A 57,671-nucleotide genomic window follows, 5' to 3' on the forward strand; every position below is an offset into this window, starting at 1 on the left:
TCGCGTTCGTCTGCTGGATGTCGGCGATCCGGTCGTTGACCGCCACGGAGAGCACGATCGCGTCGGAGTCGATCTGGTTGCGCTCCATCAGGGCGTCACCCCAGGCGGCGTGGTCGGTCGGGTTCGTGAAGGTCGGCACGTAGACCACGTAGAGCTGCGTCTGCGTCCGGTCGTAGAGGTCCTGGACCGCCCGTTCGACCTGGGTCCGCTGACCGCTGCTGAGGGCACCGGCCTCGTCGACCACGTAGGCACCGCCGAGGTCGACCGGGTCCGTCGCGTGGGCTGCTGCGGCGGGCGTGATCACGAGTCCGGCGGCGAGGAGCACGGCGCCGATCCGACCCACGGCGCGTGTGATCGCCGAGCGGGCGCCGCGGACGGCCGCGTGGGGGCCTTCGCGATGCCGACCGAGCGCCCGAGGGGCCGATCCATCGTCGGTGCGCGATCCGTGGTGAGCCGCTCGCATCCGTCCTCCATCCGTCGTCCGGGAGCCCACGTTGCGCCCCCGACGGCCCCCGCACGGGCGCCGTCGCCCCGATGCTATCCAGGGCACGCACACAGCGGGTGGATCCTCTGACGACCCCCGGCGACGTCCGTCATCTGGAGGACTTGTACCCCGGACCGGGGTATGGTGGAGGCCATCGTTCGACGACGAGCGGAAGGGGAAAGCGATGGAGCGTACGACGAGCACCGAGGTCGTCCCACTGGAGGACGGCTACCACCGCGTCTCGACACCGGCGAGCGGTGTCATCGGCTTCGTCCGTGAGCAGGACGGCCGCTACGAGGTCCTCCGGGGCCGGGTCCGACAGGCCACGCGCTCCGAGGGCGCCTACAGCACCATGAACGTCGCGCTCATCGCGCTCACGCACGCCTGAGCCCGCGCCGGGTCCGCGGCGACCGCTCCAGCCTCGCGCTGACGTGGAGGCGCCGAGACGCTGACGCGGAGGCGTAGTGGCCGGCCTCGACCGCGTCAGCTTCCGGGACGGGTGAGCACCTCGACGCCGTCCTCGGTGATCGCGACGGTGTGCTCGGTGTGCGCGGTCCTCGCCCCCGTCGCGCTCCGCAGCGTCCACCCGTCGGGATCGGTGACGAGCTCGTCCGTGTCCGCCATCACCCAGGGCTCGAGCGCGAGGAGCAGCCCCGGTCGCAGGGTGTAGCCGCGCCCCGGCCGACCCGTGTTCGCCACGTGCGGGTCCTGGTGCATCGTCGAGCCGATGCCGTGCCCGCCGAACTCGGTGTTCACGGGGTAGCCCGCGGCGGTGAGGACCTCGCCGATGGCGTGCGACACGTCCCCGGTCCGGACGCCGGGGCCCGCGGCGGCGATGCCGGCGGCCAGCGCCCGTTCGGTGGCGTCGATCAGGGCGGTGTCCGCCGGGTCGGCGCGCCCGACGACGAAGCTGATCGCCGCGTCGGCGGCGATCCCGTCCAGGGTCACCGCGAGGTCCAGGGTGAGCAGGTCGCCGTCGGCGAGCTCGCGGTCGTGCGGCAGGCCGTGCAGCACCGCGTCGTTCACCGCGGTGCAGACGTGGTGACCGAAGGGGCCACGACCGAACGAAGGGGCGTAGTCGACGTAGCAGGAGACCGCGCCGGCGTCCTCGATCATCGTCCGGGTCCACCCGTCCACCTCGAGCAGGTTCGTGCCGACCGTCGTCCGCTCCCGGAGGGTCTGCAGGATCGTGCCGACGAGGGCGCCGGTGCGGCGGGCCCGGTCGACCTCGGCTGGAGGGAGGATCTCGATCATGCCGATGATCGTACCGGTATTGTCTGGCCGGTACTAGTATCGGCGCCATGGTCCGACTCCCGCTGAGCCCCGCCGAGCTGGAACGCGGTCGCCGGCTCGGCGCACTGCTCCGTCGTGCTCGGGGCGAGCGCTCGATCCTCGACGTCGCCCTCGATGCGGGCGTGTCGCCCGAGACCCTGCGGAAGATCGAGACCGGTCGCATCGCGACGCCGTCCTTCGCCACGATCGCCGCGGTCGCGAGCGTCGTTCGACTGTCGCTCGACGCGCTCTGGGACGAGGTGCACCCCGAGGCGGAACGGGTGGCCCCGGACCGGGCGACGCACCCCGTGCACGAGGAGAGCCCCCGGCGATGACGCCGGGGGCTCGATGTGCCCCCAGGAGGATTCGAACCTCCGCCCCTGCCTCCGGAGGGCAGTGCTCTATCCCCTGAGCTATGGGGGCTCGTGGGTGAGATCAACCGTAGCAGGTAACGCGAGCCGGTCCCGACAGCGCGTGTCGCGTCCGTGTCGCGACCGCCGTCGGACGGGAGGCGCGGCACGGGCCCGCACCGTGCCTCCCGTCCGGCTGCGGTGCCGTCAGCCCGCCGGGCTGGCCGACGCGGACGGCAGCAGCACGGAGCGCACCGCGTCCACGACGGGCTGCGCCCCTCCGGGCTCGGTGTACAGCGTCGACTCGGTGGTGACCCAGTACGGATCCGGGAAGGCGTCCGCGCGGCCGACGCCGTCGTCCAGCGCGTAGTAGCCCTCGACGCGGTAGGTCGGGACGGACCCACCGCGCTCGTAGAGGGCGTCCTTGAGCGTCGTGAGCGACTTCTCAGGCAGGTGCGCCACGGCGAGCGTGATCGTCGTCGACGGGTCGTCGGTGGCGACGAGGTGGCAGACCCGGCCGCGCTGGCGGGCGATCGTCGCGGCCGGCGTGCCCCTCGCGGGCGTCCAGGTCGGGTCCTGCTCGAAGGTCTTGCCGTAGACGGCGAGGACGCTCGTGGGCAGCAGCTCGGCGCACGTCTGCCGCACGGCGGTGCCGATCGGGGTGGCGCTCGCGCTCGGGGCCGCGTCGTCGGACCCGCCCGTGCAGCCGGACAGGGCGACGGCGGCGGACACGGAGAGCAGGGCGACGGTGATCGCCCGGACACGGCTGCGGGAGGTCATCCAGCCATGATGCTGCACGCCGTCCGGCACCGGCCCGCGAGGCACCTGGGCGTCCCGGTAGACTCGACCCTCGTGACTCCTGCCGAACTCTCCGCCGCGTACCTGTCGATCCTGACCGGGATCGTCGAGCGACGAGGCGCGTCCGACACCGTGACGATCGGGGAGTCCCACGTGGCCCTCGAGCGGCCGAAGAACCGTGCGCACGGCGACTGGGCCTCGAACGCGGCGATGCAGCTCGCGAAGCGCCTCGGTACGAACCCGCGCGAGCTCGCGACCGAGATCGCCGGCGAGCTGACCGAGCTCGACGGTGTCGCGTCCGTCGACGTCGCCGGCCCCGGCTTCATCAACATCACGCTCGAGGCCGCCGCCGCCGGTGAGATCGCCCGCACGATCGTCGACCAGGCCGACGCGTTCGGACACGGCGACCTGTACGAGGGCGTGTCCATCGACCTCGAGTTCGTGTCCGCGAACCCGACCGGTCCGATCCACATGGGCGGTGTGCGCTGGGCCGCCGTCGGTGACTCGCTCGCCCGCGTGTTCGAGGCGCAGGGCGGCCTCGTCACCCGTGAGTACTACTTCAACGACCACGGCGCACAGATCGACCGCTTCGCCCGGTCGCTCGTCGCCTCGGCGCTGGGGGAGCCCACGCCGGAGGACGGCTACGGCGGTGCCTACATCGGCGAGATCGCCGCGCGGGTCATCGCGACGCTGCCCGCCGGCACCGACGTGCGTGACCTGCCGCGCGACGAGGCGCAGGAGCTCTTCCGTCGCGAGGGCGTCGAGTTCATGTTCGCCGACATCAAGTCGTCGCTGCACGACTTCGGCGTGGACTTCGACGTCTACTTCCACGAGAACTCGCTGCACGAGTCGAAGGCCGTCGAGCGGGCCATCGAGCGGCTGCAGTCCCTCGGCAAGATGTACGAGGCCGAGGGTGCGCTCTGGCTCCGCACGACCGACTTCGGCGACGACCGCGACCGCGTCGTGATCAAGTCCGACGGGCAGCCGGCGTACATCGCGGGCGACCTGGCGTACTACCTCGACAAGCGCGAGCGCGGGTTCGAGCGCAACCTCATCATGCTCGGCGCGGACCACCACGGCTACGTCGGTCGCATGATGGCGATGTGCGCGGCGTTCGGTGACGAGCCCGGCAAGAACCTCGAGATCCTCATCGGCCAGATGGTGAACCTGCTCAAGGACGGCCAGCCCTTCCGCATGTCGAAGCGCAACGGCACGATCGTGTCGATGGAGGACCTCGTCGACGCCGTGGGTGTCGACGCCGGTCGCTACGCCCTCGTGCGGTTCGCGAGCGACACCTCGATCGACATCGACCTCGACCTGCTCACCAAGCGCACCAACGACAACCCGGTCTTCTACGTGCAGTACGCCCACGCCCGCACGCAGTCGGTCGCCCGCAACGCTGCGGCCTCGGGCGTGGACCGCTCCGCGTTCGACGCGTCCCTGCTCACGCACGAGACGGAGAGCGCCCTCCTCGGAGCCCTCGCCGAGTACCCGCGCGTGGTGCGCCAGGCCGCGGAGCTCCGCGAGCCGCACCGCATCGCGCGGTACATCGAGCAGCTCGCCGGGCTGTACCACCGCTGGTACGACTCCTGCCGGGTGACGCCGCTCGGCGACGAGGCCGTGTCGGACCTGCACCGCACGCGCCTGTGGCTGAACGACGCGACCGGGCAGGTCGTCCGCAACGGTCTCGGCTTGCTCGGGGTGAGCGCGCCCGAGCGCATGTAGCGCGGCGCGCGGCGTCGCGTCGCGTCGCGTCGCGTCGCGTCGAACCACGTTCTCGACAACGAACCAGGCGATCCGCCTGGTTCGATGTCGTTTCAATGGTTCGTCGCCGGCGCGCCCAGCACGCATCCGCACAACCGGAAGCACGTCGCGCCAGGTGATCTCGTGGCGCGACGTGCTTCCGCTTGTGCGCGAGCACGTCGCGCCGCGTCGGGCCGTGCGCCGCGTCGCGCCGCGCCCCGCCTCGCGCCCCGCCGCGCCCCGCCCCGCCGCGCCGCGCCTCGCCCCGCCGCGCCGCGCCCCGCCGCGCCCCGCCTCGCCGCGCCCCGCCGCGCCCCGCCGCGCCCCGCCGCGCCTCGCCCCGCCGGCCGCCGCGCCCCGCCGCCCCGCCCGCCGCAGCGCGCACACCGGGCGCACACCGCGCCTCCAGGCCGGCTGCGGGGAGCACCTGGCAGGGTGGGACGCATGTCCGTCGCCACCGAGCCCTCCCGGAAGCGCCGTCGCTGGCCCGTCGTCCTCGTCGTCCTGGTGCTCGTGCTCGCCGCGCTCGTCGTCGTCGCGGAGTTCGTGCTCCGGGGCGTCGTCGACCGGATCATCGCCGACCAGGTCGAGCAGTCCCTCCCGGAGGGCGCCACCGGCGAGGTCACCGCACACGCCGAGGGCATCGTCGTCCCGCAGCTGCTCGCCGGCACGCTCGACCGGGTCGACATCACCTCGGACCGGCTGACCGTCGACGGGGTCCCGCTGGCCGCCGACGTCACCGCTCGCGACGTCCCGGTGGACGGCAAGGGCGACGTGCACGACGTCGACGGCCACGTCACCCTCGCCGCGACGAGCGTGCAGGACCTGGCCAAGTACAGCCCGCTGTTCGAGCGGCTCCGGCTCGTCGACGGCGGCGTCGAGCTGTCCGGTTCGACCGCGGTGCTCGGGTACGACATCGGCTACGCGGCCACCGGCGACGTGGTGGCGCAGCAGGACGGCCGTGGCGTCACGATCACCCCGCAGAGCGTCCGCATCACGAACTCGGACCTCGGCCTGAAGGTCGACCGCATCCCCGGCGTCACGGGCGTCCCGGTGCAGGTCTGCACGGCGCAGTTCCTGCCCGAGCAGCTCCGGGTCCGGTCCGTCGACGTGACCTCCGCCGAGGCCACCGTCCGGGTCACCGCCGACTCGCTGCCGCTGACCGAGCAGGGCCTGCGCACGGTCGGCGCCTGCGGCTGACGCCGTCGATCCCGGCGCGTCACCACCGCGGTCGACGGGCGTAACACCGGCCTGGAGGCCCGTGGTGGCTCGGTAGGATCGGGTCCCGTGAGCGCCAACCCCCTTGCCCCGCCGCGGCTGCGGTTCCCCGCCGACGCCTCCGCGCTGACCGCGCGGATCTGGCCGGCCTCGGCCACGCGGACGGACGACGGTGAGCTCGCCGTCGGCGGCATCGCGGCGTCGGACCTGGTCGCCCGGTTCGGTTCCCCGCTCTACGTCGTCGACGAGCGGGACGTCCAGGCACGCGCGGCGCGGGTCCGCACGGCCTTCACCGAGGCGTTCGCCCGCATCGGCACGCGGGCCCACGTGTACTACGCCGCCAAGGCGTTCTTCACGACCCAGGTCGCCGCGTGGATGACCGAGGCCGGACTGCGGTTGGACGTGTGCACCGCCGGTGAGCTCGCCGTCGCGCTGGCCGGGGGAGCGGACCCCGCGCTGCTCGGCTTCCACGGCAACGACAAGTCGGACGCCGAGATCGCCCGCGCGGTCGAGGTCGGCCTCGGTACGATCGTCCTCGACAGCCACGAGGAGATCGGCCGCGTCGCGCGTGCCGCCGCCGACGCCGGCACGGTCCAGCGCGTGCGCATCCGGATCAACAGCGGCGTGCACGCCTCGACGCACGAGTACCTCGCCACGGCGCGTGAGGACCAGAAGTTCGGCATCCCCCTGAGCGAGGCCGTCGCCGCCGCGGCGGCGGTCCGGGCAGAGCCGTCGCTCGCCTTCGTCGGGCTCCACTCGCACATCGGGTCCCAGATCTTCGACGAGTCCGGGTTCCGTGAGGCAGCTCGGCGACTGATGGACGTGCACGCCGAACTCGTGGCGACGGGTCCGGTCCCGGAGCTGAACCTCGGCGGCGGGTGGGGCATCGACTACACCGAGGCCGACGAGGCGTTCGCGCCCGAGGACGTCGCCGAGGCCCTCGCCACGATCGTCGCCGACGCCTGCACCGAGCGGGGCATCCCCGTCCCGGAGATCGCCGTCGAGCCCGGTCGCTACATCGTCGGCCCGGCCGGCACCACGCTGTACCGCGTCGGCACCGTCAAGCCCGTCTCGCTGGAGACCGAGGACGGCTCCTCGGCGACCCGCACCTACGTGTCGGTCGACGGCGGCATGAGCGACAACGCCCGTCCGGCGCTGTACGGCGCCGACTACACGGCCCGGCTCGCCCGCAGCTCGGACGCCCCGGCGGTGCTGACCCGGGTCGTCGGCAAGCACTGCGAGTCGGGCGACATCGTCGTGAACGACGAGTACCTGCCGGGCGACGTGCACCGCGGTGACCTGCTCGCCGTCGCGGCGACCGGTGCCTACTGCTGGTCCCTCGCCAGCAACTACAACCACGTGGGCCGTCCGCCGGTCGTCGCGGTCGCGGACGGCGCAGCCCGTATCCTCGTCCGTGGCGAGTCGATCGACGACCTGCTCGCCCGCGACACGGGGGTCGTCGCCGGCTGACGCCGCTGACCCCGACCCGACCGGGCTGCCGCCCGCCCCACAGGAATGCGCACCACATGATCGAATACCGCAACGTCCGCGTCGCGCTGCTCGGAGCCGGCTCCGTCGGTTCCCAGGTGGCGCGCCTGCTCCTCGAGCACGGCGACGAGCTGGCCTCGCGCGCGGGTGCCGGACTCGAGCTCGTCGGCATCGCGGTGCGGGACCTCGACGCTCCGCGCGACGTGGACCTGCCGAAGGAGCTCTTCACGACGGACGCGCAGTCGCTCATCCTCGGCGCGGACATCGTCGTCGAGCTGATCGGCGGCATCGAGCCCGCGCGCACGCTGGTGCTCCAGGCGCTGCAGTCCGGTGCGGACGTCGTCACCGGCAACAAGGCGCTCCTCGCCACGCACGGCCCCGAGCTCTTCGCCGCGGCGGAGCAGGTCGGCGCACAGCTCTACTACGAGGCCGCGGTCGCCGGCGCGATCCCGATCATCCGGCCGCTGCACGACTCGCTCGCGGGCGACCGCATCGAGCGGATCATGGGCATCGTCAACGGCACGACGAACTTCATCCTCGACCTGATGGACCGCGAGGGCTCGACCTTCGAGACGGCCCTCGCGACCGCCACGGAGCTCGGGTACGCCGAGGCCGACCCGACCGCCGACGTCGAGGGCTACGACGCCGCGCAGAAGGCCGCCATCCTGGCCTCGCTCGCGTTCCACACCTCCGTGCCCCTGGCCGCCGTGCACCGCGAGGGCATCACCGCCGTCACGATCGAGCAGGTCCGCGCCGCGCGGAAGGCCGGCTACGTCGTGAAGATCCTGGCGACCGCCGAGCGCCTGACCGACGAGGACGGCGTCGAGGGCGTCAGCGCCCGTGTCTACCCGGCGCTCGTGCCGGAGTCGCACCCGCTCGCCAGTGTGCACGGGGCGAAGAACGCCGTGTTCGTCGAGGCCGAGGCCGCCGGCGACCTGATGTTCTACGGCGCCGGTGCCGGTGGCGTCGAGACCGCGTCGGCCGTGCTCGGCGACCTGGTGTCCGCCGCCCGTCGTCACGTCATCGGCGGCCCCGGCATCGCGGAGTCGACCCAGTCGGCGCTGCCGGTCTTCCCGATCGGGACGGTCCGCACCCGCTACCAGATCACGCTGCACGTGGCCGACGCCCCCGGCGTGCTGTCCACCGTCGCCGGCGTCCTGGCGAAGCACGGCGTGAGCGTCGAGACCGTCGAGCAGTCCGCCGCGACCGACCCGGGCGACGGCACGGCCGGCACCGCGAACCTCGTCATCGGCACGCACCTCGCCCGCGAGTCCGACCTGGCCGCCACGGTCGTCGCGCTCCGGGGCGAGGACGTCGTCGTCGAGATCACCAGCGTCCTGCGGGTGGTCGGGGCCTAGCCCCGCACCGTCAGCAACCCGACTGCACAACACCGAACAAGGAGAGCCTGATGGCCCACCAGTGGCAGGGAGTCCTGCGCGAGTACGCCGACCGTCTCGACGTCACCGAGGCGACGCCCGTCGTCACCCTCGGCGAGGGCGGCACGCCGCTCATCCCGGCCCGACGCCTGTCGGAGCGCACCGGCGCGGACGTGTACGTCAAGTTCGAGGGCATGAACCCGACCGGGTCGTTCAAGGACCGCGGCATGACGATGGCGATCTCGAAGGCCGTCGAGCACGGCGCGAAGGCCGTCATCTGCGCGTCGACCGGCAACACCAGCGCCTCGGCGGCCGCCTACGCCACGCACGCGGGCATCACCGCCGCGGTGCTCGTGCCCGAGGGCAAGATCGCGATGGGCAAGCTCAGCCAGGCCGTCGCGCACGACGCCCAGCTGCTGCAGGTGCAGGGCAACTTCGACGACTGCCTCGACATCGCGCGCGACCTCGCCGCCAACTACCCGGTGCACCTGGTCAACTCGGTGAACAACGACCGCATCGAGGGGCAGAAGACCGCCGCGTTCGAGGTCGTCGACGTGCTGGGCGACGCCCCGGACTTCCACTTCCTGCCGGTCGGCAACGCGGGCAACTACACCGCGTACTCCCGCGGCTACCGCGAGGACGTCGCCGCGGGCCGCTCGACGCGGATGCCGCGCATGTTCGGCTTCCAGGCCGCCGGCTCCGCCCCGATCGTCTCGGGCGAGGTCGTCCGCCACCCGGACACCATCGCCTCCGCCATCCGCATCGGCAACCCGGCGTCGTGGCAGTACGCGCTCGAGGCGCGTGACGAGACCGACGGCTACTTCGGTGCGATCACCGACGAGGGCATCCTCGCCGCGCACCGCATCCTGTCCGCCGAGGTCGGGGTCTTCGTCGAGCCCGCGTCGGCCATCGGCGTCGCCGGGCTGCTCGAGCGTGCGGACGCCGGTGTCGTGCCGCAGGGCGCGAAGGTCGTCATCACGGTGACCGGCCACGGCCTGAAGGACCCGCAGTGGGCCCTCCGCACGGAGGACGGCGGCGAGGTCGCACCGACGAGCGTCCCGGTCGACACGAAGTCGGTCGCCGAGGTGCTCGGACTGGTCGGCTCCGCGTGAGCGTCGACCGCTCGTCCGGACCGGGGGAGGGCGTGAACGCCCGCAGCGCTGTACCGGCCGGACGGGCGGTCCGTGTGCGGGTCCCGGCGACCTCCGCGAACCTCGGCCCGGGCTTCGACTCGCTCGGGCTGGCGCTGTCGGTCTACGACGAGGTGGTCGTCCGCGTCCGCCCGGAGCCCGGCGCGACCGTGATCGTCGAGGGCGTCGGTGCCGGTGAGGTCGCCACCGACGAGTCGAACCTCGTGGTGCAGGCCGTCCGTCGTGGCCTCGAGCACGCCGGTGTGGAGCAGCCCGGACTCGAGCTGCACGCCGTGAACGCGATCGCGCACGGCCGCGGCATGGGCTCGTCGGCCGCCGCCATCGTCGCCGGGCTGATGGCGGCCCGCGGCCTGCTCGAAGGGGTCGTCGACCTCGACGCGTCGACCCTGCTCACCCTGGCCACCGAGATGGAGGGCCACCCCGACAACGTCGCTCCGGCGCTCTTCGGTGGTCTGACGATCGCGTGGATGACCGCCGAGGGTCCCGCGGTCAAGCGCCTGCTGGTGCACCGAGGCGTCTCGCCGGTGGTCTTCGTGCCGACGTCGACGCTCTCGACGAAGCTCGCGCGGTCCCTGCAGCCCGCGAGCGTGCCGCACGAGGACGCCGCGTTCAACGTGTCGCGCTCGGCGCTGCTCGTCGCCGCCCTCATCCAGAGCCCGGAGCTGCTGCTCGCCGCGACCGAGGACCGGCTGCACCAGTCGTACCGTGCGAGCGCCATGCCGGAGACCGATGCACTGATCGGTCTGCTGCGGCAGCACGGGCTCGCCGCGGTGGTCTCCGGCGCCGGGCCGAGCCTGCTCGTGCTGGGCAGCGACCCGGCACAGCGCCTCACCGCGGCCGACCTGGTGGCGCGACACGCGCAGTCCGACTGGCGGGCGCTCATGCTGGCCGTGGACCTCGGTGGTGCTACAGTGGTGCCGCACTCGGCGCTCGAAGCCGATCCAGCGTAGGCGCACAGACCGATCCGAACCGGATCCGTCGGCGCTGGCGCAGGGTCCGGTGCGCGGGGGCACTCTCTTTCAGATCACCGAATCCCGGTCCGTCGTCTGAACGGCGGTCGCAGCGCACCCATGCGCCGGGACGGTGGAAACTCTCCGCGTTCTGCGGTTCGAAAGGAAACACCGACCTTGACGAACGTCAACGACTCCACCCCGGTGGAGATCCCCAGCGACCTGCGCGCGCTCCGTCTCCCGGAGCTCCAGCGCATCGCCTCCTCGCTCGGCATCACGGGGCTCTCGAAGCTCCGCAAGGGCGACCTCATCGCGTCGATCGAGGACAAGCGCCCCGCGACCGACGACGCCGCCCCCGCTGCCGAGACGCCGGCTGACGAGGCACCCGCAGCCGCGGAGGCCGCACCCGCGGCGCAGGAGACCCCCGCCGAGCAGCCGACGCTGGCCGCACCGGCGACCTCGCCGGCCGCCGACGACGCCGCAGCCGACCAGACGGAGTCGGCTCCGGAGCCCCGCGGTCGCCGCTCGCGCCGCGCCTCCTCGGCCGGCACGGTGAACACCGCGCAGACCTCGGCCGCGGAGCACACGAACCACGGGCACACCGGCACCGAGGACCTGCTCGCGGGGCTCGACCAGGTCCGTGCCGAGAAGGACGCGGAGGAGGCCGCGCAGTCCGGTCGCCGCCGCGGCCGCCGCGGGAACCAGGACGCCGGCCAGCAGGACGGCGGCCAGCAGCGGGACGGCGCCGAGCAGGCCGCTGCCCCCGAGACCGACGAGGCGACCGGCGCGCAGCCGACCTCGGCGACGGACCAGGGCGACCAGGCCGACCAGCAGGGCGAGGGCGGTTCGCGCCGCGGACGTCGCAGCCGTGGTCGCGGTCGTGGCCGCGGGCAGAACGCCGAGGGCACCGAACAGCAGAGCGGTGACCAGCAGGGCGGCCAGCAGAACGGTGGCCAGCAGAACGGTGGCCAGGCGAACGCCGGCCAGCAGAACGGTCAGCAGCAGAAGCAGAACGGCAAGCAGGACGAGCAGAAGTCCGGCGACGCGAAGCAGGACGACCGTCAGCCGAAGCAGAACGGCCAGCAGAAGCAGAACGGCCAGCAGCAGAACGCCCAGCAGCAGCAGCAGCACGCCGACGAGGCCGAGGCCGGCCGCGGTCGTCGTCAGCGTGACCGCAAGCGCGGCCGCGGCGGTCAGAACGACGAGTTCGAGCCTGAGATCACCGAGGACGACGTCCTCATCCCGATCGCGGGCATCCTCGACGTCCTCGACAACTACGCGTTCGTCCGCACGACCGGCTACCTGCCGGGACCGAGCGACGTCTACGTGTCCCTCGGCCAGGTGAAGAAGTACCACCTGCGCAAGGGCGACGCGATCGTCGGTGCGATCAAGCAGCCGCGCGACAACGAGCAGCAGGCGCGCCAGAAGTACAACGCGCTCGTCAAGGTGGACTCGGTCAACGGCCAGACCGCGGACGAGGCAGCGGCCCGTGTCGAGTTCCACGACCTGACCCCGCTGTACCCGAACGAGCGTCTCCGCCTCGAGACCGAGCCGGCGAAGCTCAGCACGCGCATCATCGACCTGGTCGCACCGATCGGCAAGGGTCAGCGCGGCCTCATCGTCTCGCCGCCCAAGGCCGGCAAGACCGTCGTGCTGCAGGCCATCGCCAACGCGATCGCCAAGAACAACCCCGAGGCGCACCTCATGGTCGTGCTCGTGGACGAGCGGCCCGAAGAGGTCACCGACATGCAGCGCTCGGTGAAGGGCGAGGTCATCGCCTCGACCTTCGACCGTCCGGCGGAGGACCACACCACGGTCGCCGAGCTCGCCATCGAGCGTGCGAAGCGCCTGGTCGAGCTGGGCCACGACGTCGTCGTGCTCCTCGACTCGATCACCCGTCTCGGCCGCGCCTACAACCTGGCGACGCCGGCCTCCGGCCGCGTGCTCTCCGGTGGCGTGGACTCGGCGGCCCTGTACCCGCCGAAGCGCTTCTTCGGCGCTGCGCGCAACATCGAGGACGGCGGCTCGCTGACCATCCTCGCCACCGCGCTCGTCGAGACCGGCTCCAAGATGGACGAGGTCATCTTCGAGGAGTTCAAGGGCACCGGCAACATGGAGCTCCGCCTCAACCGGCACCTCGCCGACAAGCGGATCTTCCCGGCCGTCGACATCAACGCCTCCGGCACCCGGCGCGAGGAGCAGCTCCTCTCCGCCGACGAGGTCAAGATCACGTGGCGCCTGCGCCGTGCCCTCGCCGGGCTCGACCCGCAGCAGGCGCTCGACGTCGTCCTCCGCAACCTCAAGGAGACGCAGTCGAACGTCGAGTTCCTGGTCCAGGTGCAGAAGTCGGTCCCCACGACCGGCGGTCGCCACGACGGCCACCAGGAGTAACGCGTGTTCGAGTCGGTGGCCGGGCTGCTGGCGGAACACGAGGACCTGACGCAGCAGCTGTCGGACCCCGCGCTCCACGCCGATGCGGCCCGCGCGAAGAAGGTGAACCGGCGGTACGCCGAGCTCAACCAGATCAAGGCCTCGTACGAGGCCTGGCAGGCGGCGGGGGACGACCTCGCCGCCGCCCAGGAGCTCGCCCGCGAGGACGAGGCGTTCGCGGACGAGGTCCCGGCGCTCCAGGAGCAGCTGTCGGAGCGCCAGGAGCGTCTCCGCCGGCTGCTCATCCCGCGGGACCCGGACGACGGCCGCGACGTCATCATGGAGATCAAGGGCGGTGAGGGTGGTGAGGAGTCGGCGCTCTTCGCGGCCGACCTCCTCCGCATGTACTCGCACTACGCCGAGACGAAGGGCTGGAAGGTCGAGCTCCTCGAGCGGACCGAGAGCGACCTCGGCGGCTACAAGGACGTGCAGGTCGCGATCAAGTCGAACGCGACCGACCCGTCCCAGGGCGTCTGGGCGCACCTGAAGTACGAGGGCGGTGTGCACCGGGTGCAGCGCGTTCCGGCGACCGAGTCGCAGGGCCGCATCCACACCTCGACCACCGGCGTGCTGGTGTTCCCCGAGGTGGACGAGCCCGAGGAGGTCCAGATCAACCAGAACGACCTCAAGATCGACGTCTACCGGTCGTCCGGCCCCGGCGGGCAGTCGGTCAACACGACCGACTCCGCCGTCCGCATCACCCACCTGCCCACGGGCATCACGGTGGCGATGCAGAACGAGAAGTCCCAGCTGCAGAACCGTGAGGCCGGCATGCGCGTCCTGCGTGCCCGCATCCTCGCGCGACAGCAGGAGGAGCTCGACGCCATCGCCTCGGACGCACGCAAGTCGCAGATCCGTGGCATGGACCGTTCGGAGCGCATCCGCACGTACAACTTCCCGGAGAACCGCATCGCGGACCACCGCACCGGGTACAAGGCGTACGACCTGGACCGCGTGATGAACGGTGCGCTCGAGCCCGTCGTCCGGTCCGCCATCCAGGCGGACGAAGAGGCACGCCTGGCCGCCATCGGCGACCAGGACGCCTAGGCCCGGTCTGGAGGCACGGATCACCTCCGACAGCCGACCCACGTCCGCAGCGGATCGCCTCCTCGACGAGGCGACCGCTGCGCTCGTCGCGCACGGTGTCCCGACCCCGCGCGTCGACGCCGAACTCCTGCTCGCCTGGGCGACCGACACGTCGCGGGGTGCCGTGCAGGCCCGTGCCCTGACGGGCGGCGCCATCGCGGCGGAGCACGTCGAGCGCTTCCGGTACGCCGTCGCACGTCGCACCACCCGCGAGCCGCTGCAGCACATCACGGGCGAGGCGCACTTCCGGGCGCTGACGCTGTCCGTCGGGCCGGGCGTCTTCGTCCCGCGCCCGGAGACCGAGGGCGTCGTGCAGTTCGGCATCGACGCACTGCGTGCGACCGCGGTGCCCGAGCCGGTGGCGGTCGACCTCGGCTCCGGCAGCGGAGCGATCGCCGTCGCGATGGACACCGAGGTGCCGAACGCCGTCGTCTACGCGGTCGAGCGGTCACCCGAGGCACTGCCCTGGACCCGGCGCAACATCGATCGGCACGGCGGCACCGTGCGACTGGTCGAGGGCGACCTCGTCGACGCGCTCCCGGAGCTCGACGGCACGGTCTCGGTCGTCGTCTCGAACCCGCCGTACGTCCCCGACGACATGGTGCCCGTCGACCCCGAGGTCCGCGACCACGACCCGGCGCTCGCGCTGTACGGGGGACCCGACGGGCTCGACGCCGTCCGGGCTCTCACCGATACCGCCTGGCGGCTCCTCGTCCCGGGAGGGCTCCTCGTCATCGAGCACGCCGAGCAGCAGGGCGCCGGCGTGCGCGACGTGCTCGCACGGCGGGGGTTCCGGTCCCCGGAGACGCACGTCGACCTGACGGGGCGCGACCGCACGACCACCGCCACCCGCTAGGCGTGGTCGCTGCGGGCCTCCCGGCCGTCGTCCCGGTGCCCGCACGAGACGCGACCTCGGCGGAGCTGCGCAGCGGTACAGCGCTGCGAGGAACCGCGCTCGTCGCGTGTCGCGGGCGTGACGGGTCAGGCGGTGGCGACCCGCTGCTGCGCTGCGACGAAGGCGCGGACCGCTCTGCGCAGGTCGGTGTGCTCCTCGACCAGTACCGCGTGGATGCCGAGGACGCGGGCCGCCTCGACGTTGACCGGCATGTCGTCGGCGAAGAACGCGCGCTCGGCGGGCACACCGTGGTGCGCGAGCGCCCGTTCGAACACCTCGGGCTCGGGCTTGCGCGCGCCGAAGTTGCTCGTCGTGTCCAGGTGCTCGCCGAAGAGCGGCGGCAACGACGGTGCCCACCTGCCGATCCACCGGCCCGCGAGCGGACCGTTGTTCGTGAGCAGGCCGACACGGCCGTGCTCGGACGCGATCCGGACGGCCTCGATGCGCTCGGGCAGCTCGGTCATCGCCGCGCCGCGGATGCGCGCCCAGTCCGCCTCGGGCACCGCACACCCCATCGCCTCGGCGAAGGCGGCGAGGTAGGCGTCCCCGTCGGGGAAGTGCCCGGCCTCGGCACGGGACTCGTGGCCGCAGTCCCACCAGCGTCGGCGGAGCTCCTCGAAGGAGTGCCCGGTGTACTCGCCGAGGGCCGCCATCCGGACCCGCCAGTCGTACCGGACGAGCACGTCGTCCATGTCGAAGAGGAACAGGAGTCGGGGCGCGGGCGTCTCGTTCACGATGCCGTCCATTGTGTCGCACTATCATCGTCGAGTCATGGCCTCCCGATACGACTGCACCGACCCCGACGGGCTCCTGACCGGGATGCGGCTCGCACGTGCCGCCCTCGGCCGGGGAGAACTCGTCGTCGTCCCGACCGACACCGTCTACGGCGTCGCGGCGGACGCCTTCAGCGCGACCGCCGTCCAGCGCCTGCTCGACGCCAAGGGCCGCACCCGCCAGTCGCCGCCCCCGGTGCTGATCCCCGGACCGCCGACGCTCGAGGCGTTGGCGACCGAGATCCCGCAGCAGGTCCGCGACCTGGTCGACGAGTTCTGGCCCGGCGGGCTCACCGTCATCCTGCGCGCGCAGCCGTCGCTGGACTGGGACCTGGGAGAGACCCGGGGGACCGTCGCGCTCCGCATGCCGGACTCGCGCATCGCCCTCGAGCTGCTGCAGGAGGTCGGACCGCTCGCGGTCTCCTCCGCGAACTCGACCGGTGACCCTGCCGCGATGGACGTGGACCGGGCCGAGTCGATGCTCGGCGACAGCGTGTCGGTCTACCTCGACGGGGGACCGCTCGCGGTGCACGACGGCTTCGCCGCCTCGACCGGGTCGACCATCGTCGACGCGACCGGCCTCTCGACCGGCGGGAAGCTGACGATCGTCCGACACGGGGTGATCGCCGACGAGGACATCGTCCGGGTCGTCGGAGCCGACCTCGTCACGTGAAGTACTACCTGCTCGCCGGGGCCATCGCGGCCGTGGTGAGCTTCGTCTGCAGCTGGGCCGTGTGGAAGCTCGGCCTGCGCTACGGCTGGTACCCGAAGGTCCGCGAGCGCGACGTGCACCGCACGCCCACACCCCGGCTCGGCGGGATCGCGATGTACCTCGGCGTGATCGTGTCGCTGCTGGCGGCCTGGTTCCTCTTCCCCTCCATCGCGGGGACCGACTACTTCCGGCTCGTGTTCTCGGAACCCGGGCGCGTGATCGCGGTGCTCGCGGGTGCGACGATCATCGTGGTGCTCGGTGTCGCCGACGACATCTGGGACCTCGACTGGATGACGAAGCTCGCCGGGCAGATCATCGCTGCGGGGATCCTGGCCTGGCAGGGCGTGGCGATCGTGTCGCTGCCGATCGGCAACACGCTCGGCGTCGGGTCGTCCTACATGAGCCTGATCTTCACCGTGCTCGCGGTCGTGCTCGTGATGAACGCCGTCAACTTCATCGACGGTCTGGACGGCCTCGTCGCCGGGGTCGCGATCATCGCAGGCGGCGTGTTCTTCCTCTACACGTTCTTCATCAACCGCGTGGTCGTGCAGACGGAGTTCTTCTTCAACCTGCCCTCGTTGCTCACGGCGGTGCTCGTCGGTGCCTGCACGGGGTTCCTCGTCCTCAACTGGCACCCGGCGAAGCTCTTCATGGGCGACGCCGGCGCGCTCCTCGTCGGGTTCCTGATGGCCACGAGCGCCGTGTCCGTGACGGGCAACATCGACCCCGCGGTCATCTCGACACGCCAGGCCCTGCTGCCGGCGTTCATCCCGATCCTGCTGCCCTTCGCGATCCTGATCGTGCCGATCCTCGACTTCGGGCTCGCCGTCACCCGTCGGCTCAGCGCGGGCAAGTCGCCGTTCTCGGCCGACCGGAAGCACCTGCACCACCGTCTGCTCGACATGGGGCACTCCCACTTCCACGCCGTGCTGATCTTCTACGCGTGGACGGCCACCGTCGCCGTCGGGTGCCTGCTGTTCCTCTTCGTCGAGTGGTACTGGGTGGTCACCGTCGTCGCGATCGGCTTCACCGTGTGCGCGATCGCCACCTTCGCCCCGCTCGGCCGGAAGCGCGCGGAGTTCGCCGCGCAGGCCGCCACCCGCTCGAACACCGTCGTCGACGCCAGCCTCGATCCGCTCGACCGCGCCGCCAACGACCGAACGATCCCTGGAGACCCCTCGTGACCGCACCGAACGCCCTCGACCACGTCCGGCCGGTGTTCCGCCGGATCCTCCTCTGGGCGGCCCTCCTCGCCGTCGGCCTGGCCGTCGTCGGGGGAGTCGTCGGGCTCGTCGTCGCCGGGACGCCGGGACTCGCCGGTGGCCTGCTCGGCGCCGTGCTGAGCGTGGTGTTCCTCGGGCTCACCGCGGTCTCGGTGCTCGTCGCCCTCCGGGTGTCGAAGGGGCAGATGATCTCGGGCGCCTTCTTCGGGATCGTGATGGGGACGTGGATCCTGAAGTTCGTGCTCTTCCTGGTGGTCCTGCTCGCACTGCGCGACCGCGCCTGGGTGGACTTCCCGGTGCTCGCCGTGGTGATCATCGCGGGCGTCGTCGGGTCGCTCGTGATCGACGTGGTGGCGGTCGCCAAGGCCCGCATCCCGATCGGGGTGCGCCTGCCCGGCGACGCGGTCGATCCTGGGAACGACACCCCACGGCCCTGAGAGCCCGAGAAGCCTCTCGCACCTGATAGGCTTCTCGAAGTCCGCGTCCGGAGCCTCGCTCGGAGCGGACGAGCCTCCACAAAGTCCACCATCGCGTGCCGTGTGTGCGCGCGCCGACACAGGAGACAGCGCTGCTATCCCACGCTCTTCCCCTGTCCCTCACCGCCGCGGCCAACACCGTGGCGGCGGGGAGCAGCAAGGCCGCCGAATTCCATGGTCCGTCGATCAACGAGTTCTTCCCGGACCCGATCTTCTTCGCCGGGACCCCGATCGAGATGGACCGCATCGTCCTCATCCGCTTGTTCGCGGTGGCCGTGCTGCTCGTCTTCGCGTTCGTCGGGACCCGTGCCCTGAAGCTCGTCCCGAACCGCGGACAGGCCTTCATCGAGTACGCGTTCGACGTCGTCCGCCGCAACACCTTCGACAACCTCGGTGAGAAGGACGGCAAGCGCTTCCTGCCGCTCCTGGCCACGGTGTTCTTCGGTGTCCTGTTCATGAACCTGACGGGTCTCATCCCGTTCATGAACATCGCCGGTACGAGCCGCATCGCGATGCCGATGATCCTGGCGATCGTCGCGTACGTCGCGTTCATCTACGCGGGCCTCCGCAAGCACCCGGGCACGTTCCTCCGCAACGCGCTCTTCCCGCCCGGTGTCCCGTGGCCGCTCTACATCATCGTGACGCCGATCGAGCTCGTCTCGACCTTCGTGCTCCGTCCGGTGACGCTGACGCTGCGACTGCTCATGAACATGGTCGTGGGTCACCTCCTCCTGGTGCTCTTCTTCTCGGCCACCTGGTTCTTCTTCTTCGACGCCGAGAGCCTCTTCAAGCTCTTCGGCATCGGGACCCTGGCGTTCGGCATCGCGTTCAGCTTCTTCGAGATCCTCGTCGCACTGCTGCAGGCGTACGTCTTCATGCTGCTGACCGCTGTGTACATCCAGCTCGCGCTGGCTGACGAGCACTGACCGACCCCTTCTGACCCCCATACGGCACGACATCCGTCGGGCCGCACTCGAAAGGAAAACACGTGGACGCAACGACCGTTCTCGCGGAGATCAACGGCAACATCGCGACGGTTGGCTACGGCCTCGCTGCGATCGGTCCGGCCATCGGCGTCGGCATCGTCGTCGGCAAGACGATCGAGTCCGTCGCTCGCCAGCCCGAGCTCCAGGGCCGTCTGACGACCCTCATGTACATCGGTATCGCCTTCACGGAGGCCCTGGCCTTCATCGGTATCGCGACGTACTTCATCTTCACCAACTAAGGCTTCTCGATGCAGACTGCACTCATCATCGCGGCGGAGGAGACCCACAATCCGCTGATCCCACCGGTGTACGACATCGTGTGGTCCGCGGTGGCCTTCGTCATCATCTTCCTCGTGATGTGGCGCGTCGTGACGCCGCGCATCACGAGGATGCTCGATGAGCGCACCGAGGCCATCGAGGGTGGCATCAAGAAGGCGGAGGCCGCTCAGGAGCAGGCCGCCGCTGCACTCGACGAGTACAACAAGCAGCTCGCCGACGCGCGTGCCGAGGCCTCGCGCATCCGTGAGCAGGCCCGTGCCGACGCGACCGCGATCGGCAACGAGGTCCGCGAGCAGGCGCAGGCAGATGCAGCACGCATCACCGCCAACGCCCAGGCGCAGATCGAGGCCGAGCGGCAGAGCGCGCTCCAGTCGCTGCGGAGCGAGGTGGGCACCCTCGCCCTCGACCTCGCCTCCGGTGTGATCGGTGAATCCCTGCGGGACGACGCGAAGTCGGCTGCGGTCGTCGACCGCTTCATCGCCGACCTCGAGGCGTCCCAGGGCCAGCCGGCCGGGGAGCGCTGAGCATGCGGAGCGCCACGCGGTCCGCACTCTCGTCCACGCGGGCGGTCCTCGCTGACCTCGGCGGGTCGGTCGACCTCGCCACGGGCATCGAGATCCTCTCCACCGGGCGTGCGATCGCCGGTTCGTCCCAGCTGCTCGGACTGCTGGCGGACCCGACCGCGGACGTCGTCGGCAAGAAGGTCCTCATCGACCGCGTCTTCGCCGGTCAGTCCGAGGCGACGCGTGCGGTGCTGACCGCGGTGGCCGGCTCGCGCTGGTCCTCGCCGTCGGACCTGCTCGCGGGTGTCGAGGACGCGGGCATCCGCGCCGTCGCCGGAACCGCATCGTCGGAGACGTCGATCGAGGCCGAGCTGTTCTCCTTCGAGACCGCCGTCCGCTCGGACGCGGCGCTCGAGCTGGCACTGGGCACGAAGCTCGGCAGCCCGTCGGAGAAGGCTGCGCTCGTCCAGCGGCTCGTCGGTTCGAAGGTCTCGGCGCAGACCACCGCGATCCTGGAGCACCTCGTGCAGCAGCCGCGCGGCCGCCGCATCGGTGAGATCGTCCGCGATGCCTCGCGCATCGTGGCCGACCAGGCCGGTAAGCTCGTCGCCACGGTGACCACCGCGGCCCCGCTCTCGGACGGTCAGGCGGCTCGCGTCGCCCGCGGCATCAGCGAGCGGTACGGCAAGGACATCAGCGTCAACCAGGTCGTCGACCCCGCGGTCGTCGGCGGGATGCGCGTGCAGGTCGGTGGCGACGTCATCGACGGCACGGTGTCCACGCGCCTGTCGGAGCTCCGGCTCCAGCTGGCCGGCTGAGCGTACCGTCGAAGCCGACCCCTCCAAGTCCACAACGGGAACTGTCCCTCACCGGGCAGCATCACCCTCTCGGAGCCGCAGGGCCCCGGAAACCAACAAGGAAAATCCCATGGCAGACATCACCATCAGCCCCGATGAGATCCGTGATGCCCTGAAGGACTTCGTCTCGAACTACGAGCCGACGAAGGCCTCCACGGCCGAGGTCGGGCACGTCACCGACGCGGGCGACGGCATCGCGCACGTCGAGGGCCTGCCCGGCGTCATGGCGAACGAGCTCATCCGCTTCGAGGACGGGACCCTCGGTCTCGCGCAGAACCTCGACGAGGACGAGATCGGCGCCATCGTGCTCGGCGAGTTCGGCGGCATCGAGGAGGGCCAGGAGGTCACCCGCACCGGCGAGGTCCTCTCGGCTCCCGTCGGCGACGGCTTCCTCGGCCGCGTGGTCGACCCGCTCGGCAACCCGATCGACGGTCTCGGCGAGATCCAGGCCGAGGGTCGCCGTGCCCTCGAGCTCCAGGCCCCGGGCGTCATGTCCCGCAAGTCCGTCCACGAGCCGCTGCAGACCGGCATCAAGGCCATCGACGCGATGATCCCCGTCGGCCGCGGCCAGCGTCAGCTGATCATCGGCGACCGCCAGACCGGCAAGACGGCCATCGCGATCGACACGATCATCAACCAGAAGGCCAACTGGGAGTCGGGCGACGAGGACAAGCAGGTCCGCTGCATCTACGTCGCCATCGGCCAGAAGGGCTCCACGATCGCCTCCGTCAAGGGCGCGCTCGAGGACGCCGGTGCGATGGAGTACACCACCATCGTCGCCGCCCCGGCCTCCGACCCGGCCGGCTTCAAGTACCTCGCCCCCTACACCGGTTCGGCCATCGGCCAGCACTGGATGTACGGCGGCAAGCACGTCCTGATCATCTTCGACGACCTGTCGAAGCAGGCCGAGGCCTACCGTGCGGTGTCGCTCCTCCTGCGTCGTCCGCCGGGCCGTGAGGCCTACCCGGGTGACGTCTTCTACCTGCACTCCCGCCTGCTGGAGCGTTGCGCGAAGCTGTCCGACGACCTCGGTGCCGGTTCGATGACGGGTCTCCCGATCATCGAGACCAAGGCGAACGACGTCTCGGCCTACATCCCGACCAACGTGATCTCGATCACCGACGGCCAGATCTTCCTGCAGTCGGACCTGTTCAACGCGAACCAGCGTCCGGCCGTCGACGTGGGCATCTCGGTGTCCCGCGTGGGTGGTGACGCCCAGGTCAAGTCGATCAAGAAGGTCTCCGGCACGCTCAAGCTCGAGCTCGCGCAGTACCGCTCGCTCGAGGCGTTCGCGATGTTCGCGTCCGACCTCGACCAGGCGTCGCGTCGCCAGCTGGACCGTGGTGCGCGCCTGACGGAGCTCCTCAAGCAGCCGCAGTACTCGCCGTACCCGGTCGAGGAGCAGGTCGTCTCGATCTGGGCCGGCACGAACGGCAAGCTCGACGAGGTGCCCGTCCCCGACGTGCTCCGCTTCGAGGCCGAGCTGCTCGAGCACCTGCGTCGCAACTCCGACGTCCTGACCACCCTGCGTGAGACGAACCAGCTCAGCGACGAGACCGTCGCCGCGATGGACCGCGAGATCGACGCCTTCACGAAGGGCTTCCAGACGAGCGACGGCAAGACGCTCGGCTCGGAGTCGTTCGACGCGGCTCAGGCCGAGGACGTCGACCAGGAGCAGATCGTCAAGGGTCGTCGCTAGATGGCGGCACAGGTCCGGGTCTACCGCCAGCGCATCAAGTCGGCGAAGACCACGAAGAAGGTCACCCGCGCGATGGAGCTGATCTCGGCGTCGCGGATCCAGAAGGCACAGGCGCGCATGGCCGCGTCCGGTCCGTACTCGCGGGCCGTGACGCGGGCCGTGTCGGCCGTGGCGACGTTCTCGAACGTCGACCACGTGCTGACCACCGAGCCCGAGTCGTCGACCCGCGCAGCCGTGGTGCTGTTCACCTCGGACCGCGGCCTGAACGGCGCGTTCAGCTCGAACGTCCTCAAGCAGGGCGAGGAGCTCGCCTCCCTGCTCCGCAGCGAGGGCAAGGACGTCGTGTTCTACCTCGTCGGTCGCAAGTCGGTCGGGTACTTCGCGTTCCGCGAGCGCCCGTCCGAGCGGCAGTGGATCGGCGGGACGGACCAGCCGGAGTTCTCGACGGCGAAGGAGATCGGCGACGCGGTCGTGTCGAAGTTCCTCCAGGACACGGCGGAGGGCGGCGTGGACGAGATCCACATCGTCTTCAACCGGTTCATCAGCCTCGCGACCCAGGAGCCGCAGGTCGTGCGCCTGCTCCCGCTCGAGGTCGTCGAGGGTGTGGAGGAGCCGTCGAACGGTGAGCCCCTGCCGCTCTACGAGTTCGAGCCCGATGCGGACGCCGTCCTCGACGCGCTGCTCCCGGTCTACATCGAGAGCCGCATCTTCAACGCCATGCTGCAGTCGGCCGCTTCCGAGCACGCCGCCCGGCAGAAGGCCATGAAGTCCGCCAGTGACAACGCCGACTCGCTCATCAGCGAGTTCACCCGTCTCGCGAACAACGCGCGTCAGGCCGAGATCACCCAGCAGATCTCCGAGATCGTCGGCGGCGCCGACGCCCTCTCGTCGAAGAAGAAGTAGTGGTCCGCGAAGCTCGCGGACAGAACCCCTCAGGAAGGCACCAGCCATGACCGACACCGCCACCACCGCGGTCGAGACGTCGTCGGCGCCCGGTGTCGGCCGGATCGCCCGTGTCACGGGTCCCGTCGTCGACATCGAGTTCCCGCACGACGCCATCCCGGAGATGTACAACCTCCTGTACACGACCATCACCATCGGTGACTCGTCGCAGGAGATCGGCCTCGAGGTCGCGCAGCACCTCGGCGACGACCTGATCCGCGCCATCTCGCTGAAGCCGACCGACGGCCTGGTCCGTGGTCAGGAGGTCCGTGACTCGGGCGCCCCGATCTCGGTCCCCGTCGGCGACGTCACCAAGGGCAAGGTCTTCGACGTGCTGGGCAACGTGCTCAACACCGACGAGAAGCTCGAGATCACCGAGCGCTGGCCGATCCACCGCAAGGCGCCGGCCTTCGACCAGCTCGAGTCGAAGACCACCATGTTCGAGACCGGTATCAAGTCGATCGACCTCCTCACGCCGTACGTGCAGGGTGGCAAGATCGGCCTCTTCGGTGGTGCGGGCGTCGGCAAGACGGTCCTCATCCAGGAGATGATCCAGCGCGTCGCGCAGGACCACGGTGGTGTGTCGGTGTTCGCCGGTGTCGGCGAGCGCACCCGTGAGGGCAACGACCTCATCGGTGAGATGGAAGAGGCGGGTGTCTTCGACAAGACCGCCCTCGTGTTCGGCCAGATGGACGAGCCGCCGGGAACGCGTCTGCGCGTGGCCCTGTCGGCGCTGACGATGGCGGAGTACTTCCGCGACGTCCAGAAGCAGGACGTGCTCCTCTTCATCGACAACATCTTCCGGTTCACGCAGGCCGGCTCCGAGGTCTCGACGCTGCTCGGTCGCATGCCGTCCGCGGTGGGCTACCAGCCGAACCTCGCCGACGAGATGGGTGTGCTCCAGGAGCGCATCACCTCGACGCGTGGTCACTCGATCACCTCGCTGCAGGCGATCTACGTGCCGGCCGACGACTACACCGACCCGGCTCCGGCGACCACGTTCGCGCACCTCGACGCCACGACCGAGCTCTCGCGTGAGATCGCGTCGCAGGGTCTGTACCCGGCCATCGACCCGCTGACCTCCACGTCGCGGATCATGGACCCCCGGTACCTGGGTGCCGACCACTACGAGACGGCGACGCGCGTCAAGCAGATCCTGCAGAAGAACAAGGAGCTGCAGGAGATCATCGCGATCCTCGGTGTCGACGAGCTCTCCGAAGAGGACAAGATCACGGTGGAGCGCGCTCGTCGCATCCAGCAGTTCCTCTCGCAGAACACCTACATGGCCAAGAAGTTCACGGGTGTCGAGGGTTCGACGGTCCCGCTCAAGGACACGATCGAGTCCTTCCGCGCGATCGCCGACGGCGAGTTCGACCACGTGGCGACGCAGGCCTTCTTCAACGTCGGTGGCATCAACGACGTCGAAGAGAAGTGGGCGCAGATCCAGAAGGAGAACCGCTGACATGGCGGCACTCACCGTGAGCGTCGTCTCGGCGGACCGTGAGGTCTGGACGGGCGACGCCACCATGGTCGTGGCACGCACGACGGAGGGCCAGATCGGCATCCTCGCGGGGCACGAGCCGCTGCTCGCCACCCTCGCGCAGGGCCAGGTCCGCATCACCCGGGCCGACGGCTCGACGGTGACGGCGGACGCCGAGGACGGCTTCCTGTCGGTCGAGCACGACACGGTCACGATCGTGGCGCGGCAGGCCGCGCTGGCATCCTGACCGGACTGACCGTCCTCCTCCCGCCGTCCGAGACGAAGCGGGAGGGCGGGGACACGGCACGCACCCTCGACCTGGGTGCGCTGTCCTTCCCGGAACTGGCCGACGAGCGGGCCGCGGTGATCACCGCGGCCCGCTCCGTCAGTTCCGAGGAGTCCACGGCACGGACGGCCCTCAAGCTCGGACCGAAGTCGGTGGCCGAGCGCCTCCGCAACCTCGAGCTCGACACCGCGCCGACACTGCCGGCGGTCGAGCGCTACACGGGCGTGCTCTACGACCCGCTGGACGCCACGGGCGCGGACGACGCCACACGTCGCTGGTGGACGGACCACGTGCTGGTCCAGTCCGCGATGTTCGGACCGATCGGTGCGGGCGACCACATCCCGGCGTACCGGCTCTCGCACGACTCGAGGCTCGGTGCGCTCCGGCTCGCGAAGCACTGGCCGGGACCGTCCAGCGACGTGCTCGGCGCTCGGACCGGCGGTCTCGTGCTCGACCTGCGCTCCGAGGGCTACCGGTCGCTCGGACCCGTGGACGACGCGGTCGTCCTACGGGTGGTCAGTGTCGACGGCGGCGGACGACGTCGGGCGCTCAACCACTGGAACAAGACGGCGAAGGGTCGACTGACCGCGCTGCTCGCACGGACCGGTGCGGACGTCGGCGACCCGGCATCGCTCCTGCGGTGGGCGGGCGAGCACGGCGTCGTGGTGGAGCGGACCGACGACGGCTGGGACCTGGTCGCGGAGAGCCTCGAGCCCGCGCGGGTCTGACGGCGGAGCAGCGCTCGCTCCTGCACAACCTCCCGGACGGCCGTGGCCGTCCACAGACGGGTCGGGGCGCGCCGGTCTGGAGGCGCTCCTCCCGTCACGATCTCGTGCATGACCTCGACGAGACACGGACTCCCACCCACCCTGGTGCGCTACCCGCGCGAGATCGCGGCCGCGGTCACGCTGCGTGCCGCCTGCGTCGCCCTCGTGGCGCCGGAGGCGGCGACCGGTGGAGGCACCGGCGCGGAAGCGCTCGCCCGACCGCAGGCGGTCGCGGTCGCGACGGCGTGCGGCGCCCTCGCGACCCGCTTCGCGCTGGTCGGCTTCCTGGCCGCGCGTGACCGGCCGGACCCCCGGACGGTCGTGCCGTTCGACCCGTTCCGCGATCCGACGCCGCCCGCGCTCGGCGGGTCGGGTCCGGAGCCGGACCGCGCGCGACTCCGGCTGGCCGGCGACCGGTGTGCCTCGGCATGGCGGACCTGGCGTGCGGACGGAGCCCCGGGCGGCGACGTCGCGGTGGGGGCGGCCGGTGCGCTGGCGCTGGGCGCCTGGTGCGCCTGGGCGCTCGGGTCGTCCGCCCGTGCGGAGGTCCGTGCCCGGCACGCCCTCGACTCCCGACCGGACGACCCCTTCGGGTGGTTGGTCCTGCGCGCGGTCCGGTCCGGCCACGGACCGGCGTGGGGCACCCCCACGGGGTCGACCGGATCGTCTACGGTTGGATGACCATGGTGCGGGAACCGGTGCGCGAGGACGACGACACGGTCATCCGTGCGCGCCCCGGTGCCCGACCGTTGCCGACCGACGCAGGTCGTGACCCGTCCCGCACGGGGAGCGCCGGCCTCCGTGCCCTCGGCGCCGCCGCTGCGGCCGCCGACGGTGCCCTCGACGACGATCCGTACGGCGACCCGTACGGCGACACGGTCGTCCGGCCCGGGCGCGGTGCGCGACCGGGGGCCGGGCCGTCCGACGAGGACACGGTCCTGCGCGCTCGACCCGGTGGTCCACCACCGGTGGCGCCGCCCGGAGCGGCAGCACCACGTGCCGGGGACCGGCCGCTCGTCCGACGGACCCCGTCGGTCCGCGTCGGCGGCCGGGTGGTCCGCCTCGACCGGCCCCTGGTGGTGGGTCGTCGGCCCGCCGCGCCGCGCGTCGTCGTCGACGGCGGGCCGGTCCTGGTGACCGTCCCGTCACCGAGCGGCCAGGTGTCGTCGTCGCACGTGCTCCTGCACGCCGAGGGCGAGGCCGCCGTCGTCGCGGACCTGCGGTCGACGAACGGGACCGTCGTCCGCCCTCCCGGCGCCGCGCCGTTCCGGATGACGGCGGGTGCATCGATCGTCGTCCTGACGGGTACGCTCGTCGAGATCGGTGACGGCAACGTCATCGAGGTCCTGTCGCCGCACCTCCGGGCCGGACCGGACGACGGCCTCCCACCGTTCCCGCCGACCCCGTGACGGACCCATCGTCCGGCACGCCCCTCCACTCCCAGAGAGCGACCCTGAAACCGTGACCGAACTCGGCCGAGCTGCCACCGAGCACGCCATCGACGTCCCCGGCGCTGCCGGCACACCCCTGACGCTCTCGTGGGGAGCGGCGACCGACGTCGGTCGCCGTCGCGACCACAACGAGGACAGCTACCTCGTCGGCGCACCCTTCTTCGTGGTCGCCGACGGCATGGGCGGACACCTCGCGGGTGACCGGGCGAGCGACGCGGTCGTCCGTCGTCTCGACCAGGTCACCACCGGTGCCTTCACCAGCCGTCAGGACATCCAGCGCGCGCTGCTGCTCGCGACCGCCGACATCGAGCGCGCTGCCGGTGGCAACGCCCTCGGCGCCGGCACGACCGTGACCGGGGTCGCACTCGTCGCCTCCCACGGGCAGCCGGCAGCGCTGGTGTTCAACGTCGGCGACTCCCGCACCTACCGGATCGAGTCCGGCGCGCTCCGTCGGGTGACGATCGACCACTCGGTCGTGCAGGAGATGGTCGACGCCGGGCTGCTCCGGGCCGAGGACGCCGAGCAGCACCCCGACAGCAACGTCATCACGCGGGCAGTCGGCTTCGGCGAGCCCCCGGAGCCCGACTGGTGGACCCTGCCGCTCCGCGCGGGGGACCGTTACATCGTCTGCTCCGACGGCCTCACCAAGGAGCTCGGCGACGTCGGCATCGCCCGGATCGCGGCCCGGGTGCCCGCGGCACAGGCACTGGCGGAACGTCTGGTCGGGGACGCGGTGGTCGCCGGCGGTCGTGACAACGTCACCGTGGTGGTCGTGCAGGTCGACACCGCACCGGAGGACTCCGACGTCGAGGACACCCTGCCGCGCCACTGAGCGTCGCACCCGTACGACCACCCCCGAAGTGGGGGATGGCCGTCCTCCACAGGGACGCCCGCGGCCGCCGGCTGTCGGATCGCCCTTCGTAGAATGGCCTGGCCGCGACGAACGGAAGGGCCGGCCGCGGGCCGGGGAAGGGAACGACGCTGATGGCTCGACGCCTGCCGTCCGACCCGCCGGTGATCGCCGGGTTCACCCCCGTCCACGTCCTGGGCTCCGGGGGCTTCGCCGACGTCTTCCTCTACGAGCAGGACATGCCACGCCGGCAGGTGGCGGTGAAGGTGCTCCTCGACGAGGTCGTGGACGAGCGCGTGCGGCAGATGTTCCAGGCCGAGGCGAACCTGATGGCGCGGCTCAGCACGCACCCCGCGATCCTCACGGTGTTCCAGGCGAGCATCGCGGCCGACGGCCGTCCCTACCTCGTCATGGAGCTGTGCTCGTCGTCGCTCAGCCAGCGCTACCGACGCGAGCCGCTCCCCGTGTCCGAGGTCCTGGCCGTCGGTGTCCGCATCGGCTCCGCGCTCGAGACGGCCCACCGCGAGGGCGTGCTGCACCGAGACGTGAAGCCCTCGAACATCCTGCGCACCGCGTACGGCAGCCCCGTCCTCTCCGACTTCGGCATCGCCGCGACCATCGGCAGCGCCGACCCCGACGAGCCGGTGGGCATGTCCATCCCGTGGTCCGCGCCCGAGGTGCTGGGGGACGAGTCCCGCGGCACCGTCCAGTCCGAGGTCTACTCGCTCGCAGCGACCGTGTACTCGCTGCTCGCGGGGCGCTCTCCGTTCGAGGTCCCGGGCGGCAGGAACTCGGCGGCAGACCTGATGGACCGGATCGACAAGGGCGGCGTGGGGTCGACCGGCCGGACCGACGTGCCCCCGTCGCTCGAACGGCTGCTCGCGACGGCGATGGCCCGTCGTGCGGCTGCTCGTCCCGCCACCGTGATGGAGTTCGTCCGCGGGCTCCAACAGGTCGAGGCGGAGCTCGGGATCCCGCAGACCGCGGCCGACGTGGCGGTCGAGTCGTGGGCGGTGGCCACCCCGTCGTCGGAGGGCGACCGGACCGTCGTGCGGGAACTGCAGGCACCCTCGCGTGTGGCGGCCCGCCGACGGACACGGCGGGCGGTGCGGGGCGGGACGTCCGTCGGCGTCCAGAGCGTCGGCACCGTGCACCGCACCGGGTCGGCGACGATCGCGCGTCGCCGGAAGCGCTCGACCCTCGTGGTCGCCGGCGCGGCCGGTGTCGTCGTGGTCGCGGCCCTCGCCGTGGTGAGCGTCCTGCTCGTGACGCGCGCCGGCACGGGGTCCGTCCCGACGGTGCGCGACGTGACCGCACGCGGGGGAGGCGACTCGGTGTCCTTCAGCTGGGACGATCCCGGGCTCCGTGCCGGGGACACCTACGTCATCACGTCGGCCGGCGCGACGAGCCAGCAGACCGGCACCACCTTCGTCGTGTCCGGGGATCCCGGTACCGAGCAGTGCATCACGGTCGCGGTGAACCGGGACGGCAGGACGGGGGCCGCGAGTCCCGAACAGTGCGGCACGATCGGGAGCGCCGGGTGATCCGGGCGTTCCTCGCCGAGCACCGTTCCGCGGCGGTGACGGCCTGCGCGTCGATCCTCGTCGGCGCCGTCGTCGCGACCGCCGCGGTGGTGTCCACGGGGTACCACACCCAACGGGTCGACCTGGGGGACGGCACCGTCTGGGTGCCGTCGGCGGAGTACGGCGCCGTCGGGCGCGCGAACACCGGCGTGCTCGAGCTCAACACCGCCGTCGACACCCCGAGCGACGACCTCTCGGTCGTGCAGCGCGGCTCCGAGGTGTACAGCGTGGACGGCACGAAGGGCACCGTCGCGAAGGTCGACGTCGCCGACGCCACCGTGGGCGATGCCGTGACGCTGCCGGCGGGCTCGCCGCAGGTCTTCTTCGCGGGGGACACCGCGGTGGTCGGGAACGGCGACACGGGCGAGCTCTGGGCGACCCCGGCGGCCGAGCTGTCGGACTTCGACGCGTCCACGAAGGCCGACCTGAGCCTCGGCGCCGACGCCGTCCTCGACGCCTCCGACGAGCGGGTCGCGGTGTACTCGCCGCGCACCGGCCGCGCCTCCCTCGTCGACGTCGGCACCCAGCTGACCGTCGAGCGGCGGTGGGAGGTCCGGTTCGACCGCAGCCACGAGTTCCAGGTGGCGTCGTTCGGGGACCACGTCGCCGTGCTCGACCGCACCTCGGGGCAGCTCTCGGTCGACGGGGACAGCGTCGACCTCGGCGACCGCGTCGGTGGATCGCCCGCGCTGCAGCGGTCCTCGGACTCCTCGTCCACGGTCCTCGTCGCCGGGACGGCCGGGCTGGTGCGCGTCTCCGCCTCCGGTCAGGTGGACCGGACCGCGCTCCGGGTGTCGGGTCGAGCGGCACGACCGACCGTCGTCGGCTCCTGCACCTACGCCGCGTGGGCGGGCGGACAGGCGATGGACTCGTGTCGGGGCACCGGCCTCCAGCGGCTCGCGCAGACCGCCGACGCCGACGACCTGCAGATCGTGCACAACGGCGACACCGTCGTGGCGAACGACCCGCGCAGTGGGCGGTCGTGGGCCATCGGCCGCAGTGGACAGCTCATCGACAACTGGGCGGACCTGGTCGACCAGGACGACGAGCGGCAGCAGGAACGGGTGTCGGACGACGACCCGCAGGTGGACAAGGAGCAGAAGCCGCCCGTGGCGGTGGACGACGACCTCGGCGCACGACCGGGTCGCACGACCAGCCTGCCGGTGCTCCTCAACGACTACGACCCCAACGGCGACCCACTCGTCATCAGCGAGGTCGGCGACGTCCCCGACGGCCAGGGCAGCGTCGCCGTCGTCGGTGACGGCCAGCGGCTCCAGGTCTCGCTCACGGCGGAGGCCAGCGGCACGCTCTCGTTCCCGTACACGATCACCGACGGCAACGGCGGGTCGGCCAGCGCGACCGTCCGGGTGACCGTCCGCCCCGAGTCCGAGAACGAGCCACCGCGGCAGGTCCGGAGCACCTCGGCGGACGTCGTGCAGAACGGGCACGTCGTCACCGACGTGCTGTCGGACTGGGTCGATCCCGACGGCGACCCGGTCTACCTGGAGTCCGCCTCGGCGGACGGCGACCGCGTCTCCACGACACCGGACGGGCTGCTCGACTTCCGCAACGCGAGCGGTCGCACCGGTGACCGCAGCGTCCAGCTCGTCGTGAGCGACGGCCGCGACCCCGGCCGCGGATCGATGACCGTGCGTGTCGCCGCCCAGGGGAGCGTGCCGCTGCGCGCCGACGCGTTCGCCGTGCAGGGCTACGCGGGCAAGGCGTTCACGGTGACGCCGCTCGACCACGTCCGCGGGGGCAACGGAGCCGTCACGCTCACCAGCGTCTCCTCGTCGAGCGGCCTGACGGTCACCCCGTCCTACGACGCGGGCACGTTCCGCGTCCAGGGGGCCGGAGCGGGGGACCACCAGCTCGAGTACACCGTCACGGACGGCACGAAGACCGCGAGCGGCGTCGTGCGCGTCTCCGTGCTCGCTCCGCCCGACGCCTCGACGCCACCGATCACGACGCCGAAGACGGTGTTCGTGACCACCCTCTCGACGAAGGACACCGACGTCACCGCGACGGACACCGACCCGGCCGGCGGTGTGCTCATGGTCACGGCGCTCGACGGCCCCGGCCGCGGCAGCGGGGTCGAGGCGAGCATCCTCGACCAGCACGTCGTACGGGTCACCCTGACCGCGCCGCTCGACGCACCGGTGACCTTCGCGTACACGGAGTCGAACGGTCTGGCCAGCGCCACCGGGACGATCACCGTCGTCGAGATCCCGCGACCGGACCGCATCCAGCCGCCGGTCGCGCAGTCCGACTCCGCCACGGTGCGGGTCGGCGACGTCGCCGAGATCGACGTGCTGGCGAACGACACCCAGCCGGAGGGCGAGCCGCTGACGCTCGACCCGCAGCTCGTGCAGAACGTGCCCGGTGACGGCGGGCTGCTCTTCGTGTCCGGCGACCGGCTCCGGTACCTCGCCCCGGACACACCCGGCAACCACACCGCGGTCTACCGCGTCCACGGTCCGGACGGGCAGTACGCGGACGCGTCCGTCTCGATCTCGGTGCGCGAGCGTGACGCCGCGACGAACAACCCGCCGGTGCCGAAGACCGTGACGGCGCGCGCGGTCGCGGGGCAGGCGGTGCGCATCACCGTGCCGTTGAACGGCACCGATCCGGACGGCGACTCGGTGCAGCTCGTCGGGGTCGGCGACAACCCCGAGAAGGGTTCGGTCAGCGACGTCACCGCCGATGCGCTGACCTACGACGCCGGGGACTACTCCGCCGGGACCGACGAGTTCACCTACACGGTGGTCGACGCGCTGGGTGCCCGCGCGACCGGCACGGTCCGGGTCGGCATCAGCCCCCGTGCGGAGCAGGCATCGAACCCGGTCGCCCAGGCCGACCACGTCACCATCCGCCCCGGTGGGTCCGTGACCGTGCGCGTGCTGCAGAACGACTCCGACCCGGAGGGCGGGCAGCTGTCCGTCACCGCGGCCGAGCCGACCGCCCCGGGGGTCACCGCCGAGGTGCTCCACCGCAGCCAGGTCCGGGTCACGCCACCGCGTTCGGTGACCGAGGGCGACTTCGCGGTGCTCTACACCGTCACGAACGAGAGCGGCGGTTCCAGCACCGCGTTCCTGACGGTGACGGTCGACCGCGACGCCCCGCCGCTCCGTCCCGAGGTCGAGGACACCACGCTCGACCTGCAGGACATCCTGCGTCGCGAGAGCGTCACCGTCGACGTCCTGCAGAACGTCTTCTTCGCCGAGGGGTCGACCTCCCGCCTCGAGGTCGGGGTGGTCGACGGCTACGGCGACACCGCCCGGGTCACGAGCGACCGTCGGATCGAGATCCGGTTGACGGACGCGTCACAGGTCGTGCCGTTCTCCGTCACCCGGAGCGACCACCCCGACGTCGTCGCCTACGGGTTCGTCCACGTGCCCGGGTTCGACGACGCCCTGCCGCAGGTGGACCGCAGCGTGGGCGCGGTGACCGTGAAGAGCGAGGCCACCGTGCGCATCCCGCTCGACCGCTACGTGGTCACGGCCAACGGACGGACCGCGCAGATCACCGATCGCGGGACCGTCAAGGCGACGCACGCGAACGGGCAGGACCTCGTCGTCGACCGGTCCACGCTGCAGTTCACGTCCTCGAAGCTGTACTACGGCAACGCGTCGATCTCGTTCGAGGTCACCGACGGGTCGAGCGCGAACGGCGGCAAGGGCCGCGTCGCGACGCTCGTGCTCCCGATCAAGGTGACACCCCGGTCGAACCAGCCACCGGCGTTCACCGGGTCGTCGATCGACCTGCAGCCCGGTGACTCCCGCACCCTCGACCTGACGAAGCTGACGGACTACCCGTACCCGGACGACCTCCGGGAGCTCCGGTACTCGGTGGTCAGCCGCCCGGGCGCCGGCACCACCGCGACCGTGCAGGGCCAGCAGCTCCGGATCTCGGTGGCGGAGGACGCCCGGAAGGACACGACGGCCTCGATCGGCATCGGGGTGTCGGACGACGCGAACGCCGGTCGCGCCGGGGTGGTTCGGGTCGGCATCGTCGGTTCGACCAGGCCGCTCGTGCAGCCCGGGGCGGACCGGGCGGTCGTCGAGCGTGGCACGACCGCGACCATCGACGTCCTGTCGAACGACCAGGCGACGAACCCGTTCCCCGACCAGCGGCTGCGGGTCGTCGCCATCCGCGGACTCTCGGGCGGTCTCCCCGCCGGCGTGAGCGTGACGCCCAGCGCCGACCGGTCGCGGCTCCAGGTCACCGTCGGCGACCGTGCCCAACCCGTCGACGCGCACCTGCAGTACCAGGTCGCCGACGCGACGGACGACCCGTCCCGGTACGTCTGGGGCGACGTGACCATCGCCGTCCAGGACGCTCCCGACGCGCCGGGCGCGCCCACCCGGACCGGCACGTTCCAGGGTGGCCAGCTGACGCTGACGTGGGCAACCCCGCAGGCGAACAACGCACCGATCACCGGCTACCGGGTCCAGGGGACGAACGGCGTCGCGAAGGACTGCGGCACCGCGACGGTCTGCACCCTGACGGGCATCGACCCGTCCGCGTCGTACCGCTTCTCCGTCGTCGCTCGGAACGCCGTCGGCGACTCGGAGCCCTCGCCGCAGTCCGCGCCGATGAGCGCCGACTTCGTCCCGGCAGCGCCGAAGGGCGTGCGCGTCACGCCGAGCAGCGCGACGCCGGACCAGCTCGACGTCGCGTGGGACCGTGTCGCGACGCCGAACGGCGGGTCGTCCGTCTCGAACTACGTCGTGTCCGTCCAGGGGCCGGGACTGTCCGCGACGAAGAACGTCGGGACCGCGACGAGCACCTCCTTCCCGGGCGCGCAGAGCGGCGCCGAGTACACGGTGCGGGTCTCCGCCCGGAACGCCGCCGACCGCGACGGCAGCCCGGTGCAGTGGAACGACGCGTCGGCCACCGGCTCGGCCGTCGGTGCCCCCGGCACGCCGGAGCTGTCGGCCACGGGACAGCCGGACGGATCGACGACCGCGGTCGCCCTCAGCGCGTCCGAGGCCGACTGGGCCGGCGGGACCCCCGGTTGGCGCATCGCGAAGTACGCGGCGTCCACCCCGATCCCGTCCGGGTGCTCGACCGCCGGAGCCGAGAAGGTCTGGAACGGTTCGTCCGCGAACGACCGCATCACGAGTCAGTACCGCTACGTCGCCCTCGCCGACAACGGGCTCTTCTGCACGGCGTCGCAGCCGGCCAGCGTGCAGGGCTACCAGACGCCCGACGCCCCGACGGGCACGGTCGAACCGGACGGTGGGCCCGACGCCGACGGGGCGGTCGGCCTCCGCGCCACCGCGCAGGCGTCCACGCCCTACCTCTACTACTCGGTGGGCGGCGGTCCCCGCGTGCGCTTCAGCGGGTCGGCGTCGCTCGGGGCGGGGGCGGGCTACGGGCTCGAGACGAGCGTGGTGTTCACCGCGTGCGCGACCGACGGACAGTACTGCGCGTCGAGCGCCCCGGCGACCGCCACCGCGTTCACCACGCGCGCGACCGTCGTCAGCGCGGTCGTCGGGCAGGCGCCGGTGATCAACCCGCCGGACAACAACGGGCACATCGCACCGGACGGCTACCGGATCTCGTACTGCCGACCCGAGCTGCTCGGGAGCGAGAGCTGCTCCGACACGAACCCGGAGACCGGCAAGGCGTGGACCACGGGCGATGCCGTCCCGGCAGGCTCCAGCGCGATCGTGGTGCAGGCAACCGTGAACGGGCAGCAGGACCGGACCGGTGCTCGCGGCGCCGTCACCACCCCGGACGCCGGCACGTCCGACCCGCCGTCCGGCACCGACCCGAGTACCTCCTCCGCAGGCTAGGGTCACGACCCGGCAGCGATCCCACCACCAGAACGAGGACCCCACCGCATGAGCATGACCCCCGAGCAGGCCGCCTGGTTCGCCGACGTCGCCGGACGGATCGTGACCAACGTCGAGCAGGTGCTCCTCGGGAAGACGTTCGTCATCCGCCTCGCCGTGACGACGATGCTCAGCGAGGGACACCTGCTCCTCGAGGACGTCCCCGGCACGGGCAAGACGAGCCTCGCCCGTGCGATGGCGCAGAGCGTGCAGGGGTCGACCAACCGGATCCAGTTCACCCCGGACCTGCTGCCCGGCGACATCACCGGTATCAGCGTGTACGACCAGCGCACGCAGGAGTTCGACTTCCACCGCGGGCCGGTGTTCGCCAACGTCGTCCTCGCCGACGAGATCAACCGGGCCAGCCCGAAGACGCAGTCCGCGCTGCTCGAGGCGATGGAGGAGTCGACGGTGACCGTCGACGGTGTGAACCACCGCTTGGCCGCCCCGTTCATGGTCATCGCCACGCAGAACCCGATCGAGCAGGCCGGCACGTACCGCCTGCCCGAGGCCCAGCTGGACCGGTTCCTCGTGCGCACCTCGATCGGCTACCCGGACCACGCGGCCACCGTGCGGATCCTCGAGACGTCGTCGGCGCCGTCCGCCTCGGTGCCGCTGCCGAGCGTCGTCCCCGCAGCGACCGTGACCGAGATGGCCGCACTCGCCCGCACGGTCCACGTCGACCCGACGATCGCCGACTACGTGGCACGCCTGGTCGACGCGACCCGCGCCGCGAGCGAGGTCCGGCTCGGCGTCAGCGTCCGCGGTGCCATGGGGCTGATCCGTGCCGCACGCGTGTACGCCGCCGTGCAGGGCCGCCACTACGTCACGCCGGACGACGTCAAGGCCCTGGCCGTCCCGGTGCTGGCACACCGCCTGGTGCTCGACGCCGAGGCGGAGTTCGACGGGGTCAGCGCCACCAGCGTCGTGGCGCAGCTCCTCGTCGAGACCCCGCCGCCCGCCGACCGAGCGGCGTCGTGACCGACCGCCGTCCCGGCAGCACCAGGACGCGACGCGGCAGCACGAGGTCCCGTCGCGGCTCCGTCGCCGCCGAGCGGACGACGACGGTCGCCGGGCTCACGAACGTGCGCACCCGACTCGTCGGTGACCGCGAGGGCGTCGCCGCCGACGCCGTCGTCGGGATCGCGAAGGCGTGGGCGACGGCCTGGAGGACCGTGCGGCGTCTGTGGGGCGAGGTCGCCGCGGTGGTCACCGGCCTGGGCTGGACGGTCGCCGTCGTCACGGTCGTCGCCTTCGCCGTGGGGTACCGCTTCGGTCTGCGCGAGGTCGTCGTGGTGGGCTTCGCCGGGGCGCTGCTCGCCGTCGTGGCCGCCGTCGCCCTCGTCGGGCGGACCCGGCTCGTGGTCCGGATGCGCCTGCCGCAGCACCGTGTGGCGGTCGGCGACGACGCCGGCGTCGTGGTCACCGCGGAGAACCCGGCCCGGTTGCCGTCGGTCCCGACCACGGTGGAGCTGCCGGTCGGGGACGGACTCGTGGACGTCGCCGTGCCGACCGTCGCCCCGGGTGGCGTGTTCGAGGAACAGGTACCCGTTCCGACGGTCCGACGCGGGGTGCTCGACGTCGGACCGGTCACCGGCGTCCGGGCCGACCCGGTGGGGCTGGTGCGGCGCGAGGTCGTGTGGACCGCCCGCGAACAGGTCATCGTCCACCCGCGGACGATCGCGATCCCGTCGACGAGCACGGGACTCGTCCGCGACCTCGAGGGGCAGGCCACGACCGACCTCTCCCCGGCGGACATCGCCTTCCACGCCGTCCGCGAGTACGTCCCGGGCGACGACCCGCGCACCGTCCACTGGAAGTCGACCGCGAAGTCCGGCGCGCTCATGGTGCGGCAGTTCGAGGACACCCGACGCTCGCACCTGGTCGTCGCCCTCGCGAGCCGTCGGGCCGAGTTCGCGGACGACGACGAGTTCGAGCTGGCGGTGAGCGCCGCCGCGTCACTCGGGGCTCGTGCGGTCCGCGACGGACGGGACGTCTCGGTCGTGGTGTCCGAGCGCACGTCGGAGTACGCGAAGCGGCCGTCCTACGCGGTGCACCGGCTCGCCACCGTCACGCCGACCCGTCTGCTCGACGAGTTCGCGACCGTCGGGCTGTCCGACGCGTGCCTGCCCGTCGCGGAGGTCGCCCGGATCGTCGGGAACGACACGGCCGGCATCTCCGTCGCGTTCCTGGTCGTCGGGTCGACGGTCGGGCTCCCCGCGCTCCGGCTCGCCGCCACGCGCCTCCCCGTCGGGGTCGAGGTCGTCGCCGTCACCTGCGAACCGGAGGCCCAGCCCCGGGTGCTCCGGGTGGCAGGGCTCACCGTCCTGACCATCGGCTACCTCGAGGACCTCCGCCAGGCGTTGCACCGGACGGCGGCCGCCGCGTGAGTGCCGCACCCCCGCTCGAAGGCCCGACCAGGGGCCGCCGCGCCACGCGCCGAGCGGCTCGCCGGCGCGCCCCGGTCCGCTCGGTCGGCGGCACCCTGGTCGTCTGGCTCCTGCTCGCCGTGGCGAGCACCGCCTGGTGGCCGGTCCATCGGGACGGGTCGATGGTGACCGCCGGCGTCACCGCCGTGGTCGCGGGCACCGCGGTCGCGCTGACCGGTGCACTGGGTCGGCTGCCGGCGGCGGTCGTCGGTGTCCTCACCGTGGCCGTCTTCACCGTGACCGGGGTGCCCGCCGCGGTCCCGGGGGAGTCGGCGGGGCTGCTGCCGACCGGACCCGGACTCGTCGACCTCTTCGCCGGCGTCGCGCTCGACTGGAAGCGGCTGGTCACCGTCAGCCTGCCGGTCGGGTCCTACGAGTCGCTGCTCGTCCCGTACTTCGTGACGACCCTCGTCGCCACGGTGACGGCCGTGACCGTGGCGGTCCGTGCCTCCCGGCCGGAGACCGTGAGCATCCCGGCGCTCGTCCTCTTCGCGGCGGGCGTCGTGGTCGGTCCGAGCCGTCTGGACCTGTCGGTCGCGACCGCCGTCGGCCTCGGCGGGATCGCGCTCGTGTGGGCGCTCACGGTCCGGCACGCGCGCCGGGCCGTCGCCGTGGCGACGACCGTCGGCGCCCGTGTGCCGGTGTGGCGGTCCGTCGCGCGTCCGGCGCTCGTCGGCACCGGGACGGTCCTGGCCGCTGCGGTCGTCGCGACCGGTCTCGGGTCGGTCGCCCCGCCGACGGTCGGCCGGAGCGTCGCGCGCACCGACGTCGTGCGACCGTTCGACCCGCGGGACGAGGTGAGCCCGCTCAGCGCGTTCCGGTCGTACGAGGAACCAGGTGCTGCCGACGCACCGCAGCTGCGCGTCACCGGGCTGCCGCAGGGCGGGTTCGTGCGCATCGCGACCCTCGACACGTACGACGGTGTCGTCTTCCGTGTGGGTGGCGACGACGGGTCCTCGGCCTCCGGCACCTTCGAACGGGTCCCCACGACCGTGGACGTGAGCAACGTGCGCGGCAGCGACGTGCGCGTCGGGGTGGACGTCGCCGCCTACCGTGGCGTGTGGTTGCCCACCGTCGGCGCCCTGGAGTCGGTGACGTTCCGCGGGGCCGACGCCGAGCAGGATCGCCGGTCCTTCTTCTACGACCGCGCGACGTCGACCGGTGCGGTGGTCGGCGGGGTGGGGACGGACACGCGCTACGACCTCGAGGCCGTGCTGCCCGACCAGCCGGACGACGAGCAGCTCGCGTCGGCGCGTCCCGGGACCGCCGACGTGCCGTCGCCGACCGGGGTGCCGGACGCGGTGCGGGAGCGGGTCGAGTCGACGACCGCGGACGCACGGACGCCCGGCGAGGAGCTCGTCGCGGCCGTCCGGTGGCTCACCAGCACCGGGTACGTCAGCCACGGCGTCGGCGACGACCGGGCCAGCCGGTCCGGGCACGGCGCTGACCGGATCCAGGAGCTCCTCACCGCGCCGGTCATGATCGGGGACCAGGAGCAGTACGCGGTCGCCGCCGCGCTGATGGCCCGGCAGATCGGGTTCCCGTCGCGGGTGGTGATGGGGTTCACCCCGGGCGGGGACGTCCGGAGGTCCTCGTCGGAACCGGGTTCGGCGGCAGCCGGTCCGTCGGGCGGGGCCACGACCCTGCGCGGGTCGGACGTGACCGCGCGGGTCGAGGTGGACACCGCGCAGTGGGGGTGGGTCACCCTCGACCCGAACCCCGTCCTCCGCGAGATCCCGGACGAGCAGGACCAGACGCCGCAACCCGTCACGCGCCCGGAGACCGTCGTCCCACCGCCGCCCGTCGAGCAGCAGGACCAGGACCAGCAGGCCCCGCCGCAGAGCGACCGCGAGACACCGCCCGTCCCGCCGCTGTGGCTGCAGGTGCTGCTCGCAGCCCTGCCGTGGGTGCTCGCGACCCTCGGGTTCCTCGCGCTCGTCCTCCTGCCCTTCGCGGTGGTGCTGCTGCGCAAACGGCTGCGCCGACGTCGACGACGCCGCGCCCCGACACCGCGTGCCCGGGTCACCGGAGCCTGGGAGGAGTACCGGGACGCGCTGGTCGACCGCGGGCACGAGGTGCCGGGCGCAGCGACGCGGCGCGAGGTGGTCGCCGGCGCGCCCGGGCGCGGCGGGAGCGGACTCGCCGCGCTGGCGGACCGCAGTGTGTTCGGACCCGGGGCGGTCGACGCGGCGACCGCGGACCGGATGTGGTCAGCGACGGACGAGGCCATCGCGAGCCTGGCCGATGACCGCACGCGGCGCCAGCGCTGGCGGGCGGCCGTGTCGCTGCGGTCCCTCCGCTCCGCCGGGTGGGGTCGACGCCGTCCGGCGACCCGGCGGATGCCGAGCGGTGCTGTGCGTCCGTCCGGCACCGATCGCCACGACCAGGGGCGTCCCGGGGCCGGTGACTACGATGGGCCGGAGGCCGGCGAGCGTCGTGGACGGCCGAGTGAGGACAGAGGCGAACCGTGATCAGATGCGAACACTGCGGCTCGATGCTGCCCGACGGGGCGATCTTCTGCGGTGAGTGCGGGCGGTCGGTGAACGTCTCGGCGAACCGTCGGCCCGCGCCGGCTGCGCCCGTCGACGACACCCCGCCGCCACCGCTCCGGCAACCCGACCAGCACGGCCGCCGTCCCGATCCCGCCGCCGAGGCCTGGCTGCCCGAGGCGACGCTCGACCCCGCGACCCGTGCGTGGCTCATCGGCGAGGACCGGCAGCGCTCCGGCGCGACCGGGGACGCTCGCCCCACCGCACCGTCCGCTCCTGTGGTCCCGGCCGTTCCCGCAGCTCCGGCTGACGATCCGTCGTGGCTGCGCCCCGAAGGCGTCGATCCGGGTCGGTCGGACCGCGTCGGGGACGACCGGTGGACGCACGAGCAGCACCGCACGGACGAGCGGCCCGGGGCGTCGGAGCCGGAGCCGGAGCCGCCCCTCGATCCCGACGCGTACCCGTCGTCCCCGACGGGGTCCGCTGCCGACGACGAGGCCGACACCGAACGAACCCGTCTCGCGCCGGCCCCGGGGGACCAGTCCGGCTCCGGGACGCCGTCCCCCGTGCCCGAGGCACCGTCCGCTGCGCCCGAGGCGCCGCCGACGGCCCCGGTGTGGGCGCCGCCCGTCGCACAGCAGCCGACGGCAGCTCCGTCGCGACCGTCGTGGTGGGTGGGCCGCGGAGGCGCGGCAGCCGAGCCGCCGGTCGAGGACCAGGTCGAGGACCCGTCCGCCGACGAACGTCCCCGTGCCGGCGACACCGCCGTCGTGGAGCCACTGGTCGACCGTCGTCCGGCACCGACGCCCCTGATCGCTCCGGGGAACGGTCCGGCCACCTGCCCGGTGTGCGGCCACGCCCTCGAACCCGATGACATCTTCTGCGCGGAGTGCGGCGCCGTCCGTCCGACCGTGACCGCTGCCTTCACCGGGCCCGTCGTGCCGCTGCCCCTGGCGCGGCCGGACTGGGCGGCCGACGACGAGATCCGTGTGGACGACGACCCCTCGGACCCCGGTGCCGCGGACGGCGGCGCCGAGCGGGGCTCCACGGACCACGCGTCGCAAGCGGATGTCCCCGAGGACGCCGGGTCCGGCACCGAGCACCGCGACGGCGCGGCGTCCGACGCCGGACAGCCCGACACCCGACAGCCCGACACCCGACAGCCCGACACCCGACAGCCCGACGCCGGACGGCCCGACGCGGGACGGCCCGACGCCGACCAGTCCGACGCGGACCAGGCGCACGTCGGACGGCCCGACGCGGGACGGCCCGACGCCGACCAGTCCGACGCGGACCAGGCGCACGAGGACCGGGCGGACGAGCCCGCTGCGGGGCCGGGCCGCCACCTCGCCGACGACGAGGGGACCGCGCCCGGCGGGCACCGCAGCGCGCACGACGGAGGACCTGTCCCGCCTGCTCCCGCTTCGCCGACCCTGCCGTCCTCGGCGCAGGGCGCCGGCGGTCCCGACCTGCCGCCGGTCCCGCGTGCCGCGCCGCTGCCCCCGATCCCGGGGACGACCGGCCCGGTCCTCCCGCCCGTCGGGTCCACGACGGTGCCGTCGAGCGGTGACCTCGACCCCGACGAGGACGTCGAGGAGACGCGGATCGTCGTCAAGACCACCTCGGACGCGCCGTTCGTGCTGCACTTCAGCACGGGGGAGCGCACGGCGGTGCACGGTACTGGCCTGCTGGGCCGGCTGCCCCGACCGCAGCCGGGCGAGCGGTTCGACGACCTGCTCACGGTGCACGACCCCGGCAAGTCGGTGTCCAAGACGCACCTCGAGCTCGGGCGTGACGGCGACGACCTCTGGGTGTCCGACCGGCACTCGGGCAACGGCACGGTGATCCGGCACATCGACGGGAGCATCCGCCGCTGTGAAGCCGGGCGTCGCTACCGCGTGGAGCGCGGTGCACGGGTCGACATCGGGGAGCAGTTCTTCCTCGTGCAGTAGCCCTGACGGGCAGCCGGCCGTTCCTCCACAGGGCAGCGACCGCGACCCGGTCTCCACCAGCAGCCCCGTGCGCCCGATCCTGGACGCGCGGGGCTGTCAGTCTCGGTCCGTGTCCCCGCTCGTCGCCCGCTGCTGCCTGGTCGGTCCGGCCGTGGTGCTGCTGCTCGTCGGGGTCGTCGCCGACCTCCCGGTGGTCGCCAGGACGGTGCTGCTCGTCGCAGCAGCGAGTTGCGCGGTGCTCGACGCCCTGACGGTCAGGGGCACCGGAGCCGACCGCCCGCCCACGGTCGTCGTCACCCTGCCGGCGGGTGCCGTCTCCGGACCAGCAGTCGCCGGATCAGCAGTCTCCGGATCAGCAGTCTCCGCACCAGCAGTGTGCGGAGACGACGCGCTGAGCGACGCCGTCGGGGCGTCGTCGTGGACCCCGGACCCGCACGCTTCCGGCGTCGGCGTCGGCGGCGCCGTCGTCGAGGGGCTGGTGCTCGGACGAGGACCCGACGGTCGAGCCGAGCGGATCCGCGCCGACCCCGGGTCGCCGTCCCACGTCGTCGTCCTCGGCGTCGGGGCGTTCGCGCGGGCGGTGTTCGATGCGCTCGGAGCCCAGCTCGCCGCGTCCGCGATCGACGGGACGGCCGGTGCGGCGGGGAGCGCGGACGCCGGCGTGCGGATCGTCTCCGATGCGAGTCCGCAGTCCGGAGCGCCACCCGGCGTGCGTCCGACACCGACGGGGACCGCCGTCGCCGTGCGCCACGACGCTCTCGGAAGGGTGCAGGCGACCGTGGTGCTCGTCCCCGGCGTCCACCTGCTCCCGCGTCGACGGGACCGCGTCATCGAGGTCACGCGGCACGGCTGCCGGCTGTGGAGCGACAGCGACGGGGACTGCGTGGCGCCGTCCTTCGAGCCCGTGCTCCCGCTGCTGGCCGCGCACCCCGTCGACGAGCTCGTCGCAGGGTGACGGTGCCGTGTCGGGCAGCGGGCGGTCAGCGCAGCCCAGACCCCGCGCGCACGGCACCGACCGGCACGCCGCCACCGAGCACCTGCTCGCCGGTGGCGGCCAGCACGTCGGCGACGCCCGCGGCGTCCACCATGCCGTTCCGCTCGAGCAGCGTGAGCGCCGCGAGCGTCCCGGCGCGCTGTGACCCGTCGAGCGTCTTGACCGCGACCGCCGCTCCACCGGGGAGCCCCATCACCATCACGCCCTCGGCACCGAACTTCGCGAGCACCCGGAGTCGTTCGATCGTCACCGTGTTCGCCCGGCCCACACCGTCGATCGCCCACGGGTGGTCGAGCACCGCGTCCACGAGTGCCGCGGTGTCCGAGTCCGAACGGGCGACGACAGCCGCGAACCCACGGGCGAGCCCCTGCAGGGTGAGCGGGAACACGGGCGCGCCGCAGCCGTCCGTGCCGACGACGTCGACGGTCTCGCCGGTGTACTCCTCCACGGTCTCCCGGACCCGCTGCTGCAGCGGGTGCGCCACGTCGAGGTAGGTCGCCTCGTCCCAGCCGTTCACCCGGCACGCGGCGAGCATCCCGGCGTGCTTGCCCGAGCAGTTCATCGCCAGGCGCCGCGGGCCGTCCGTGGTGCGGGCGGTGGCTCGGTCGAACGGCAGGTCGGGCGGGCAGCCCAGGTCGGACTCGACGTGGTCGAAGGACTCGAGCATGTGCAGCGCGAGGGCCTGGTGCGCAGCGGTGCCGGCGTGACTCGCCGTCGTGAGCACGAGCTCGTCGTCGCTGAAGACCGCGCCGGCGCGACGGACGGCGAGGGCCTGGAAGGGCTTCATCGTGGAGCGGGGGTACACGCTCGCCGTCACGTCGCCGACGGCGTCGAGCACGGTCCCGTCGGCCGCGACGACGACGCCGGCACCGACGTGCCGGCTCTCGTCGAAGCCGTTCCGGTCCAGCACCGCGAGCTCGACGGAGCCCTCGGCGGTGAGAGGATGGCGGTCTGTGCGGACGTCGTGGCTCACCGTCATGCCGTCATCGTAGCGAGGGGCCGGCAGGCGCCACGTCCAGCACCCAGCAGCACGCACGAAGGAGCGCACCGTGACCGACCACACGTACGAGGTCTCCGTCCGCTGGACGGGTGACCGCGGCACCGGGACGAGCGGCTACCGCGACTACGGCCGCGACCACGAGGTCACGGCGCCGGGCAAGCACGCCATCGCCGGTTCGGCGGACCCCGCGTTCCGCGGCGACCGCGACCGGTGGAACCCCGAGGAGATGCTGCTCGGCGCCCTCGCCCAGTGCCACATGATGAGCTACCTGTACGTCGCCGTGCAGCGGGGCTTCACCGTGGTCGACTACGAGGACACGGCGACGGCCTCGCTCGACGTGCACCGCGACGGTACCGGCGAGGTCACCGAGGTCACCCTCCACCCCGTCGTCACCGTGCTCGAGGCCGACCGCGTCGCGGACGTCGAGGCCGCCCACGCCGAGGCGAACCGCCTGTGCTTCATCGCGCGCTCGGTGGCGTTCCCCGTCCACCACACGCCCGTCACCAAGGTGCGTGCGGCAGGATAGGGCCTCGTGAAGCGTCTCCGCCTGCTCCCGATCGCCATCGTCCCAGCCGTCGTGCTCGGACTCGCCGCCTGCTCCGGGAACGGCTCGGGTGACGCCTCGGCCTCGCCCAGCGCGTCCGCCAGCGCCACGGCGACGCCCATCTCGTCGTGCCCGGAGTCGGGCTCGGCGTCGAAGCGCATCGCGGTCACCGGCGCGGTCGCCGGGTCGGAGGCGCCGAAGGTCACCTTCGACAAGGGCCTCAGCGCGGAGACCCCGCAGGCCACCACGGTGGTGCAGGGCTCGGGCAAGGCGCTCAAGAGCGGCGAGTTCGCCCAGGTGTCGTACGCCGTCTACAAGGCCTCGGACGCCTCGAAGCTCGGCGCGGTCGGGTTCGACCAGGGGAACCCGCAGGTGCTCTCCGTCGGCGGGACCGGCTTCGGCGCGCTGCTCGCCTGCACGAAGGTCGGGGACCGCGTCGCGGTGGTCGGTGAGTCGTCGGCGCTCGGCTTCAACACCGGCGGCGAGATCGTCGTCGTGGCGGACGTCGTCGCGCAGACCCCGACGAAGGCGACGGGCACGCCGCAGACGCAGGACCCGTCGCTGCCCACGGTCGAGGACAAGGCGAGCGGCGAGCCGGAGATCACGATCCCGTCCGGTGCGACGGCCCCGTCGAAGACCGAGGTCGAGGTCCTCAAGCAGGGCGACGGCGCGACGATCGAGAACGGTGACACCGCGCTCGTGCAGTACAAGGGCGTGACCCTGGCGGACGGCAAGGAGTTCGACTCCTCGTGGTCGAAGGGTGCTCCGACCACCTTCACCGTCTCCGAGGGCTCGCTCATCAAGGGCTTCGTCACCGGGCTCGTCGGGCAGAAGGTCGGGTCCCAGGTCCTCATCGTGACCACGCCCGAGGACGCCTACGGCTCGAACCCGCCCGAGGGCTCGGGCATCCCGAAGGACGCTTCCCTCGTCTTCGTCGTCGACGTCCTCGCCAAGGGCTGACCCGTGCCGACCAGGCGTCGCATCGTCGTCCTCGGCAGCACGGGCTCGATCGGCACCCAGGCCCTCGACGTCGTCGCCCGGAACCCCGACCGCTTCGAGGTCGTCGGCCTGACCGCCGGCACGAACCGTGCCCTCGTCGCCGAACAGGCCGAGCGGTTCCACGTCCGTGACACCGCCTTCGGCGCGGCCGACGCCGAACGCCTCGTCCGGAGCGTCGAGGCGGACGTCGTGCTCAACGGCATCACGGGTTCCGTCGGCCTGGGTCCGACGCTCGCCGCGCTGGAGTCCGGTGCGACGCTCGCCCTGGCGAACAAGGAGAGCCTGATCGTCGGCGGTGCGCTCGTGCAGGCCGCCGCCCGTCCCGGGCAGATCGTGCCCGTCGACAGCGAGCACTCCGCGATCGCGCAGGCGCTGCGCTCCGGTTCCGACGCGGAGGTCCGCCGCCTGGTGCTCACGGCCAGCGGCGGACCGTTCCGCGGACGCTCACGGGAGAGCCTGCGCGACGTCACCCCGGCCGAGGCCCTCGCGCATCCGACGTGGGACATGGGCCTGGTGGTGACGACGAACTCCGCCACGCTGGTGAACAAGGGGCTCGAGGTCATCGAGGCGCACCTGCTGTTCGGCGTGCCCTACGACCGCATCGACGTCACCGTGCACGCCCAGTCGATCGTGCACTCGATGGTCGAGTTCGTCGACGGGTCGACGATCGCCCAGGCCTCACCGCCGGACATGCGGCTGCCCATCGCGCTCGGCCTCGCCTGGCCGGACCGGGTGCCCGGCGTCGGGGTCCCGCTGGACTGGACGACCGCGAGCACCTGGACGTTCGAACCGCTCGACGCCGAGGCGTTCGGCGCCGTCGACCTGGCCAAGCACGTGGGCGTGCTGGGTGGGACCTTCCCGGCGGTCTTCAACGCGGCGAACGAGCAGGCGGTCGCCGCGTTCCACGCGGGTGCGATCGGCTTCCTCGACATCGTCGACACCGTCCGTCGCGTCGTCGACGAGCACACCGCGGGGGAGTCCTCCCTCGACGGCGTCCTGGCGGCGGAGCGCTGGGCGCGCGTGACGGCGGACCGCCTGCTGGCCCGCTGACGCACCCGGGCGTCGCGAGCCCGCCGCGCGGTCGCGCGACGGGTGCGCCCACGGTGATCCGTGCCTCCAGGCCGGCCGGGAGGCACGGCAGACCTCTCAGGGCGCGTTCGGCTCCGTCATGGGAAGGGTCCCGTACCCTCTGACGGTGACCGTCGAATCCGTGCTCCTCTTCGTCCTCGGCCTGGTCGTCTTCATCGTCGGCCTGCTGGTCTCGATCGGACTCCACGAACTCGGACACCTGTCGTTCGCGAAGCTCTTCGGGGTGAAGGTCACGCAGTACTCCCTCGGCTTCGGCAAGGCGATCTGGTCCTTCCGACGGGGGGAGACCGAGTACGGCATCCGACCGATCCTGCTCGGCGGGTACATCTCCATGGTCGGCATGCTCAAGCCGCGTGCATCGGGCCGGCCGAACGCGATCACGAACACCGGCATGTACGGCGCGTTCGTGCAGGACGCCCGCCAGGCCAGCGCGGAGCAGATCGCCGACTCCGGCGGCGACGACTCCCGCGCGTTCTACCGGCTGACGCCGTGGAAGCGGATCATCGTCATGGTCGCGGGGCCCGCCATGAACCTGGTGATCGGCATCGTGCTGTTCGGCGTGCTGCTGTGCGGGTTCGGCGCGCCGACCACCACCTTCACGTCGAGCGTCGACTGCGTGCTGCCGTCGAGCAGCGCGACGACCTGCGCCGCCGGGGATGCCGAATCGCCCGCGAAGCAGGCGGGCATCCGCGACGGCGACGTCGTGCTCGCGGTGGACGGGCAGCAGGACCCGACGATCGCCGAGGTGTCCCGTGTGTTCCAGCGGTCGGCAGGGGAGAGCGTCAGCGTCGTCGTGGAGCGTGACGGCCAGCGGCGGACGCTCGAGGTCACGCCGCAGCTCGCGACCCGCGACGTCGTCACCGAGCAGGGCACGGTCGCGAAGAACGCGGACGGCTCGACGAAGACCCAGCGCGTGGGCGTGGTCGGTGTCAGCATCGGGCAGTCGCTGGTCCGGCAGTCGCCGGCGGCGGTGCTGCCCGCGACCGGGGCGCAGATCGCCGCGTCGGCGCACCTCATCATCGACCTCCCGCAGCGTCTGGTCGCCGTCTGGAACGCGGCCTTCGGCGCGCAGGAGCGGTCGCAGGACAGCCCGGTGTCGGTCGTCGGCGTCGGTCGGGCGATCGGCGAGGTCTCGTCGATGAGCGGCGTGCCGGTGGTCGACAAGGCGTACACGATCCTCGGGCTGCTCGCCTCGCTCAACATCGGCCTGTTCGTGCTGAACATGGTGCCGCTCCTGCCGCTCGACGGCGGGCACATCGCCGGTGCGCTGTGGGAGGCCGTGAAGCGCCGTGCGCACGTGCTCGTCGGCAAGCCGGACCCGGGCGCGATCGACCTGGCGAAGTCGATGCCGCTGACGATGGTCGTCGTGGTGCTGCTGGCCGGGATGAGCGCGCTGCTCATCTACGCCGACATCGTCCGTCCCGTGAACCTGTTCGGGTAGCGCGGCCGCTCGCGCACGCGGGTCGCGCTGCCCACTACGCTCGGCGCATGAGCACCGCGCCAGAGGTCCGCGCCGTCGAGCGCCAGGGCATCGACGTCATCGCCGAGTCCGACCGCAAGGGGCGCCCGCGCGGGCTGTTCTGGCCGTGGTTCGCCGCCAACGTGTCGGTGCTCGGGCTGAGCTACGGCTCGTTCGTCCTCGGCTTCGGCATCTCCCTGGCGCAGGCCACGATCGTGTCCGTCGTCGGGGTGGCCTTCTCGTTCCTGCTGTGCGGCATCGTGGCGATCGCGGGCAAGCGGGGGTCGGCTCCGACGATGGTGCTGAGCCGCGCGGCCTTCGGCGTGCGGGGGAACCGGCTGCCGTCGTTCCTCAGCTGGGTCCTGACGGTCGGGTGGGAGACCGCACTGGCGTCGCTCGCGGTGCTCGCCACCTCGACGGTGTTCCGCGAGCTCGGCTGGGACGACGGTGTGGTGACGAAGCTCGTCGCCCTCGTCGTCGTGGCGGCCCTGGTGGTCGGGGCCGGGATCGCGGGCTTCGACGTGATCATGCGCCTGCAGACCGTCATCACCGTCGTGACCGCCGTGCTCACCGTCGTGTACGTCGTCCTCGCGGTGCCCTCGATCGACCTCGGCACCCTCGGCGCCCTGCCGGCGGGCAGCGCGCAGAACGTCATCGGCGCGCTGGTGCTCGTGATGACGGGCTTCGGCCTCGGCTGGGTCAACGCGGCGGCGGACTACTCGCGGTACCTCCCGCGGACGTCCTCGACGGGCGGCGTGGTCTGGTGGACGACGTTCGGCGGCGCCCTGGCGCCCGCGGTCCTCGTCGTCGTCGGCGTCCTGCTCGCCGGCTCGTCGAAGGACCTGAACGGCGCGATCGGCGCGGACCCGATCGGCGCGCTGACGACGATCCTGCCGGTCTGGTTCCTCGTGCCGTTCGCCCTCGTGGCGATCCTCGGACTCGTCGGCGGTGCCGTGCTCGACATCTACTCGTCGGGCCTGGCGCTGCTCAGCGCCGGCGTGCGGATCCCGCGGCCGGTCGCGGCGGGCGTCGACGGCGTGTTCATGGTCGCCGGCGCCGTGTACGTCGTCTTCTTCGCGAAGGACTTCATCTCGCCGTTCCAGGCGTTCCTCGTCACGCTCGGCGTCCCGATCGCCGCGTGGGCCGGGGTGTTCGTCGCCGACGTGGTGTTGCGGCGTCGGGCCTACGCCGACGGCGAGCTCGACGACGTGCGCGGTCGCTACGGGGACGTGCGCTGGGCCGCGATCGGGCTCGTCCTGCTCGGGACGGTGCTCGGCTGGGGACTCGTCACGAACACGTACGGTGTGCCCGCGTGGCTCAACTGGCAGGGGTACCTGCTGGGACCGTTCGGCCTCGGCGGCCGCGAGGGCGCCTGGGCGTACGCGAACCTCGGGGTCCTCGTCGCCCTGGTCGTCGGCTTCGCCGGCACGCTGCTCACGGCGCGTGGGACGATCCGCCGCCAGGAGCACGACGCATGAGCGTCACGGTCCCGACCGATGCCTGGCTCGTCGCGATCGACCTGCAGGAGGTCTTCACCGGCGACAGCCCGTGGGCGACACCGCGGTACGACGACGCCGCTGCCGGGACGCGACGGCTGCTCCCGCGGTTCGCCGGGCGCACCGTGTTCACCCGGTTCGTCGCGCCCGAGCGCCCGCAGGGCGCGTGGGTGCCCTACTACCGCGAGTGGTCGTTCGCGCTCGTGCCCGACACCGACCCCCTGTACGACCTGACCGCCCCCTTCTCGGCTGCGGCGACGGCCCACGGCGACCCCGTCGTCACCGAGCCGACGTTCGGCAAGTGGGGAGCGGGCCTCCGGGCCGTCGTCGGCGAGCACCCGCACCTCGTGCTCACCGGGGTGTCCACCGACTGCTGCGTCGTGTCCACCGCGCTGGCTGCGGCGGACGCGGGAGCGACCGTCACGGTCGTCGCCGACGCGTGCGCCGGCGCGAGCGACGAGGACCACGAGCGTGCCCTCGCGCTCATGCGGCTGTACGGGCCGCTCATCACGGTCGTGGACCGCGGGGCGGACCTGGTCACCGACCAGGTGTGACGTCACCGGGAGCGCGTAGAGTCACACCCGTGCCAGCAGTGAACCTCGGTCTGCCGAAAGTCCCCGAAACCCTGAGCCCGCGTCGGAAGTCGCGGCAGATCCGGGTGGGGAAGGTCCTCGTGGGCGGTGACGCCCCGGTCTCCGTGCAGTCGATGACGACGACGCCGACGACGAACATCAACGCGACGCTGCAGCAGATCGCCGAGCTCACGGCGTCCGGCTGCGACATCGTCCGCGTCGCGGTCCCGAGCCAGGACGACGCCGACGCACTGCCGATCATCGCCAAGAAGTCGCAGATCCCGGTCATCGCCGACATCCACTTCCAGCCGAAGTACGTCTTCCAGGCCATCGACGCCGGGTGCGCCGCGGTCCGTGTGAACCCGGGCAACATCCGGAAGTTCGACGACCAGGTCGGTGCGATCGCCCGGGCCGCGAAGGACGCCGGGGTCTCGCTGCGCATCGGTGTCAACGCCGGGTCACTCGAACCGAGCCTGCTGCAGAAGTACGGCAAGGCCACGCCCGAGGCGCTCGTCGAGTCCGCCGTGTGGGAGGCATCGCTCTTCGAGGAGCACGACTTCCACGACTTCAAGATCTCGGTCAAGCACAACGACCCGATCGTCATGGTGAAGGCCTACCGCCAGCTCGCCGCCGCGGGGGACTGGCCGCTGCACCTCGGTGTCACCGAGGCCGGGCCGGAGTTCCAGGGCACGATCAAGAGCGCCACCGCGTTCGGCATCCTGCTCGCCGAGGGCATCGGCGACACCATCCGCGTCTCGCTGTCCGCGCCCCCTGCACAGGAGGTCAAGGTCGGCCTGCAGATCCTGCAGTCGCTCAACCTGCGTGAGCGCAAGCTCGAGATCGTCTCCTGCCCGAGCTGCGGCCGTGCACAGGTCGACGTCTACCAGCTGGCCAACGACGTGACGAAGGGCCTCGAGGGCATGACCGTGCCCCTGCGCGTCGCCGTCATGGGCTGCGTCGTGAACGGCCCGGGCGAGGCGCGCGAGGCGGACCTCGGCGTGGCCTCCGGCAACGGCAAGGGACAGATCTTCGTGAAGGGGCAGGTCGTCAAGACCGTCCCGGAGCGGGAGATCGTGCAGACGCTGATCGCGGAGGCGAACCGCATCGCCGACGAGATGGGTCCGGACGCCGCCACCGGGACCCCGCAGGTCGTCACGACGACCTGAGCCGCCGTCGTCGGACGCGCGCCGCTAGGCTTGCGTCCGTGGTCACACGGCTCTCCCATCTCTTCCTCCGCACGCTCCGCGACGACCCCTCCGACGCCGAGGTGACGAGCCACAAGCTGCTCGTCCGCGCCGGGTACGTCCGCCGTCAGTCCCCGGGCATCTTCGCGTGGCTCCCGCTCGGCCTGCGGGTGCGGCGCAAGATCGAGGACATCATCCGCGAGGAGATGGTGGCCGCCGGTGCGCAGGAGGTCCTGCTGCCGGCGCTGCTGCCCCGCGAGCCCTACGAGGCGACGGACCGCTGGACCGAGTACGGCGACGGCATGTTCCGCCTGCAGGACCGCAAGGGCTCCGACTACCTGCTCGCGCCGACGCACGAGGAGATGTTCGCGCTCCTCGTGAAGGACCTGTACGGCTCGTACAAGGACCTGCCCGTCACGCTGTTCCAGATCCAGGACAAGTACCGCGACGAGGCCCGCCCGCGCGCCGGTCTGCTCCGCGGCCGCGAGTTCACGATGAAGGACGCGTACTCGTTCGACCTCACCGACGAGGGGCTCGACCGCAGCTACCAGGTGATGCGCGACGCCTACGAGAAGATCTTCGCCCGCCTGGGCCTCGAGTACGTCATCGTCGCGGCCGATGCCGGCGCGATGGGCGGCTCGAAGTCCGAGGAGTTCCTGCACCCGATCGGCGTCGGCGAGGACACCTTCGTCCGCAGCGCCGGCGGCTACGCGGCGAACGTCGAGGCGTACAACACGCCCGTCCCCGACGCCCTGCCGATCGCGGGGCAGCCCGAGCCCGTGCTCCTGCCCGCTGCCGACACGCCGACGATCGACACGCTCGTCGCCCACGCGAACGAGGTCGCCCCGCGTGACGGCGCACCGTGGACCGCTGCTGACACGCTGAAGAACGTCGTGCTGGCGCTGACCCACCTCGACGGCACCCGCGAGGTCGTCGTGGTCGGACTGCCCGGTGACCGCGAGGTCGACCTGAAGCGCGCCGAGGTCGCCTTCGCACCGGCCGAGGTCGAGGCCGCCGGCGACGACGACTTCCGGAAGCACCCGGGCGTCTTCGTGAAGGGCTACATCGGCCCGCAGGTGCTCGGCTCCGCGAGCCCGTCGGGCATCCGCTACCTCGTCGACCCGCGCGTGGTCGAGGGGACGAGCTGGATCACCGGCGCGAACGAGCGCGGCGTCCACGTCTCCGGCCTCGTGATGGGTCGCGACTTCGCCGCGGACGGCGTCGCCGAGGTGTCCGACGTCCGTGCGGGCGACCCCGCTCCGGACGGCTCCGGCCCGCTCGAGACCGCCCGCGGCATGGAGATCGGTCACGTCTTCCAGCTCGGCCGCAAGTACGCCGAGGCGCTCGACCTCAAGGTGCAGGACGAGAACGGCAAGCTCGCGACGGTCACCATGGGGTCGTACGGCATCGGCGTGACGCGCATCATGGCGATCCTGGCCGAGGCGCACAACGACGAGAAGGGCCTGGCCTGGCCGAAGGAGGTCGCGCCGTTCGACGTCCACGTCGTGGCGACGGGCAAGGACCAGGTCGCGTACGACCTCGCTGCGTCGCTCATCGACAGCCTCGAGGGCGAGCGGTACGACGTCGTGTACGACGACCGTCCGAAGGTGTCCCCGGGCGTGAAGCTCCGCGACGCCGAGCTGCTCGGCGTCCCCGTCGTCGTCGTCGCCGGGCGGAACGCCGCCGACGGTGTGGTCGAGCTCTGGGACCGCCGCTCGGGCGAGCGTCGGGACGTCCCGGTGGCCGAGCTGCTCGAGGCGGTCCGCGCGATCTGATCGCAACCCCTCCACGGACCGGAGGCGCGGTGTCGACCGGCACCGCGCCTCCGGTCCGTCTCGTGGTTCTGGGGTACGCTTGTAGCCGACTTCTGCGCAGTTCCACCCGCAGGAGCGACTCAGCTGAACACGGAGGCACCTCGGTGAAGATCGACCTCGCAGTCCTGCGACTCATGGAGCGCGAGCGGGAGATCCCGTTCGACGAACTCGTCCGCATCATCGAATCCGCCATCCTGACGGCGTACCAGAAGCACCGCGCGGAGAACGACGAGCCCATCGACGCCCAGACCCGTGTCGAGCTCGACCGCAAGTCCGGCGAGGTCTCCGTCTACGTGCCGGAGCGCGACGAGGACGGCACCGTCGTCGGCGAGGCCGTCGACCAGCCGAGCGACTTCGGCCGCATCGCCGCCTTCGCCGCGAAGCAGGTCATCAACCAGCGTCTGCGCGACATCGGCGACGACAAGATCCTCGGCCAGTTCCGTGGCAAGGAGGGCGACATCGTCGCGGGCGTGATCCAGCAGGGTCCGAACCCGAAGATGGTGCACGTCGACCTCGGCACGGTCGAGGCGATCCTGCCGCCCGAGGAGCAGGTGCCGGGCGAGGAGTACAAGCACGGCAACCGCATCCGCGTCTACGTCACGAGCGTCGGCCGCGGTGCCAAGGGCCCGCAGATCACGGTCTCGCGCACCCACCCGGGCCTGGTCCGGAAGCTCTTCGCGCTCGAGGTCCCCGAGATCGCGTCGGGCGTGGTCGAGATCACGTCGATCGCGCGTGAGTCCGGGCACCGCACCAAGCTCGCGGTGAAGGCGAACGAGCCGGGCGTCAACGCGAAGGGCGCCTGCATCGGCGAGCTCGGTGCGCGTGTCCGCGCCGTGACGACCGAGCTCGGTGCGGAGAAGATCGACATCGTCGACTACTCGTCCGACCTTGCCTCGTTCGTCGCGAGTGCACTGTCGCCCGCGAAGGTCACGAGCGCGTTCGTGCTCGACGCGTCGACGAAGGCGGTCCGTGCCCTGGTGCCGGACTACCAGCTGTCGCTCGCGATCGGGAAGGAAGGGCAGAACGCCCGTCTCGCCGCGAAGCTGACCGGTGCGCGCATCGACATCCAGCCGGACTCCATACTGGACGGCGACGAGTAGGACACGACCGTGTCGGGCGACGCTCGTCGCCCGGCACCGTTTCGCTGGTGGCGTGGCCCGTCCGGGCGCGCCGGATCGCGGTGGTCGGAGGCAAGGAGTATGGTGGTTCCCGTCAGAACATGCATCGGCAGTCGTCGTCGTGCTCCCCGGTCCTCCCTCCTCCGTGTCGTCGCCCTGAGCGACGGTCGCGTCGTGGCGGACCCGAAGGCAGTCATGCCGGGGCGGGGAGCCTGGCTCACCCCGACCGTCGAAGCACACGATCAGGCCGTCAAGCGCAGGGCCTACCGCCGCGCGCTCCGGCTCGACCGTGAACCGGACACGTCAGCGGTACGTGACTACCTCGAGGCGCTCAGCGCCGAAGAGCAGGCGCGTCACCGGGACACGACAGAACAGGCTGAACGGCTTATGGACAACTGATGAGCGGCTCGAAGTGAGACCCGTCATCCAGTGAGTCCTGCCCCCTTCGCGGGGTGGGACCCGTGAAGGAGAACAGTGGCAAAACCACGCGTACACGAGATCGCATCCGAACTCGGTGTCGACAGCAAGACCGCAATGGAGAAGCTCAAGGAACTCGGCGAGTTCGTCAAGGGCCCGAGCTCCAGTGTGGAACCCCCCGTCGCGCGCAAGCTCCGTGCTGCGCTGCAGGCGGACGGCGCCTCGACGGCGTCGAAGCCCGCGGCCTCGGCGAGCCCGAGCGCTCCCGCGAAGGCCGCTGCCCCGCGGTCCGGCGCCCCGAAGCCCGGCGGTCCCCGTCCGGGTCCGGCGCGTCCGGCTCCCGCGCCGAAGGCCGAGCCCGAGGTCGAGGCGCCCGTCGCCGAGACCCCGACGCCCGCCGCGCCGAAGTCGGTCGCGCAGCGCCAGGCCGAGGCCGAGGCTGCACAGAAGGCCGCGGCTGCCGAGAAGGCCGCCGCTGCCGAGCAGGCAGCGTCGGGTGAGCAGTCCGGCGACGACGCGAGCGCTCCGAAGAGCGACGCCGTCAAGCCGGGCGGCGCGCCGAAGCCCGGCTCCGCAGCCGGCCCCAAGCCCGGCGGTCCGAAGCCCGGCGCACGCCCGGGCAACAACCCCTACGCGTCCAGCCAGGGCATGGGCTCGCGCCCGCCGCGTCCCGGCAACAACCCGTACTCGTCCAACCAGGGCATGGGTCAGCGTCCTGCCGGCGGTGCCGGTGGCGGCAACGGCATCCCGCGTCCGGCCCCGCCGCGTCCCGGCGTGCCCCGTCCGGGCGCACCGCGACCGGGTGGCCCCGGGCAGGCGAACCGTGCCCCCGGCTTCGGGCAGCGCCCGGGCCAGGGCGGCGGTCGTGGCGGCCCCGGTGGTCGTCCGGGTGGTGCCGGTGGTGCCGGTGGCGGCTTCCCGCGCCCGGCGTTCAGCGGTCCGCGTCCCGCCGGTGGCGGTGGCCGCGGTCGTGGCCCCGGTGGTGGGACCGCCGGTGCGTTCGGTCGCGGTGGCGGCAAGAGCCGTGCCCGCAAGTCGAAGCGGACGAAGCGCGCCGAGTACGAGATGCGGCAGGCGCCGTCGCTCGGCGGTGTGCAGGTCCCTCGTGGCGACGGCAACACGGTCGTGCGACTCCGTCGCGGTGCGAGCATCTCGGACTTCGCGGACAAGATCGACGCCATGCCCGGCAACCTGGTGACCGTGCTGTTCCACCTCGGTGAGATGGCCACGGCGACCGAGTCGCTGGACGAGGCCACGTTCGAGGTCCTCGGCGAGGAGCTCGGCTACAAGATCCAGATCGTGTCGCCGGAGGACGAGGACCGAGAGCTCCTCGAGGGCTTCGACATCGACATCGACGCCGAGTACGCCGACGAGGACGACTCCGTCCTGCAGCAGCGTCCCCCGGTCGTCACCGTCATGGGTCACGTCGACCACGGCAAGACCCGACTCCTCGACGCCATCCGCAACTCGAAGGTGGTCGAGGGCGAGGCCGGCGGCATCACGCAGCACATCGGTGCGTACCAGATCGTCACCGAGCACGAGGGCATCGAGCGTCCGATCACGTTCATCGACACCCCGGGTCACGAGGCCTTCACCGCCATGCGTGCCCGTGGTGCGCAGGTGACGGACATCGCGATCCTCGTGGTCGCGGCGGACGACGGCATCATGCCCCAGACGATCGAGGCGCTGAACCACGCGCAGTCGGCCAACGTGCCGATCGTGGTCGCGGTGAACAAGATCGACAAGGAGGGCGCGAACCCGGCGAAGGTCCGGCAGCAGCTCACCGAGTACAACCTGGTGGCCGAGGAGTACGGCGGCGACGTCATGTTCGTCGACGTGTCGGCGCGCAACAACGTCGGCATCCAGGACCTGCTCGACGCGGTGCTGCTCACGGCGGACGCCGGTCTCGACCTGCGTGCGAACCCCGACAAGGACGCCCGCGGTGTCGCGATCGAGGCCCGCCTCGACAAGGGTCGCGGTTCCGTCGCGACGGTGCTCATCCAGTCCGGCACGCTGCACGTCGGCGACGCCATCGTGGCGGGCACGGCCTACGGTCGCGTCCGTGCCATGACGGACGAGAACGGTGTGGCGGTCAAGGCCGCGACGCCGAGCCGTCCGGTCCAGGTGCAGGGTCTGTCGTCGGTGCCGCGCGCCGGTGACACCTTCC

General features: G+C 72.2%; 49 protein-coding genes and 1 tRNA gene (2 of these 50 running past the window's edge). 44 read left to right on the plus strand and 6 right to left on the minus strand.

The features are described from left to right. Nucleotides 1-343: the start of a TPM domain-containing protein gene (locus M3677_RS02675; protein ID WP_251159736.1), read on the minus strand. 1,601 nt of this gene lie to the left of the window's left edge; 343 of the gene's 1,944 nt are visible here — the first part of the coding sequence; the start codon lies at nt 341-343; its stop codon lies beyond the left edge, outside the window. Nucleotides 344-668: 325 nt separating this feature from the next. Between M3677_RS02675 and M3677_RS02680 the strand changes: the two genes are divergently transcribed. Further along, the gene (locus M3677_RS02680; protein ID WP_058729997.1) at nt 669-872 is read left to right on the plus strand and encodes a hypothetical protein; all 204 of its coding nucleotides are present in this window, start codon (nt 669-671) and stop codon (nt 870-872) included. A 95-nt stretch (nt 873-967) separates the two neighbouring features. Here the strand turns inward: M3677_RS02680 and map are convergent, their stop codons facing one another. Then, a complete protein-coding gene (gene map, locus M3677_RS02685) occupies nt 968-1,738 on the minus strand; it encodes a type I methionyl aminopeptidase (protein WP_251159737.1) in 771 nt (256 codons plus the stop codon). A gap of 47 nt (nt 1,739-1,785) precedes the next feature. Here map and M3677_RS02690 point away from each other — a divergent pair, with 47 nt between their 5' ends. Then, nucleotides 1,786-2,091 (plus strand): helix-turn-helix domain-containing protein, encoded by a 306-nt coding sequence (locus M3677_RS02690; RefSeq protein WP_209682366.1) that lies wholly within the window; start codon nt 1,786-1,788, stop codon nt 2,089-2,091. 16 nt (nt 2,092-2,107) lie between these two features. On the opposite strand, the gene M3677_RS02695 is transcribed toward M3677_RS02690, so the two are convergent. Together M3677_RS02695 and M3677_RS02700 are read right to left on the minus strand one after the other, a co-directional pair. Beyond that, nucleotides 2,108-2,179 (minus strand) — tRNA-Arg (locus tag M3677_RS02695). 134 nt (nt 2,180-2,313) lie between these two features. Further along, nucleotides 2,314-2,886, minus strand: a complete 573-nt coding sequence (locus M3677_RS02700) for a hypothetical protein (RefSeq protein ID WP_251159738.1) — start codon at nt 2,884-2,886, stop codon at nt 2,314-2,316. A gap of 72 nt (nt 2,887-2,958) precedes the next feature. Between M3677_RS02700 and argS the strand changes: the two genes are divergently transcribed. The 9 genes from argS (at nt 2,959) to prmC (ending at nt 15,202) form a co-directional block, all read left to right on the plus strand. Next, a complete protein-coding gene (argS, locus tag M3677_RS02705; protein WP_251159739.1) occupies nt 2,959-4,629 on the plus strand; it encodes an arginine--tRNA ligase in 1,671 nt (556 codons plus the stop codon). A 462-nt stretch (nt 4,630-5,091) separates the two neighbouring features. Next, on the plus strand, nt 5,092-5,847 hold the full coding sequence (locus M3677_RS02710) for an LmeA family phospholipid-binding protein (RefSeq protein ID WP_209682376.1): 756 nt from the start codon (nt 5,092-5,094) through the stop codon (nt 5,845-5,847). 87 nt (nt 5,848-5,934) lie between these two features. Continuing rightward, nucleotides 5,935-7,335, plus strand: coding sequence for a diaminopimelate decarboxylase (gene lysA / locus M3677_RS02715; RefSeq protein ID WP_209682379.1), 1,401 nt, complete (start codon nt 5,935-5,937; stop codon nt 7,333-7,335). Between the two features lie 56 nt (nt 7,336-7,391). Further along, nucleotides 7,392-8,711, plus strand: a complete 1,320-nt coding sequence (locus tag M3677_RS02720) for a homoserine dehydrogenase (RefSeq protein WP_251159740.1) — start codon at nt 7,392-7,394, stop codon at nt 8,709-8,711. 50 nt (nt 8,712-8,761) lie between these two features. After that, nucleotides 8,762-9,841 (plus strand): threonine synthase, encoded by a 1,080-nt coding sequence (gene thrC / locus M3677_RS02725; protein ID WP_066654638.1) that lies wholly within the window; start codon nt 8,762-8,764, stop codon nt 9,839-9,841. A 32-nt stretch (nt 9,842-9,873) separates the two neighbouring features. Then, a complete protein-coding gene (thrB, locus tag M3677_RS02730; protein ID WP_066658327.1) occupies nt 9,874-10,830 on the plus strand; it encodes a homoserine kinase in 957 nt (318 codons plus the stop codon). A 177-nt stretch (nt 10,831-11,007) separates the two neighbouring features. After that, nucleotides 11,008-13,221 carry a transcription termination factor Rho gene (gene rho, locus M3677_RS02735; RefSeq protein WP_251159741.1) on the plus strand — a complete coding sequence of 738 codons (2,214 nt, stop codon included), beginning with the start codon at nt 11,008-11,010 and terminating at the stop codon, nt 13,219-13,221. 3 nt (nt 13,222-13,224) lie between these two features. Continuing rightward, the gene (prfA, locus tag M3677_RS02740; protein ID WP_251159742.1) at nt 13,225-14,307 is read left to right on the plus strand and encodes a peptide chain release factor 1; all 1,083 of its coding nucleotides are present in this window, start codon (nt 13,225-13,227) and stop codon (nt 14,305-14,307) included. Nucleotides 14,308-14,326: 19 nt separating this feature from the next. Then, nucleotides 14,327-15,202, plus strand: coding sequence for a peptide chain release factor N(5)-glutamine methyltransferase (gene prmC / locus M3677_RS02745; protein WP_251159790.1), 876 nt, complete (start codon nt 14,327-14,329; stop codon nt 15,200-15,202). Between the two features lie 125 nt (nt 15,203-15,327). On the opposite strand, the gene M3677_RS02750 is transcribed toward prmC, so the two are convergent. Further along, nucleotides 15,328-15,987: an HAD family phosphatase gene (locus M3677_RS02750; protein WP_066654633.1), complete on the minus strand. Its 660-nt coding sequence runs from the start codon at nt 15,985-15,987 to the stop codon at nt 15,328-15,330. Nucleotides 15,988-16,012: 25 nt separating this feature from the next. On the opposite strand from M3677_RS02750, the gene M3677_RS02755 reads away from it, so the two are divergent. From M3677_RS02755 to M3677_RS02860, 22 genes are all read left to right on the plus strand, one after another. Continuing rightward, nucleotides 16,013-16,687, plus strand: coding sequence for an L-threonylcarbamoyladenylate synthase (locus M3677_RS02755; RefSeq protein ID WP_066654631.1), 675 nt, complete (start codon nt 16,013-16,015; stop codon nt 16,685-16,687). Then, a complete protein-coding gene (locus M3677_RS02760; protein ID WP_066654629.1) occupies nt 16,684-17,910 on the plus strand; it encodes an MraY family glycosyltransferase in 1,227 nt (408 codons plus the stop codon). Before M3677_RS02755 ends, M3677_RS02760 begins: the two co-directional genes overlap by 4 nt. After that, the gene (locus tag M3677_RS02765; RefSeq protein WP_251159743.1) at nt 17,907-18,386 is read left to right on the plus strand and encodes a hypothetical protein; all 480 of its coding nucleotides are present in this window, start codon (nt 17,907-17,909) and stop codon (nt 18,384-18,386) included. Before M3677_RS02760 ends, M3677_RS02765 begins: the two co-directional genes overlap by 4 nt. 152 nt (nt 18,387-18,538) lie before the next feature. After that, nucleotides 18,539-19,351 (plus strand): F0F1 ATP synthase subunit A, encoded by an 813-nt coding sequence (atpB, locus tag M3677_RS02770; RefSeq protein ID WP_066658323.1) that lies wholly within the window; start codon nt 18,539-18,541, stop codon nt 19,349-19,351. A 62-nt stretch (nt 19,352-19,413) separates the two neighbouring features. After that, nucleotides 19,414-19,650 (plus strand): ATP synthase F0 subunit C, encoded by a 237-nt coding sequence (gene atpE, locus M3677_RS02775; protein WP_027465781.1) that lies wholly within the window; start codon nt 19,414-19,416, stop codon nt 19,648-19,650. A gap of 9 nt (nt 19,651-19,659) precedes the next feature. Continuing rightward, nucleotides 19,660-20,214, plus strand: coding sequence for a F0F1 ATP synthase subunit B (locus M3677_RS02780; protein WP_251159744.1), 555 nt, complete (start codon nt 19,660-19,662; stop codon nt 20,212-20,214). A 2-nt stretch (nt 20,215-20,216) separates the two neighbouring features. Further along, nucleotides 20,217-21,011 carry a F0F1 ATP synthase subunit delta gene (locus M3677_RS02785; RefSeq protein ID WP_066654626.1) on the plus strand — a complete coding sequence of 265 codons (795 nt, stop codon included), beginning with the start codon at nt 20,217-20,219 and terminating at the stop codon, nt 21,009-21,011. A gap of 109 nt (nt 21,012-21,120) precedes the next feature. Further along, a complete protein-coding gene (gene atpA, locus M3677_RS02790; protein ID WP_066654625.1) occupies nt 21,121-22,749 on the plus strand; it encodes a F0F1 ATP synthase subunit alpha in 1,629 nt (542 codons plus the stop codon). Further along, nucleotides 22,750-23,652 (plus strand): F0F1 ATP synthase subunit gamma, encoded by a 903-nt coding sequence (locus tag M3677_RS02795; protein ID WP_069710758.1) that lies wholly within the window; start codon nt 22,750-22,752, stop codon nt 23,650-23,652. Nucleotides 23,653-23,698: 46 nt separating this feature from the next. Beyond that, nucleotides 23,699-25,153, plus strand: coding sequence for a F0F1 ATP synthase subunit beta (gene atpD, locus M3677_RS02800; protein WP_066654617.1), 1,455 nt, complete (start codon nt 23,699-23,701; stop codon nt 25,151-25,153). 1 nt (nt 25,154) lies between these two features. Beyond that, nucleotides 25,155-25,418, plus strand: a complete 264-nt coding sequence (locus tag M3677_RS02805) for a F0F1 ATP synthase subunit epsilon (protein ID WP_058729238.1) — start codon at nt 25,155-25,157, stop codon at nt 25,416-25,418. A 5-nt stretch (nt 25,419-25,423) separates the two neighbouring features. After that, nucleotides 25,424-26,185: a YaaA family protein gene (locus tag M3677_RS02810; protein ID WP_251155146.1), complete on the plus strand. Its 762-nt coding sequence runs from the start codon at nt 25,424-25,426 to the stop codon at nt 26,183-26,185. 108 nt (nt 26,186-26,293) lie between these two features. Beyond that, on the plus strand, nt 26,294-26,905 hold the full coding sequence (locus M3677_RS02815; protein ID WP_251155056.1) for a hypothetical protein: 612 nt from the start codon (nt 26,294-26,296) through the stop codon (nt 26,903-26,905). Between the two features lie 2 nt (nt 26,906-26,907). Then, the gene (locus M3677_RS02820; protein ID WP_251159745.1) at nt 26,908-27,633 is read left to right on the plus strand and encodes an FHA domain-containing protein; all 726 of its coding nucleotides are present in this window, start codon (nt 26,908-26,910) and stop codon (nt 27,631-27,633) included. A 52-nt stretch (nt 27,634-27,685) separates the two neighbouring features. Then, nucleotides 27,686-28,507, plus strand: coding sequence for a protein phosphatase 2C domain-containing protein (locus tag M3677_RS02825; RefSeq protein WP_251159746.1), 822 nt, complete (start codon nt 27,686-27,688; stop codon nt 28,505-28,507). 152 nt (nt 28,508-28,659) lie between these two features. Then, a complete protein-coding gene (locus tag M3677_RS02830; protein WP_251159747.1) occupies nt 28,660-30,069 on the plus strand; it encodes a serine/threonine-protein kinase in 1,410 nt (469 codons plus the stop codon). Next, the gene (locus M3677_RS02835; protein WP_251159748.1) at nt 30,066-35,909 is read left to right on the plus strand and encodes an Ig-like domain-containing protein; all 5,844 of its coding nucleotides are present in this window, start codon (nt 30,066-30,068) and stop codon (nt 35,907-35,909) included. The genes M3677_RS02830 and M3677_RS02835 overlap by 4 nt, the downstream gene beginning before the upstream one ends. A 48-nt stretch (nt 35,910-35,957) precedes the next feature. Then, nucleotides 35,958-36,929, plus strand: a complete 972-nt coding sequence (locus tag M3677_RS02840; protein WP_066654604.1) for a MoxR family ATPase — start codon at nt 35,958-35,960, stop codon at nt 36,927-36,929. Then, nucleotides 36,926-38,338: a DUF58 domain-containing protein gene (locus M3677_RS02845; protein ID WP_251159749.1), complete on the plus strand. Its 1,413-nt coding sequence runs from the start codon at nt 36,926-36,928 to the stop codon at nt 38,336-38,338. The genes M3677_RS02840 and M3677_RS02845 overlap by 4 nt, the downstream gene beginning before the upstream one ends. Continuing rightward, nucleotides 38,335-40,848, plus strand: a complete 2,514-nt coding sequence (locus tag M3677_RS02850) for a transglutaminase domain-containing protein (RefSeq protein WP_251159750.1) — start codon at nt 38,335-38,337, stop codon at nt 40,846-40,848. Before M3677_RS02845 ends, M3677_RS02850 begins: the two co-directional genes overlap by 4 nt. Further along, entirely contained in the window at nt 40,845-42,818 is a 1,974-nt protein-coding gene (locus M3677_RS18305; RefSeq protein WP_251159751.1) for a zinc-ribbon domain-containing protein, read from the plus strand. Before M3677_RS02850 ends, M3677_RS18305 begins: the two co-directional genes overlap by 4 nt. Nucleotides 42,819-42,927: 109 nt before the next feature. Continuing rightward, complete coding sequence (locus tag M3677_RS02860) at nt 42,928-43,773, plus strand: hypothetical protein (protein ID WP_251159752.1); 846 nt, start codon at nt 42,928-42,930, stop codon at nt 43,771-43,773. A gap of 25 nt (nt 43,774-43,798) precedes the next feature. On the opposite strand, the gene M3677_RS02865 is transcribed toward M3677_RS02860, so the two are convergent. Next, on the minus strand, nt 43,799-44,791 hold the full coding sequence (locus M3677_RS02865; RefSeq protein WP_251159753.1) for an asparaginase: 993 nt from the start codon (nt 44,789-44,791) through the stop codon (nt 43,799-43,801). Nucleotides 44,792-44,861: 70 nt separating this feature from the next. Here M3677_RS02865 and M3677_RS02870 point away from each other — a divergent pair, with 70 nt between their 5' ends. The 11 genes from M3677_RS02870 to infB all read left to right on the plus strand — a co-directional run. Then, nucleotides 44,862-45,338, plus strand: coding sequence for an OsmC family protein (locus M3677_RS02870; RefSeq protein WP_066654593.1), 477 nt, complete (start codon nt 44,862-44,864; stop codon nt 45,336-45,338). A gap of 6 nt (nt 45,339-45,344) precedes the next feature. Next, entirely contained in the window at nt 45,345-46,316 is a 972-nt protein-coding gene (locus M3677_RS18310; RefSeq protein ID WP_066654591.1) for an FKBP-type peptidyl-prolyl cis-trans isomerase, read from the plus strand. Between the two features lie 3 nt (nt 46,317-46,319). Continuing rightward, nucleotides 46,320-47,405: a 1-deoxy-D-xylulose-5-phosphate reductoisomerase gene (gene dxr / locus M3677_RS02880; RefSeq protein ID WP_066654590.1), complete on the plus strand. Its 1,086-nt coding sequence runs from the start codon at nt 46,320-46,322 to the stop codon at nt 47,403-47,405. A gap of 145 nt (nt 47,406-47,550) precedes the next feature. Further along, nucleotides 47,551-48,885 (plus strand): site-2 protease family protein, encoded by a 1,335-nt coding sequence (locus tag M3677_RS02885; protein ID WP_251159754.1) that lies wholly within the window; start codon nt 47,551-47,553, stop codon nt 48,883-48,885. A gap of 47 nt (nt 48,886-48,932) precedes the next feature. Next, nucleotides 48,933-50,381, plus strand: a complete 1,449-nt coding sequence (locus M3677_RS02890; RefSeq protein WP_251155046.1) for a cytosine permease — start codon at nt 48,933-48,935, stop codon at nt 50,379-50,381. Then, nucleotides 50,378-50,953 (plus strand): cysteine hydrolase family protein, encoded by a 576-nt coding sequence (locus tag M3677_RS02895; RefSeq protein ID WP_209682417.1) that lies wholly within the window; start codon nt 50,378-50,380, stop codon nt 50,951-50,953. Before M3677_RS02890 ends, M3677_RS02895 begins: the two co-directional genes overlap by 4 nt. A 50-nt stretch (nt 50,954-51,003) precedes the next feature. Next, on the plus strand, nt 51,004-52,137 hold the full coding sequence (ispG, locus tag M3677_RS02900) for a flavodoxin-dependent (E)-4-hydroxy-3-methylbut-2-enyl-diphosphate synthase (protein WP_126892096.1): 1,134 nt from the start codon (nt 51,004-51,006) through the stop codon (nt 52,135-52,137). A gap of 38 nt (nt 52,138-52,175) precedes the next feature. Next, nucleotides 52,176-53,930, plus strand: a complete 1,755-nt coding sequence (locus M3677_RS02905; protein WP_251159755.1) for a proline--tRNA ligase — start codon at nt 52,176-52,178, stop codon at nt 53,928-53,930. 143 nt (nt 53,931-54,073) lie between these two features. After that, nucleotides 54,074-55,069, plus strand: a complete 996-nt coding sequence (nusA, locus tag M3677_RS02910; RefSeq protein WP_251159756.1) for a transcription termination factor NusA — start codon at nt 54,074-54,076, stop codon at nt 55,067-55,069. Nucleotides 55,070-55,168: 99 nt separating this feature from the next. Further along, on the plus strand, nt 55,169-55,486 hold the full coding sequence (locus M3677_RS02915) for a YlxR family protein (protein ID WP_082687788.1): 318 nt from the start codon (nt 55,169-55,171) through the stop codon (nt 55,484-55,486). A gap of 75 nt (nt 55,487-55,561) precedes the next feature. Next, nucleotides 55,562-57,671 carry the 5' portion of a translation initiation factor IF-2 gene (gene infB / locus M3677_RS02920; protein WP_066654580.1) on the plus strand. The gene runs 752 nt beyond the window's last position, so 2,110 of the gene's 2,862 nt are visible here — the first part of the coding sequence; its start codon is at nt 55,562-55,564; its stop codon lies beyond the right edge, outside the window.

It is taken from the genome of Curtobacterium sp. P97 (assembly GCF_023712445.1).
Lineage (GTDB): Bacteria > Actinomycetota > Actinomycetes > Actinomycetales > Microbacteriaceae > Curtobacterium.

Coding starts and splice junctions, on each gene's coding strand:
- M3677_RS02680 (WP_058729997.1), top strand. CDS start 669: ATGGAGCGTACGACGAGCACCGAGGTCGTCCCACTGGAGGACGGCTAC.
- map (WP_251159737.1), bottom strand. CDS start 1,738: ATGATCGAGATCCTCCCTCCAGCCGAGGTCGACCGGGCCCGCCGCACC.
- M3677_RS02690 (WP_209682366.1), top strand. CDS start 1,786: ATGGTCCGACTCCCGCTGAGCCCCGCCGAGCTGGAACGCGGTCGCCGG.
- M3677_RS02700 (WP_251159738.1), bottom strand. CDS start 2,886: ATGACCTCCCGCAGCCGTGTCCGGGCGATCACCGTCGCCCTGCTCTCC.
- M3677_RS02710 (WP_209682376.1), top strand. CDS start 5,092: ATGTCCGTCGCCACCGAGCCCTCCCGGAAGCGCCGTCGCTGGCCCGTC.
- M3677_RS02720 (WP_251159740.1), top strand. CDS start 7,392: ATGATCGAATACCGCAACGTCCGCGTCGCGCTGCTCGGAGCCGGCTCC.
- thrC (WP_066654638.1), top strand. CDS start 8,762: ATGGCCCACCAGTGGCAGGGAGTCCTGCGCGAGTACGCCGACCGTCTC.
- M3677_RS02750 (WP_066654633.1), bottom strand. CDS start 15,987: ATGGACGGCATCGTGAACGAGACGCCCGCGCCCCGACTCCTGTTCCTC.
- M3677_RS02755 (WP_066654631.1), top strand. CDS start 16,013: ATGGCCTCCCGATACGACTGCACCGACCCCGACGGGCTCCTGACCGGG.
- M3677_RS02780 (WP_251159744.1), top strand. CDS start 19,660: ATGCAGACTGCACTCATCATCGCGGCGGAGGAGACCCACAATCCGCTG.
- M3677_RS02785 (WP_066654626.1), top strand. CDS start 20,217: ATGCGGAGCGCCACGCGGTCCGCACTCTCGTCCACGCGGGCGGTCCTC.
- atpA (WP_066654625.1), top strand. CDS start 21,121: ATGGCAGACATCACCATCAGCCCCGATGAGATCCGTGATGCCCTGAAG.
- M3677_RS02795 (WP_069710758.1), top strand. CDS start 22,750: ATGGCGGCACAGGTCCGGGTCTACCGCCAGCGCATCAAGTCGGCGAAG.
- atpD (WP_066654617.1), top strand. CDS start 23,699: ATGACCGACACCGCCACCACCGCGGTCGAGACGTCGTCGGCGCCCGGT.
- M3677_RS02805 (WP_058729238.1), top strand. CDS start 25,155: ATGGCGGCACTCACCGTGAGCGTCGTCTCGGCGGACCGTGAGGTCTGG.
- M3677_RS02815 (WP_251155056.1), top strand. CDS start 26,294: ATGACCTCGACGAGACACGGACTCCCACCCACCCTGGTGCGCTACCCG.
- M3677_RS02820 (WP_251159745.1), top strand. CDS start 26,908: ATGGTGCGGGAACCGGTGCGCGAGGACGACGACACGGTCATCCGTGCG.
- M3677_RS02830 (WP_251159747.1), top strand. CDS start 28,660: ATGGCTCGACGCCTGCCGTCCGACCCGCCGGTGATCGCCGGGTTCACC.
- M3677_RS02840 (WP_066654604.1), top strand. CDS start 35,958: ATGAGCATGACCCCCGAGCAGGCCGCCTGGTTCGCCGACGTCGCCGGA.
- M3677_RS02865 (WP_251159753.1), bottom strand. CDS start 44,791: ATGACGGTGAGCCACGACGTCCGCACAGACCGCCATCCTCTCACCGCC.
- M3677_RS02890 (WP_251155046.1), top strand. CDS start 48,933: ATGAGCACCGCGCCAGAGGTCCGCGCCGTCGAGCGCCAGGGCATCGAC.
- M3677_RS02895 (WP_209682417.1), top strand. CDS start 50,378: ATGAGCGTCACGGTCCCGACCGATGCCTGGCTCGTCGCGATCGACCTG.
- M3677_RS02915 (WP_082687788.1), top strand. CDS start 55,169: ATGGTGGTTCCCGTCAGAACATGCATCGGCAGTCGTCGTCGTGCTCCC.